Source organism: Collimonas sp. GW821-FHT02H07 (assembly GCF_059421505.1).
This window is the reverse complement of sequence record NZ_JBWKVC010000008.1, coordinates 1-56,722: the sequence shown is the minus strand read 5'-3', so window position 1 is coordinate 56,722 and position 56,722 is coordinate 1. Positions and strand designations below refer to the sequence as shown.

Genomic DNA, 56,722 nt, shown 5'->3' with positions numbered 1-56,722 from the left:
CGGCCGCGCTCGCCCAGGCTCTGTAAAATCTTGCGGCTGTGGCCGCCGCGGCCGAAAGTGCCGTCGACGTAGATACCGTCGGCGCGCGCGCCCTCGATCGCCAGCGCACTGACAGCCTCATCCAATAACACGGTGCGGTGCTGGAACTCGGGCACCACTGGTTCACTCATGGCGGGCCTGTCAGAACGAAAAATTACTTAACACTTCGGGCATGCCAGCCGCAACTGCTTGCGACTCGCTTTCAGCCAGCTTGGCTGCATCCCAAATCTCGAAATGGCTTCCCATGCCCAGCAGCATTACCTCGCGCGTCAGGCCGACCGCCGAACGCAGTTCCGGCGCCACCAGAATCCGTCCGGCGGAATCGAGTTCGACGTCGGAGGCATTGCCCAGGAAAATCCGTTGCCAGGCGCGCGCCGACATCGGCCAGGCGGCGATCTGCTCGCGATGGCTCTCCCACACGGGGCGCGGGAACAGCAACAGGCAGCCGTGCGGGTGCTTGGTCAGCGTCAGCCGGCCCTCGCACTGAACGGTCAGCGCGTCACGATGCTTGGATGGCACTGCCATCCGCCCTTTCGCATCGAGATTTAATGCTGACGCACCCTGAAACACCGCACACGCTCCTGTCGATTTGCTGCTGAATCCTGAGAAAGTTTTCTTTGCAAGTCAGCAAAAATGCCCCACAAAAAAACACTTTTCCACACTTTCACCCACTTTAGAGGATGCACTATTCTAGGTCAAGCCATTTAGGAGGGGGCAATTGGAAAATATTCGAGTAAAGTCAATGACTTAGCGCCAATACCTGACAATGTGCAATGAATGTATTTACATTGAATTACTAAATAAATGAAGGACTTAGCGAGAGTTGTAAATGTCAGCTCTCAGCTATACACATGTGTTTGCGGCAAATTTGCCGAAACAAAGGTTCACAATTGGACGCCGCACGGGACATCCAAAATGCCACAAATCGCAGATAAAGAAAGGAGTAGGCAGCTTGATCGCGCGGGATGAACCGTCGGGATGACTGGATATGAGGAAAGCTAGACATAACAATAGAAAACAATTGCGTACTTTTTAGCCCCGCTCAGCCAACCAGCCGGCCGCCGCGCACGCGCAAACCTTTTTTGGCAAGGCCTGGCGCCAGCGCGCTCAGATGCGCCAGGGCATCGCCACTGTGCGCATGGCAAATCGCCACCGCCAGCGCATCGGCGGCATCGGTGCCGGGCAAGCCGGGCAGTTGCAGCAAGCGCTGCACCATGTCCTGCACCTGCTGTTTTTGCGCCTTGCCATGGCCGGCGACTGCCTGTTTGATCTGCAAGGCGGTGTATTCCGCCACCGGCAAGTCCGCGCTCACTAACGCGCAGATGGCGGCGCCGCGCGCCTGCCCCAGCAGCAAGGTGGATTGTGGATTGACGTTGACGAAAACTTTTTCGATGGCCGAGCAATCCGGCGCATAGGTGCGTATCACTTCCGACACGCTCGCCAGGATCACCTTCAAGCGTTGCGGCAGATCGGCGTCCGGCGTCTTGATGGTGCCTGAGCCGATATAGCTGAGCTTGTTGCCCTGCTTGTCGATGATGCCAAAACCGGTGGTCCGCAGACCCGGGTCGATACCGAGGATTTTCATATTCTGGAGCCGGCCTTGCCGCAAGCGGCAAAGCCTTGCTCAGCTACATGGTGACGAAAATTAATGACGGAAATGGCGGGTGCCGGTCAGCAGCATGACTACGCCATGCTCGTCGGCGGCATCGATCACTTCCTGGTCGCGCATCGAACCGCCCGGCTGCACCACGCAGGTGGCGCCGGCGTCGACCACAACGTCGAGGCCGTCGCGGAACGGGAAGAAGGCGTCCGACGCCACGGCCGAACCGACCAGCGACAAGCCGGCATTCTGCGCCTTGATGGAAGCGATGCGGGCGGAGTCGACACGGCTCATCTGGCCGGCGCCGACGCCCAGGGTCATGCCATTGCCACAAAACACGATGGCATTCGACTTGACGAACTTGGCGACGCGCCAGGCAAACATCAGGTCCTGCAGCTGCTGCTGGGTCGGCTGCTTCTTGCTGACGACTTTCAGTTCGCTCAAGGCGACATTGCGGGCATCCGGCGACTGCACCAGCAAACCGCCGCCGACGCGTTTGAAGTCATGCAGATTGATCGCATGCGCCAACGGAATTTCCAGCAAGCGCACGTTCTGCTTGGCAGCAAAGATCTGCTTGGCTTGCTCGGTGAAGGATGGCGCGATGATCACTTCGACGAACTGCTTGGCGACGGCTTCGGCGGCATTGCCGTCGAGCTCCTGGTTGAAGGCGATGATGCCGCCAAACGCCGAAGTCGGATCGGTTTGCAGCGCCTTGCTGTAGGCTTCCAGCGGATTGCCGCCGATGGCGACGCCGCAGGGATTGGCGTGCTTGATGATGACGCAGGCAGTGTCGCTGAAGGTCTTGACGCACTCCCAGGCGGCATCGGCATCGGCGATGTTGTTGTAGGACAGTTCCTTGCCCTGCAACTGCTTGTAGTTGGCCAGCGCGCCTTCGACATGCCGGGTGTCGCGGTAGAACGCCGCCGACTGATGCGGGTTTTCGCCGTAGCGCATTTCCTGCACTTTTTCGAAATGCAGGTTCAAGGTCGCCGGATAGGCGCTGCGCGTGGCGTGCTGCTTGTCTTCGCCCAGCGAGGTAAAGTAATTGGTGATCGCGCCGTCGTATTGCGCGGTGTGGGCGAAGACCTTCTTGGCCAGCGCAAACTTGGTGCCGTAGCCGACTTCACCGTCATGCGCCTTCAGCTCGGCCAGCACACCGGCGTAATCGCTGGGATCGCACAGGACGATAACGTCCTTATGGTTCTTGGCCGAAGAGCGCAGCATGGCGGGGCCGCCGATGTCGATATTCTCGATCGCATCTTCCAGCGAGCACTGTTCCTTGGCGATGGTCTGCTGGAACGGATACAGGTTGACCACGACCATGTCGATCATCGGAATCTGGTGCTGCGCCAGCGCCGCCACATGCTCGGGGAAATCGCGCCGCGCCAGGATGCCGCCGTGCACTTTCGGGTGCAGGGTCTTGACGCGGCCGTCGAGCATTTCCGGGAAGCCGGTGTAGTCCGCCACTTCCGTGACCTTGATGCCGTTATCGGCCAGCAGCTTGGCAGTGCCGCCGGTCGAGAGAATATTCACGCCCAGCGCCGACAACTCTTTTGCGAAATCGAGTATCCCGGTTTTATCGGATACGGAAATGAGGGCTTGTTTGATCATAGTGAAAACTCAGGAAGGTGATGAATGACGAAAAGGCGGACTGCGGATAAGCTCAGCTGGAAAACCGCTTCAGGGCTGCCCCCGATGGCGGGAATGGCAGCATGGTGTTGCTCAAACCTGCTTGATCGGGCGTGACCGGCGCAACTGGCATCGGGCAACGCAAAACTACAAATTACAAATTACAAATTACAAATTACAAATTACAAATTACAAAAGGCCGTGCTGCTGCAATTTCTTGCGCAGGGTGTTGCGATTGATGCCCAACATCTCGGCGGCATGCGACTGGTTGCCTTCGGCGCGCGCGATCACGGCTTCCAATACCGGTTTTTCAACCGTGGAAATCACCATGTCGTAGACATTCGACGGCGGCTGTTCGCCCAAATCCTTGAAATATTTTTCAAGGCTTTGCTTTACCACGTCTTGGATACTTTCTTTACTCATTCTTTTTTACTATTCTTTTTTTAAGATCCGGGCCGGATCTCCTGCAGCGCCACGCTTTTGCCACACTCTTGCCGCGGCCAGCTTGCCGGAAAATCCCGCCCAGTCCTGTTTTTTGTTGATCTGATTCAGGCCGCCATCTGCTCGGCCACCCCGTATTGTAACCGCTCCCCAAACGCAAACTGCGATTCGAAGAAGCTATTTACTGCAGCCAGTTGCTGGCCGCAATCTTCCAGCAGGTTCATGCGTTGCCGGAACGCCTCGCCGCCCGGCAAATCGCGCACATACCAGCCAATGTGCTTGCGGGCGGTGCGGACGCCCAGGTAGTCCCCATAGAATCCGTAATGCGCGCGCAGATGCTCATCCATCAGTTGTTGCACTTCCGCCACCAGCGGCGCCGGCAAATATTCGCCGGTGCGCAGGTAATGCTCGATCTCGCGGAAAATCCAGGGACGGCCCTGCGCCGCGCGGCCGACCATGATAGCGTCGGCCTTGGTGTATTCCAGCACCTGGCGCGCCTTTTCCGGCGTCGTGATGTCGCCGTTGGCGACTACCGGGATGGAGACCGCGGCCTTGACGGCCGCAATCGTCTGGTATTCGGCGTCGCCGCTGTAACCGTCGGCGCGCGTGCGCCCATGCAAGGTCAGCATGGCGATGCCGCTGGCTTCCGCCAGGCGCGCGATATTCAAGGCATTCTTGTTGAGACGATCCCAGCCGGTGCGGAATTTCAGCGTCACCGGGACATCCACCGCCCCGACTACCGCTTCCAGGATGTGCGCCACCAATTGCTCGTCCTGCAACAATGCCGAACCGCACCAGCTGTTGCAGACTTTCTTGACCGGGCAGCCCATGTTGATATCGATGATTTGCGCACCGTGGTCAACATTGTATTTTGCACATTCCGCCAGCATCTGCGGATCGGCGCCGGCGATCTGCACTGCCCGCGGCTCCATCTCGCCATCGTGGTTGATGCGGCGCGAGGTCTTCTCGGTCTGCCACAGGCGCGGATTGGAGGCGGCCATTTCCGACACCGCATAGCCGGCGCCCAGCTCTTTGCAGAGCTGCCGGAACGGCCTGTCCGTGACACCGGCCATCGGTGCCACAAAGACATTGTTGCGCAGGAAATAAGGGCCAATATTCATGGCGGTATCGAAAGCTCGAGATGAGTTGCAGCGGGAAAGGCGTCATTTTATCGCGATTGCCGCCGCACGCGGGTTATTCTCGGTGTGTACTTTAGAGCTCGTCTTCGGCTACCGTACTGGAGCTGTGCAGATGCTGGGTAGCGTAATGGATCAGTTCGTCGAGCCCGCGGCCATCGGCGCCATAGGTGGCCACTCCTACCGAGAGCGCCAGCCGGATCGACCAGTTTTCGATATTCACCGGATGATGCTTGAAATGGCTGAGGAAGGCGGCCGCCAGGTTTTCCGCATCCACCGTGTCGGTCGCCGGCAACACATACAGGAATTCAGTAGCATTCCAGCGGCCGCCGCTGTCGCTCTTGCGCAGCTGTCCGCCGGTATCCTTCGCAAACGCCGCCAGGATATTGTCGGCCACGGCCCAGCCGTAGAGATCGTTGATCTTGTGAAACTCGTCCAGCTGGCAATACAGGATCGACAGCGGCGATTCGTCCGTCGCGGTGGCGGCCACCGCTTCTTCGTAGACATGGACAATGCGGCGCCGCGTCAGCAAGCCCGTCAGCGAATCGAGCTGGGCTTGCCGCGTCAGCAGATGCGACAGGTTGGACTGCTTCCAGATCACCTCGCAGACATGGCCGAAAGCCTGGAACGACGCGTACCCGGTGTCGGCGAAATAATCATGCCGGTCGGCATAAAACACCATCATGCCGTGCATGCGGGCTTTTTCCGAGCGCAGCGGTATCGCCAGCGCCGCCGTGGCGGAGCATTTTTCCGGATGGGCTTGCCAAGGTGCAAACAATGACTGGAAATCGCTGTCGTGGCCGGCTTCCCAGTCTGCTTCCTGGGCAAATGGCGCAACGTAATCAAAACAATCCTTGGACAGCTGCCAATGATCCGATTCGCTCAGGGCCTTGCCGACGATCGCAGTCGGCTTGATCGCCGCCTCCGAGTCATCCTGGCAAAACCCGACCCACACCAGTCGGATATGCGGACTGGCCGGCAGGATCATCTGGCACAGGCGCTTGACGCTTTCGCGGCCGCTATAGGCTTGCGGCAGGGTCTGCAGCAGCTGGTGCAAGACGCCGACCAGCGCCAGCTGCTCTTCATTCAGGGTAGGGGCGGCAGGCTCCGCGGCTGCCTTTTTCCCCGTGGTCGATTCCACGAATTGCTCGGGGTCAGCAGTACGCTGCGCCCAAGATGGGAAGAGATTAAGTTTCATGCTGGCGGCCCCACTATTGTTTTAGTTCTTGTCGGCAAGATTAGCACAAGCGCGCTGCCTTTATCACAACTGTTTTGAATACAGCTTATACAGATTTATAGCAGTTTTACAGTATTGATCTACAGCAATAAAATGCCGGCTGGCGAGAATTTTTCGTGTACCTGCATGCCGACGAGGTCAGCGATCGATTTCGTCCATCGCCAGCTCATCCAGATGAACCACTTCGGCCCAGCCATCCACACGCAAGGGCTGCGCCCAATCCGGATTCCAGCTCAGGCGATTGATGCTAGCGTTGAAAATATCGCAGCTGCGCGGCTGCTCCAGCGGCAATTGATTGGCGAAACGGTAAATGCAGTCGAGCACGCCGCCATGGGCGACTATTGCAATCCGCGCCAGGACGCCTGCGTTCAGCACAGCCAGCAAGGCGCTCACCGTCCGCTCGTAAAACTCGCGCATGGTTTCCGCCGCATGCACGCCGGCCGGATAACGATAGTCGACCGCGCGCGCCATCAGGGCCGCGTAAGCCTCGGGAAAGCGCTGCGCCGCTTCCGGATAGCGCAGGCCTTCCAGCGCGCCGTAGCAGCGCTCGCGCAAACCGGCATCGAGTCGCAAGGATAGATTGCGGTCGGCTGCCAGCGGCGCCGCGGTTTGCCGGGCGCGCTGCAGATCGCTGCTGAAGACCGCGTCGAGGGCGACGCCGTCCAGACTGCGCGCCAGCGCCTGCGCCTGGCGTTCGCCGACCTGGTTCAGCGGAATGTCGAGATGGCCCTGCAGGCGGCGCTCCAGATTCCAGTCCGTTTCGCCGTGGCGTATCAATAATATTTCAGTAGTTGCCATAAATTTTCTGCAGTTACGGGTATGACTATAAAGCCGGATTCAAGGTGTATAGGCCGACCACGGCTTCTTCCGCCAGGATGTGGCCGTGCATGGCCGCCAGCACTTGCGCGCCGGTGAATTTGCCGGTCACTGCCAGGCGCGGAATGCTGAGGGCGTACAAGGTGAAGATATAGCGATGGACGATTTCATCGTTCCACGGCGGACAAGGACCGTCGTAGCCGAAGTAGTCGCCGCTCATCGCCGCATCGCCGGCAAACCAGCCGGTATAGTCATTCAAGCCGTGGCGCAGGCCTGGGCTGCCCTGGATTTCCGGACCGGGCTTGCCGCGCGGCGTGACGCCATCGCTGAATGCCGCGGCGGCAAGTGACGTAGTGGCCGGCGGCAGGTCCAGCAGCAGCCAGTGGAAAAAGTCGACGCGCGGCAAATCCGCCGCGACCGTCTTGCCTTCCTGGTTGACGTCGTCGCCGCGCGAGGGCACGTCGGGATCGTGGCAGATCAGCGCCAGCGATTGCGTGGCGGCCGGCAACTGGCTCCAGGCAAAGTGAGGATTGCGGTTGGCCGACAAGCTGAGATGCGTTTCCGGATGGCTGACGGCGAAAGCGAATTCGCCAGGGATATAGGCGCCGTCCTTAAAAGAATTGCTCCAGAGTTTCATGGCAAGCTCCCGTCGATAATTCCAGATCTGCCAGACTACAGCAAATAAAAGCCTTACGCTTTGGCCAGCGGCGGTTTTACCTGCAGCCAGAAAGTCACGGGGCCATCATTGGTCAGCGACACTTTCATGTCGGCGCCAAACTGCCCGGTCTGCACCAGCGGGTGCGCGTTGCCAGCCTGGCGCACGAAATAATCGAACAGGCGGCGGCCCTCTTCCGGCGCCGCCGCCGGCGTGAAAGAAGGCCGGGTGCCGGATTGCGTATCCGCCGCCAACGTGAACTGCGGCACCAGCAGCAAGCCGCCGCCGACATCGCTGACGCTGCGGTTCATCTTGCCGGCGTCGTCGCTGAACACGCGATAAGCGAGCAGCTTGGCGAGCAAGGCATCGGCCTGTTTTTCGCTGTCGCCGCGCTCGGCGCACAGCAGCACCATCAGGCCGGCGTCGATGGCGCCGACAGTAACGCCGTCCACCACCACGCTGGCGTGGCTGACCCGTTGCAGCAGGGCGATCATGCGGTCAGGGTAACGCGGGCGAACTTGCGCTTGCCGACCTGTATCACGAAGGTTGCCGCATCGACTTTCAAACCCTTGTCGCTGATCACCGCGCCGTCGATCCGCACCCCGCCCTGCTCCACCATGCGCAACGCTTCCGAGGTCGACGGGCAGAGATTGGCTTGCTTCAGCAACTGGCCGATGCCGAGCGGCGCGCCGCTCAAGGTCAGTTCAGTAATGTCGTCCGGAATGCCGCCCTTGGCGCGATTGTTGAAATCGCTCAGGGCATCTTCCGCCGCCTGCTGGTTATGGAAGCGCGCCACGATTTCCTGCGCCAGCGCGACCTTGATGTCGCGCGGATTCTGGCCGCCCTCGACCTGCGTCTTGTAAGCGGCGATCTGCGCCAGCGACTTGAACGACAGCAGTTCGTAGTAGCGCCACATCATGACGTCGGAAATGCTCATGACCTTGGCGAACATGGTGTTGGCCGGCTCGGTGATGCCGATGTAATTGCCCTTGGACTTGGACATCTTCTCGACGCCGTCCAGGCCTTCCAGCAGCGGCATGGTCAAGATGCATTGCGGCTCCTGGCCGTAATCCTTTTGCAGCTCGCGCCCCACCAGCAGATTGAATTTCTGGTCGGTGCCGCCCAGTTCCAGGTCGGACTCCAGCGCCACCGAATCGTAGCCCTGCATCAGCGGGTACAGCAGTTCGTGCACCGAGATCGGCGTACCGGCCTTGAAGCGCTTGGTGAAATCTTCGCGCTCCAGGATGCGCGCCACCGTGTATTTGGCCGACAGCTGAATCATGCCGCGCGCGCCGAGCTTGTCCGACCATTCCGAGTTGTAGCGGATTTCCGTGCGGGCCGGATCCAGCACCAGGCTGGCCTGGGCGAAATAGGTCTTGGCGTTTTCTTCGATCTGCTCGCGCGTCAGCGGCGGCCGCGTAACGTTGCGGCCGGACGGATCGCCGATCATCGAGGTGAAGTCGCCGATCAGGAAAATCACGTTGTGGCCGAGATCCTGCAGCTGGCGCATCTTGTTCAGCACCACGGTATGGCCGAGATGCAGATCGGGCGCGGTCGGGTCCAGGCCCAGCTTGATGCGCAGCGGTTTGCCGCTTTGTTCGGAGCGCTGCAGCTTGCGCGCAAAATCGCTCTCGATCAGCAGTTCGTCGACGCCGCGCTTGGTGATCGCCAGCGCCTCCTGGGTACGGTCCGACAGCACCAGAGGGGTGTTTTCAGCAGCAGCGCCTGCTTGCGGTGATGCGTTTTGAGAATCGTGAGCCATAGGAAATAAAAATCCAGCGAAAATGAAATCTAAAAATCTAAAAAAAGCAGCGCTTGTGCTGCCAGAGGCAGGCAGGAAATGCAGGAGCTACATAGGGTTACGACAAATCAGAATAGTCCTACCGTTTGCCCGGATGGGCTAAGGTATAATCCCTGATCCTTTTAATCCCGCCGCAAGTCGTTCAATCAAACAACAACACAAGAATCGGTAGCAAACGGCAAATTTTAACGTATTGCATGTCTCTCAAAGATAAAATCATCAACTTGCGGTCAAGTATCAAGCCGTTTTTCAAGCAGATACCCGTCCTGTTTACTGATTCCTCACGTAAAACCCGTATTGTCTCCGCTTCCGCCGTGCTGCTGACCCTGGTCGCCTTTGGCGCGGCCGGTGTTGTACCGTTGCCAACGGATCCTGACGACGTCCCGGTACGAGCGATTTCCGCGGAACTGGAATTGCCCAGCCTGAGTGAGCAGATTGCCAAGCTTGAAGCCCAGCAACAGTTGTATGTCGCCGAAGACAAGATGCGCGCCGGCGATACCTTGGCGGCCTTGCTGACGCGGTTGGGTGTGGATGACGATGAGGCAGCCAGTTTCATCAAATCCGACAGTAGCGCGCGCGCCATGCTGCGCCTGAAGCCGGGCACCGCGGTGCAGGCGCAGACCAGCAATGACGGCCAATTGCAAATGTTGCGCGCCACCATAGCCGACGGCCGCGACAATTCGCCCAAGAACCTACTGGTCCGGCGCGATGGCGACAAGTTCAGCGTTGCCGAAGAAACACCGACCGTCGAACGCCGCGTCGAAATGCATACGGGCGTGATCCGCTCCTCGCTGTTCGCCGCCACCGATGCAGCCGATATTCCGGACAGCGTGGCGTCGCAGATTGTCGCCATGTTCGGCACCAACATCAATTTTGCCTCCGACCTGAAACGCGGCGACCATTTCAATGTCGCTTACGAAACATTCTGGCAAGACGGCCAGTTCCTACGCGCCGGCCGTATCCTCGCTGGCGAATTCGTCAACGGCGGCAAGCCGTTCCAGGCAGTCTGGTTCGACGATCCTGACAGCAGCGGCCAGGGCGGCTACTACGGTTTCGACGGCAAGTCGCTGAAAAAGGCATTCCTGAAGTCGCCGCTGACCTTCACCCGCATTTCTTCCGGCTTCTCGATGCGCGTCCACCCCATCCTCGGCAAGTGGAAGAAGCACACCGGTGTCGATTTCGCCGCGGCAACGGGTACGCCCATCCATGCGACCGCCGATGGCGTGATTGACTTCGCCGGCGTCGAAAGCGGCTACGGCAACGTCGTCATCATCAAGCACGACAGCAAGTATTCCACCGTGTACGCGCACATGAGCCGCTTCGCGCCGACCTCGCGTAAAGGCGGCAAGGTCAGCCAGGGCGACGTCATCGGCTATGTCGGCATGACCGGCTGGGCCACCGGCCCGCATCTGCACTACGAATTCCGCGTCGCCAACGAGCCGCGCGATCCGCTGTCGGTGGTAGTGCCTACCGCCAGCCCGCTGGCCGGCGCCGAGCTGCAACGGTTCAAGACGGTGGCGGCGGACATCACCCATCGTTTCAACCTGCTGAGCGGCAGCGAAGTCAAGCCCGCCGCGCCTGTCGCCAAGCTGGCGGCAAAGTAAATTTCTGCCTTCGGGCAGGATAAACATAGAACCGTTGTCGGAGCGCTAGTAAAATCAGACGATCCCACAACGGTTTTATTATGCCTACTCCACATTCCCCCAGCGATTTGTATATCGGCCTGATGTCCGGCACCAGCCTGGATGGCGTCGACGGCGTCATTGCCGCCTTTGCAGCTGCGCCGGTACGACAACAGCCTGTCGCCACCATCGCCTCGGCCTACGTCCCCTTTTCCGCCGGCCTGCGCGCCGAACTGATGGCCTTGCAAAGCGCCGGCCATGACGAGATCGAACGCGAGGCGCTGGTGGCCAATACCCTGGCCGCGCACTACGCCGCCTGCGTCGAGCGCCTGCTGGCGGAGGCCGGCGTGCAGCCAACCCAGATCCGCGCGATCGGCGTCCATGGCCAGACCATCCGCCATCGCCCCGAGCTCGGCTTTACGCGCCAGGCTAACAACCCCTCGCTGCTGGCGGAGCTCACCGGCATCGACGTCATCGCCGATTTCCGCAGCCGCGACGTCGCCGCCGGCGGCCAGGGTGCGCCTCTGGTGCCGGCTTTTCACCAGGCGGTGTTCGCCGATCCGGCGCAAACCCGGGTGGTGGTGAATATCGGCGGCATCGGCAACATCAGTGTCCTGCATGGCGCTGCAGCGGAGAACGGAAACCGCGACGTCATCGGCTTCGACACCGGACCGGGCAATGTCCTGATGGATTTGTGGATCAAACGTCATCACGACAAGGATTACGATGAAGGCGGCAAGTGGGCCGCCGGCGGCCAGCCCTCGGCGGCGTTGCTGGCGCAGATGCGCAAGGAAGAGTACTTTGCCGCCGCGCCGCCCAAGAGCACCGGCCGCGACCTGTTCCATGCGGCCTGGCTGGACAAGCAATTGGGGCATGCGGCGCAACTGAAGCTAAGCCCGGCCGATGTCCAGGCTACTTTGGCTGCACTGACCGCCAGCACCATCGCCGATGCGATTGCGCACCACGCGCCGGCGGCGGAAACGGCGTATGTCTGCGGCGGCGGCGCCTATAACCCTTATCTGATGGCGCAGCTCGCGCAGGCGCTGCAAAGCCACGGCCTGAAGGCAAACGTACAATCGACCGCAGCGCTGGGGATCGCCCCCAACCATGTCGAGGCGATAGCGTTCGCCTGGCTGGCGCTGCGCTTCGATCAGCGCTTGCCCGGCAATCTGCCATTGGTGACTGGGGCGCGTGGCTCACGCATCCTGGGAGCGCTCTATCCGGCCTGACAAGCACAGCGCCGTATACAAAAAAAGACGCTCGGGAATTGCTCCCCAGCGTCTTTTTTACTGCAGCGTCCTGCTCAGGCCGGTTCGAATCCGGCCGGATGCATCAGGCCGAGAACGAAGAACCGCAACCGCAAGTGGTGGTTGCATTCGGATTCTTGATCACGAATTGCGCGCCTTCCAGGTCATCCTTGTAATCGATTTCGGCGCCGACCAGATACTGGTAGCTCATCGAGTCGATCAGCAGCTGCACGCCGTTCTTGCTCATGGTGGTGTCGTCTTCATTGACGATTTCGTCAAAAGTGAAGCCGTACTGGAAGCCGGAACAACCGCCACCCTGCACGAATACGCGCAGCTTGAGGTCGGGATTGCCTTCTTCTTCGATCAGTTGCGCAACTTTGGCGGCGGCGCTATCGGTAAATACGATAGGGGATGCGACTACATCTTGGATTTCAGCGACAGCATTCATTTTTTGCTCCTGCGGGGGAATACATACAATACTGCATTATAGGCGCTTGCCCGGATTCATGCAGGCAAAGCCCGAAACCGCTTGCGGTTTTCAGGCAGATTGCGTCATAGCAAGTTTTAACACCGGCTCGATCACGTTCTGTTCATGGGTCAGCTTACCGCTTACCAGGGCGCCGCTATGCATTTCCAGCGCCTTGTAATTGACGTCGCCGGTTATGCGGGCTTTCGGCTGCAATTCAAGCAATTCCGACGAAAAAACGTTGCCGCTGATCTCGCCGTTGACCACCAGGTGCGCTACCCGCACTTCGCCTTCCACCTTGGCGCTCTCGGAAATCACCAGCACGCTGGCCTGGCCCACTTCGGCCACCACGTTGCCCTTGACGTGGCCGTCGATACGCAGACCGCCCTTGAAATGGACATCGCCCTGGATGCTGGTCGACGAGCCGATCAGGCTATCGATGGTGCTCTTTGCTTTGCGGTTGAACATGATGTTTCCTTTTTACAAATTAGTGGTTTGCTGCGCCCGCATCTGGCCTTTGTCCATGACCTTGGCTTGAATCGCCTTGACCACAGCGCCTTCCGGCAAAGTCAGTTCGGCCTCGACACGCTGGTAATACTTGAAATCCAACTTGTAGGCAGCCTTGTCGGCCGCCGTGGCGCTGGCGCCCGGAAAAGTCAGCACCGTGCTTTTCCCCGCTACCGTCGCCGTCACCAGCAATTGCACTTCGCCGGTGAAATTAGGCGCTTTGCCGCCCTGCATGATCAGCATCCGGTAACGCAGCTGCGTCGGCGTCTTCAATTCCGCGGTCAGGCGCTGAATGGTGATGCCTTGGTTGCCGGTCGCATTCGGCAGCAAACCCTCAAAAAACGCCAAATCCTCTTTCAGCTTGGCGTTTTCGGCTTCCAGCACCTTGATCTGCTGGCCTAGCTGTTCTTGCGCCGCCTTCTCGATATTCATCCGGCTTTCGGCAGCGTTGACGGTGGTCGAAAAGCGGTCGCGCTCCGCCGTCAGGCTGCTCACCTTTTCGTTCAGATCGGCCAGCTGCTGCTTGCTGACGCCCGGACTGTGACCGGTAAAGTCGCGGCCCAGATCGTACATCCACATGGCGATGGCGCCGCCGAAACCGAGCACCACAATCAGGAAAAGCGCCTTCAGCGGCCACGGAAAATGGCTTTTCACGGTCATTTTCGGCGCCGAAATCGACATGCGCCGGACCCACAGCTTGTACTTCATCGCGGCTGATTCCGTCGCACACGCACAGTCGCCGGCGTGGCGGCCAGCCCCGATAACGCTAGCATCATGGCATGACCGGCACGTGCATCAAACCAGTCGTTTCTTCCAGACCGAACATCAAGTTCATGCATTGCACTGCCTGGCCGGCCGAACCCTTGACCAGGTTGTCCTGCACCACCAGCACCACCAGGGTATCGCCGTCATCCGGCCGATGCAGGGCGATGCGCAGCATGTTCGAGCCACGGGTGGAACGAGTTTCCGGATGCGCACCGAACGGCATCACATCGACAAACGGTTCGTTCTTGTAAGCTTCCTCGAACAGCGCCTGCAGCGCGGCATTGTCGAGCTCCTTGGTCAGGCGCGCGTAAATGGTGGAATGCATGCCGCGTATCATCGGCACCAGATGCGGGGTAAACAGCAAGCCGACCTTCTGCTCGGTGAGCTTGCTCAGCTGCTCTAGGGTTTCCGGCGAATGGCGATGGCCGGAGACGCCGTAAGCCTTGAAGTTGTCGCTGGCCTCTGAGAACAGCATGGCGACTTCGGCCTTGCGGCCGGCGCCGGAAACGCCCGATTTGCAATCGGCGATCAGATGTCCTGCATCCACCACCCCTGCCTTCAGCAACGGCGCCAGGCCGAGCTGCATGGTGGTCGGATAGCAGCCAGGATTGCCGATGATGCGCGCATCTTTGATGGCGGCGCGATTCAACTCGGGCAAGCCGTACACTGCTTCTTTCAGCAGTTCGGGGCAGCTGTGCGGCATCTTGTACCATTTCTCGAACACCGCGGTGTCCTGCAGGCGGAAATCGGCAGCCAGATCGATCACCTTGACGCCGGCAGCCAGCAACTCAGGGGTCTGCGCCATGGCGACGCCATGCGGGGTGGCGAAGAATACGACATCGCATTCGCTCAGCTTGGCTTTTTCAGGCGTCGAGAATGCCAGCGCAACGCGACCGCGCAGGGACGGGTACATATCCGCAACCGGCATGCCGTCTTCCTTGCGCGAAGTCACTGCCTGCAACTGCACCTGCGGATGGGTTGCCAGCAAACGCAGCAACTCGACCCCGGTATATCCCGTACCACCCACAATCCCGACTTTGATCATCTTTTTTCCTTGCTTGGAAGCGTTGTGCGCTTTATCTTCCTGAACCCGACTGCTGGCTATCCGCCGCTGCCGCTTTTTGCGGTAGGACAGTATAAGGCCGACTATTTTATCAGCCAATTGTTTGAGCTTGTTGACATTCACTAAGGCAATAATTTGCCGTTATTAGCATGGCAATGCCTGCAGCCAATGTTACGTTCACGAAATTCTGGTGCGACAAATAACAAAAAGCCGCCAGGCGCGAACCTGGCGGCTTTTCGATATTCTGAAAGCGTAGATTAGCGCTTGGAGAATTGTTTTGCGCGACGTGCCTTGCGCAGACCAACTTTTTTACGTTCAACTTCACGTGCATCACGTGTAACGAAGCCGGCTTTGGACAGCTCCGATTTCAACGTTGCATCGTAGTCGATCAGTGCACGAGTGATGCCGTGGCGAACCGCACCAGCCTGACCAGACTCGCCGCCGCCGCTGACGTTGACCTTGATGTCGAAAGTTTCGACATGGTTAGTCAGTTCCAGCGGTTGACGAATCACCATCAGGCCGGTTTCGCGCGAAAAATATTCATTCGCTGGCTTGCCGTTGACGATGATCTGGCCCGAGCCGGACTTGATGAAAACGCGAGCCACTGCACTCTTGCGACGGCCGGTTCCGTAGTTGTAGTTACCGATCATGTCAGTTCCTTAGATTTCGAGTGCTTTAGGTTGCTGCGCAGTGTGCGGATGGGTGCCATCTGCGTACACTTTGAGCTTCTTGATCATGGCGTAGCCAAGCGGACCCTTAGGCAGCATGCCCTTGACCGCTTTTTCCAGCGCACGACCTGGAAAACGCTGTTGCATTTTCAGGAAATTTGTTTCGTAGATGCCGCCTGGGTAACCGGAGTGACGGAAATACGTCTTGTCGGTTGCCTTGGCGCCAGTGACGCGCAGTTTGCCTGCATTGATGACGACGATGAAATCGCCGGTATCAACGTGTGGAGTAAATTCCGGTTTGTGTTTGCCGCGCAGTCGGAGTGCCACTTCGCTGGCAACACGTCCGAGGACTTTGTCCGTCGCGTCAATCACGAACCAATCACGCTGGACTTCATGGCCCTTAGCGGAAAAAGTTTTCATGTTGACTTCCTAACTAGTTTAATTCGCTCAAATGGTGGTTCCATCGCTACCGGAGACCAGGCTGTTAACCTTGATCCTCGTCCTGCATCAGCGACAGACTCTTCCTTGTTATCTTTTCCTGAGCAAACGGAAAAGCCGTAAATTATAGCCTTTTCAAGGACTTGGCGTCAAACCGATTGAAAATAATCGGCATTTGGGCTAGGAATTGTTGTAAATGCAGCGCCAGATTCATGGCTGAGGGGCTGGGCATGGACAAAAGAAAACCCGATCTGCACTTGGGCGTCGGGTTTAAATCCACTCCTGTGGAGGGGTGGAGGAGACATGGGTTGATTGCCTGAAGCCAACTCCGGCCATCGATAACCCATCTTAGCAAACGGAATTGTGCATCGCAAGGTAGAAAATTAGGGAGTTTTACCAAAAATTCCGGCTTGTGTTTTCCGAATGACAACAAAACCGGCCTGAACGGCATGCGCCAAGAGCAGTTAGAATATCGCGACCACCACCAACAGCCCGCGAGACCCTATGGAATGCACAGTACGCTGGACCGGCTTGTCCGGCATGACTTTTTTAGCAGAAACCGGCTCCGGCCACCTCTTGACGATGGACGGCGCGCCCGATGGCGGCGGCCGCGACCTGGCGCCGCGGCCGATGGAAGTGGTGCTGGCCGGCACCGGCGGCTGCACCGCCTACGATGTGGTGCTGATCTTGCGTAAAAGCCATCAGGATGTGCGCGGCTGCGACGTCACGCTGAAATCGGAACGGGCAGAGAAAGAACCCAAGGTCTTCACCAAGATCCACTTCCACTTCACCGTACGCGGCCGCAACCTGAAGCCCAACCTGGTGGAGCGCGCGATCAAGCTGTCGCACGAGAAATACTGCTCGGCCTCGATCATGCTGGAAAAGACCGCCGAAATCACCCATTCCTTCGAAATCATCGACGACCTGGCGGAAACCCCGACCGGCGCGTAAGCCCGCGCGGCGCCGCTGCCTCAGCGCATTGCCTCAAATGTAGTAGGCGACTGTCGTCATCACTTTCGACATCGCCTGCATCGCCTTCTGCGCCGGCAATGGCATTGCCACCCCTCCCAGAGCACGCGCCGCCTCGCCGTGGGCGATTTCATCGTCGCGCATCTGTTCGACGATGGCGCGCGATTTGGCGTCTTGCAGCGGCAGCTTTTCCAGATGGCTGTTGAGATGCTTTTCCACCTGGCGCTCGGTTTCCGAAACAAAGCTCAGGCTGCGCGTATCGCCCAGCCGCGCCGCCAGCGTTCCCAACGCGTAGGAACCGGCGTACCACAAGGGGTTCAGCAGGCTGACGTGCGAACCCAGCTGACGCAAGCGTTCCGCAGTCCAGGCCAGATGGTCTTCCTCTTCCCTGCCCGCCTCGGCAAATTGCTGCTTGATCGGCGCGCCTTGGGCGAAGCGCCCCTGGGCATCGTACAGCGCCTGGGCGCAGACTTCGCCGACATGATTGATGCGCATCAGACCGGCGCTATGGCGCTGCTCGGCCGCGTCCAGCACGCCGTCCGGCGCCTGCAAAGCCGGACTCGGGCGCGAAGCCGAAGCTTGCCCCGTGATGACGCGCAGAGCGTTGTCGAAGTCGGTGATGGCTTTGTCTAGGAATGGCATGCTGGAGCGATCAATAAAAGTAAGTAGCCGAATTTTATCAGGCCGGCGCTATCTGGCGCGCTTCGGACGGAACACGGCCGCATCCGCATAGAAATCAGCGTCCTGACCTTGGCACCAGCCCGGCACGCCCAGCACCGGCAGCGGCGTCAGGCGCCCGACCAGCGAGCCCTGCTGCGCCAGGTCGGCGGCGATGTGGCCGTCGATCCAGCCGCGCCTGGCATCCTCGCCGAGCGCGAAATAGGATTCAGGCGCGCTCACCACCAGGGTATGGGCGGTAATCGCCTTGTAAGGACGCACCAGTTTTTCCAGCAAGGCATGGCCGAACAGCCAGACCTCGGCGTCCGCGCCGAACAGTTGCCGGTGCGCGACAAAGGCGTCGCTCCATTGATGGTTGCGCAACGCGGCAATCAGCGCCTGTCCAGCGGCATTGTCGCGCACCAGCAGCAAGGCCGCATTTTCATCGAAAATGGTGGCGGCGTCGCGCGCGGCGCCACGCGGCTTGCTGCTGCCTGACAGCGTGCCGGCCTTGGCCAGTTCGGCCGCCTGCAGCGCGTTCAGGCGCGCCTTGATGGCCGGGAAGGACAGCCAGACCAACGCATTCAGGAAATCGTGGAGATTGTCGCGGGTCGGCACTTTGCCGCTGCTGCCGATGAAGGCTTCGTAGGCCGTGGCGGCAGGCAGTTCGCCCTGCGCCACAAAATTGAGCGGCAAACCCAGGTAGTTGCGGATATGGCGCTCCTGCGCGGCCGCGTTCAAGGCCTGGCGCCAGTCGGCCGCCTCGCTCAGGCGCCGGCCAAGCTGCTGCAACGGTTGCAGCCAGGGTTGCGACCAGTCTATCGCTGTGAGAAACGATGCAGCGGGGTCGGTGAGCGGAGGAGTGTCGGGGCTAGGCATTTGCCGCGCATTTTACATCGCGCCCGACCGCCCGCCAACGCTGCGGCATAGGCGCGGCTCAAGCCAGCGCCTGCTGCACCTGGTCCAGCACGATATCGGCAAAGGCATCGGCACAGCGCACTACTTCGCCAATGACGATGATGCTAGGGCTGCCGAGGCCGCTGTCCTGCAAGGCTTGCGGCAAGCGATCGAGGCTGGTCAGCAGCTGCGCTTGCGTCGGCAGCGTCGCCGACTGCACCACCGCCACCGGCATCGATGCAGCCATGCCGGCATCCAGCAGCTGCCGCTGCAACTCGCGACAGCGCGCCCCCCCCATGTAGATCACCAGGGTCAGGCCGGACGCCACCAGCGCCGGCCAGTTCGGTTGCGCGGCCCCGCCCCTACCAATATCACTTTGCCTGCCTGCATAGTCATTCTCCCGGTCAGGCGTCAGCCCGCATGGGCGACCGCCTGCTTGCGATACAAAAATTCCAGCACCGAAGTGCGGTATTCGGAATACAGCGGATCCTGCGCCAGCGCCAGCCGCTCGCGTGGCCGCGCCAGCCTGACCTGGACGATCTCGCCGATGGTGGCGGCCGGACCGTTGGTCATCATCACGATGCGGTCCGACAGCAGCACCGCTTCGTCGACATCATGGGTCACCATCACCACCGTCGATCCGGTCTTGGCGACGATCTTCAGCAATTCGTCCTGCAAGTGTGCACGCGTCAGCGCATCCAGCGCGCCGAAGGGCTCATCCATCAGCAAGACCTTGGGCTCCATCGCCAGCGCCCGCGCGATGCCGACGCGCTGCTTCATGCCGCCGGAAATTTCATGCGGCCGCTTCTGTCCTGCCGCGCTCAAGCCCACCAGCGCCAGCGCCGCCTTGGTGCGCTCCTTCATGGCGCTCTTGTTTTCCGCTGCTGAAAACACCCGCTCGACGCCGAGATAGATATTCTCGAAGCAGGTGAGCCAGGGCAGCAGCGAATGATTCTGGAACACCACCGCCCGCTCGGGCGACGGTCCGCCGATTTCGCGGCTGGCGCAAATCAGCACGCCTTCGCTCGGCATCAGCAAGCCGGCGATCAGATTCAGCAGGGTCGACTTGCCGCAGCCGGAATGGCCGATCAAGGTCACGAACTCACCCTTGCGCACCGTCAGGCTGATATCGCGCAGCGCATGAAACTGGCCTTTGCGGGTGCTGAACACCATTTCAACCCGGTGGATGTCGATGAATTTGGCGTCGCGCTGTTCCATGTTTGGTCCTTGCTATCGAATTAACCGGCGACTTGTTCGTAGGTGAACGCTTTCGCCAGCGTCACCAGCAACTGCTCCAGCAGCAGGCCGACCACGCCGATCACCACGATCGCGATGATGATGTGCGGCACGTTGAGGTTGTTCCACTCGTCCCAGACCCAGAAGCCGATGCCGACGCCGCCGGTCAGCATTTCCGCCGCCACGATCACCAGCCAGGCGGTGCCGATCGCCAGCCGCACCCCGGTCAGCATGTAAGGCAGCACCGATGGAAACAGAATCTTGGTGATGATTTTCCATTCCGACAGGTTCAGCACGCGCGCCACATTCATGTAATCCTGAGGCACTCTTTGCACCCCGACCGCGGTGTTGATCACCATCGGCCAGATCGAGCAGATGAAGATCGCCCAGATCGCCGCCGGATTGGCCGACTTGAACACCAGCAGGCCGATCGGCAGCCAGGCCAGCGGCGATACCGGCTTCAGCAAGCTGATGATGGGGCCGAACATGCTGGACAGGAATCTGAAGCGGCCGATCATGAAACCCAGCGGGATGCCGACCAGCGCCGCCAGTCCGAAACCGATGCCGACCCTTTGCAGCGAGGCCAGGATATTCCAGCCGATGCCCTGGTCGTTGGGGCTGGTGCGATAGAACGGATCGGCGAACAGCTTGAGCGCTTCCTGCAAGGTCAGCAGCGGCGTCGGGAACTGGCTGTTGTGCATGGCGATGATCTGCCAGACCAGCACCAGGAAGGCCAGCCCCAGCAGCGGCGCGACAATCTGCAGCAGCCATGGCGGCATGCTGCTGCGCCTGCTGCTGCTTTTCGGCGGCGGCTGGGCGGCGCTGCTGCTGGCGGCGACCGCCGCATCGGCATTCGCCTCGCTTTCGGCGACCTCGCCGTGCGTCGCCGCCTGACGATTTGCATTTGCCGCGGTGTCCATGATTGCACTCATAATGGCTCTCCCAAAAAATGCGCTTACGGAACGTCTGCTTGGCACGCGATGTTATGCGCGGATCTTGAACGAGGCCGCGTAGACTTGGGGGTTTTTGCCATCCCACACCGTGCCGTCCATCAGCTTCGAGGTCCGCAGCGCATCTTTCGGCACAGGCGTCTTGGTCATGGCCGCGGCGTCCTTGTACAGATCGATCTGGCTCACTGACTTGGCCACCGCCAGGTAGTCGGGATCCGTCTTCAGCAAGCCCCAGCGCCGGTGCTGCGTCATGAACCACATGCCATCCGACAGGTAGGGGAAATTGACCAGGCCGTCGTTGTAGAACTTCATGTAGTTCGGATCGTCCCAGGTCTTGCCCAGGCCGTTCTGGTAGCGTCCCATGATGCGCTGGTCGATCACGTCCTTGCTGGTGTTGACATAGGATTTGTCGGCGATCGCTTCCGCCATCTTGTTCTTGTTGGCGAGCGAGGCGTCGATCCACTTGCCGGCCTCCAGCACCGCGGCAATCAGGGCGCGGCAAGTGTTCGGATTCTTGGCAGCGAATTCGGCGGTGGTGCCGAGCACTTTTTCCGGATGATCCTTCCAGATTTCCTGGGTGGTGATGGCGGTGATGCCGACGCCGTCGACAATCGCGCGGTGGCCCCATGGTTCGCCGACGCAGAAACCATCCATGTTGCCGACCCGCATATTGGCCACCATCTGCGGCGGCGGCACGGTAATCACCTTGGCGTCCTTGAGTGGATTGATGCCGTTGGCGGCCAGCCAGTAGTACAGCCACATGGCATGGGTGCCGGTCGGGAAAGTCTGGGCAAACGTGTATTCGCGCTTGTCGCTGGCCATCAGCTTGGCCAGCGAAGCGCCGTCCACCGCGCCTTTGTCCGCCAGCTTCTTGGAGAGCGTGATGGCCTGGCCGTTATTGTTGAGTCCCATCAGGATCGCCATGTCCTTCTTCTGGCCGCCGATGCCCATCTGCACGCCGTAGATCAAACCCGACAATACATGTGCAGCATCCAGCTCGCCGTTGGCCAGCTTGTCGCGCACGCCGGCCCAGGAGGCTTCCTTGCTGAGGACGATCTTGATGCCGTATTTTTTATCGAAGCCGAGCAACGACGCCATCACCACCGAGGCGCAATCCGTGAGTGGAATGAAGCCGATCTTGACTTCGGTTTTTTCCGGCTTGTCCGAGCCGGCTGCCCATACTCCGGCGCTAGATAATCCCAACATGCTGGCTCCTCCCGCAACGGTGGCGGCTTGTAGTATTTGGCGGCGCTTGCCGTCGACAGCCAGGCTCAGGTCAAGATCATCTTGCGGCAGTGCTCTTTTTGATTCCATCGCATGGCTCCACTTTGTTTCGGCAAACAAAAAGGCGTCGTTCCACAATGCACCAGTCATGTGGAAAGACACCTTTGTCTTATGTGGAAAAGACCGCCGTTAGCCGATTCCAGCAGCGCCAACGCTGGCGCCTGGAATCAACCATGCAAACCACGTGCCAGGAGTTGCAGGGAGAAAAGCGCCGGGATCCCGGCGGCAAAGCGCACCCGTTTTGTGCATCGCACCAAACAAGCTCACGATTTTCGGGCATTCCTGCCGATGCAGGCTTGCTTCAAGCGCTAGCCAAGCAAATCGGCGGCATCGATGATCCGCTGCGCTACCTCGGACAACTTCAGGTTCTTGTCCATCGCCAGCCGCCGCAGCTTTTGATAAGCCTCCTGCTCGCTCAGCTTGTGATGTTCCATCAGCAAGCCTTTGGCGCGCTCCAGCACCTTGCGCTCCGCCAGTTTCAGCTTGGTATCGGACAGTTCCGCCAGCAATTTCTGCTCCTGGCGGAAGCGCGCCAGGGCGACATCCAGCACAGGTTTGATGCGCGCCGTCTGCAACCCTGCCACGATGTAGGCAGAGACGCCGGCGGCCATGGCGGCATCCATGCTGGAAGTCTTGGCGTCCTCGGTGAACAGCACGATCGGCCGGCGCGCGTCGCGGGTCGCCACCACCACGTGCTCCAGCACGTCGCGGGCGTCTGATTCGGCGTCGACGATGATCATGTCGGGTTGTAGTTGGGCAATTCTTTCGGGGAGATAGAGGTCGGCGGGAAGCGAAGCAATGATGTTGTAGCCGGCCTCCAGCAAACCGATGCGCAAGTCCTTGCCGCGCGCAGCCTGGGCGGTAAACGCAGGATCGTCTTCGCCCTCGATGGCGACAGGATTGACCACGACGATACGTAGACTTTGCATGCTTGAAACCTTCGTCCGCAGACGACTCATTGAGCTACGGTTAGACCGGATGGGATAGCGTTTTATCCATCGCTGTCATGCAAGCAAGCAAAAATCGCACCATGCTGATGCGAACGGCCGCCGCGCGCCGGCGGCCGGATGACTTTATACCAACTGCCAGTCTATGGCTTCACCGCCGTTCAGCGGCACCAGCGTGGTATCGCCCAGCGGCAGTTCGGCCGGCAAGGTCCACGGCTGGCGCTTCAGGGTCACGCTGCCCTGGTTGCGCGGCAGATTGTAGAACGCCGGCCCATTGAAGCTGGCGAATGCTTCCAGCTGATCCAGCGCCCCGGCCTGATCAAACGCTTGTGCATACAGCTCCATTGCATGCAGCGCGGTATAGCAGCCGGCGCAACCGCAAGCATGCTCCTTCAGGCCCTTGGGATGCGGCGCCGAATCGGTGCCGAGGAAGAAACGGCTGCTGCCGGAGGTCGCCGCGCGCACCAGGGCCAGGCGATGCTCTTCCCGTTTCAGCACAGGCAGGCAATAGTAATGCGGGCGGATCCCGCCCTTGAAGATTTCGTTGCGGTTGTACAGCAGGTGGTGCGCAGTGACAGTGGCGGCGACCGGACCTTCGGCGCTCTCGACGTACTGGGCGGCATCCTTGGTGGTAATGTGTTCAAACACCACTTTCAATTCCGGCATGTCGCGCCGCAGCGGCTGCATCACGCGCTCGATGAAGACCGCTTCGCGGTCGAAGATATCGATGGCCGGATCGGTCACTTCGCCGTGCACCAGGAAAGGCATGCCCAGCTCTTGCATCACTTCCAGCGTCTTGTAGCACTTGCTGAGATCGGTCACGCCGGCATCGGAGTTGGTGGTGGCGCCGGCCGGATACAGCTTGACCGCGTGCACGAAGCCGCTGTCCTTGGCGCGGCGGATTTCGTCGGGCGGCGTATTGTTGGTCAGGTACAGCGTCATCAAAGGCTCGAACGTCAATCCGGGCGGCAGCACGGCGAGGATGCGCTCGCGGTAGGCCGCGGCCTGCGCAGTGGTGGTGACCGGCGGCTTCAGGTTGGGCATCACGATGGCGCGGCCGAACTGGCGCGCGCTGTGCGGCAGCACGCTGGCCAGCGCGACGCCGTCGCGCAGGTGCAAGTGCCAGTCGTCGGGGCGGGTGATGGTCAGTGTATTAATCAAGGCATCAGTCATCTTCATTCTCTTCTGCAAAAAGTCGCTCCAGCATGGCTGCCGGATTGTTCAGGAAATGGCGTGTGGTCGTATAGTGTTCAGTGTCTTCGTAACGGGTTTCGCTGAGCCCGCTCTGGTCCAGCAGGTAAATCCTGGCGTGCGGATAGGCCAGCAAAATCGGCGAGTGGGTGGCGATAATGAACTGGCAGCGATCTTGCGCCAGTTTGTGGATGATCGCCAGCGCTGTCAGCTGCCGGTTGGGCGACAGTGCCGCTTCCGGTTCGTCCAGCATGTAGAAGCCGTCCGGCTGGAACTTGTTCTGCAGCAGCGCCAGGAAAGATTCGCCATGCGATTGCCGGTGCAGTCCTTTGTCGCCATAGGAATGGTGGACCCGCCCGGCGCCCTCCTCCAGTTCCTCTTCGTAGGTGGCGAGATTGAAAAAGCTCTCGGCGCGCAGGAAATAGCCGTTGCGCGGCCGCTTGAAACTCTTCACGGTGCGCAGGTAGCTGTGCAGCTCGGAGTGCGCATCGGCGGTCGAGAAGCGCGCATTCATGGTGCCGCCCTCGGCATTGAAACCCCAGGCGATCGCCATCGCTTCCAGCAAAGTCGATTTGCCGGCGCCGTTTTCGCCGACCAGGAAGGTCACTTCAGGATGAAACTCGATCTGCTCCAGCTCCCGCACGGCAGGAATGCTGAAAGGATAGGCATCGTAGTCAATCGCCTTGTCGGGATTGAGTTTCAGGCTGCGCAGATAAGGTTTGATGGAGAGCATGGCGTGGCGACGGCTTCAATGAGCGTCATTTTACCGCAGCCGCGGCGGCCAGCCTGAATCGCAGCCGCGGCCAGCACCGGCAGGCGCCATGAAAAAAAGCCGCTCGGGCATGCACCGGAGCGGCTTCTTGTCCTGCCGGCAATCCTGCGATCAGTGAATGATCTTGGCCAGGAAGTCACGTGCGCGGTCGGAACGCGGCGCGCCGAAGAACTCTTCCTTGCGGCAGTCTTCCACCACCAGGCCCTTGTCCATGAACACCACGCGGTTGGCGACCTTCTTGGCGAAACCCATTTCATGGGTCACCACCATCATGGTCATGCCTTCTTGCGCCAGGCCGACCATCACGTCCAGCACTTCATTGATCATTTCCGGATCGAGCGCCGAAGTCGGCTCGTCGAACAGCATGGCGATCGGGTCCATCGACAAGGCGCGGGCAATCGCCACACGCTGCTGCTGGCCGCCGGACAGCTGGCCTGGGAACTTGTCTTTCTGCGCGATCAGGCCGACCCGGTCCAGGTATTTCAAGCCCTTTTCGTTGGCTTCATCCTGGCTGCGGCCGAGCACCTTGACCTGGCCGATGGTCAGGTTTTCGCGGATCGACATGTGCGGGAACAGCTCGAAGTTCTGGAACACCATGCCGATGCGCGCGCGCAGTTTCGACAGGTTGGTCTTCGGATCGCCGACCGAAACGCCATCGACTGTGATCTCGCCCTTCTGGAACGGCTCGAGGCCGTTGACGGTCTTGATCAGCGTCGATTTGCCGGAGCCCGACGGTCCGCACACGACGACCACGTCGCCCTTGGCCACTTGCGTAGTGCAATCGGTCAGGACTTGAAATTGACCGTACCATTTGCTGACGTTGTTAAGCTTAATCATGAGTATTTCTCCTAATTCCTGAATTCTATTGTGCAACTGGCGGCAGCCCTGCTCAGGGCATGCCGCCGTCCATTATCGAATAATCGCTACCCTGTGCTGCAGCTGCTTGACCAGCGACGACAAACCGAAGCTCATCACGAAGTACACCACGGCGACAAACATGTACATTTCCACCAGACGGCCGTCGCGCTGCGCGATCTTCGACGCAACGGTAACGAAGTCCGGCACCGAGCCCAGCACGTAGACCAGCGACACGTCCTGGAACAGCACGATGGTTTGCGTCAGCAGGATCGGGATCATGTTGCGGAACGCTTGCGGCAGCACCACATTGCCCATCATCTGCCAGTAATTCATGCCGAGCGCATAGCCGGCGGAAATCTGGCCGCGTGGAATCGACTGGATCCCGGAACGCATGATTTCGCAATAATAAGCGGCTTCAAACAAGATGAAGGTAATCAGCGCCGATGAAAAGGCGCCGACCTGCACCGGCTGCTGCGCACCGATGATCCAGGCGCCGATATACGGCACCAGGAAGTAGAACCAGAAAATCACCAGCACCAGCGGCACCGAGCGGATCAGGTTGACATAGCTGGTGGCGATCAGCGAGATGACCTTGTTGTGCGACAGGCGCATCATCGCCAGCACGGTGCCGAACAGGATGCCGCCTATCATCGCTACCAGGGTCAGCGTCAGCGTGAACTTCATGCCGGTGGTGAACAGATAGAACCAGGAACGCTGGATGACGTCAAAATCGAAATTTGAAAACATGATTAGTGGCCTCCTGTATTCGCACTGCCAGAGGCAATAAATCCTGGAATCGCAATGGCTTTTTCAAGCCAGCGCGCCAGCAACAAGGCGATCCCTGAAATGATCACGTAAATCACCGTGGCGCCGGTCAAGGCTTCGAAAGTCTGGAACGTAAATTCGCGCATTGAATAGGTCGCGGCGGTCAGTTCCACCAGGCCGATGGTCAATGCGACCGAGCTGTTCTTGATGATCGCTGCAAATTCGTTGGTCAGGGACGGGATGATGATCCGGAACGACATCGGCAGCAATACGTAGCGATATGTTTGTGGCAACGTCAAGCCAAGTGCAGTACCCGCCAGCTTTTGGCCACGGGGCAGTGCATTGATGCCAGCGGAAACCTGTACGGCAATCCGCGACGACGTAAAGAAACCCAGCGCCAGGAAGGCGGTGATGAACGATGCATTCGGCAAGCTCTTGAGCCAGCCGCCAATGCTCGCAGGTACGATCTCCGGCATGACGAAATACCAGAGGAACATCTGAACGATTAATGGAATGTTACGAAATAATTCGACATAGCCGTTGGCCAGGCGTACTGCCCACTTGTTCGGCATGGTGCGAATCGTACCGATCACCGTACCGATGACCAGCGCCATGATCCAGGCTGAAATAGACAACGCAAGCGTCCATTTCAGACCGGCCAGCAAGGTGTCCATGTAAGTGCTGACACCGTCGGGAGACTCTTGCCAGAAGATACCCCAGTTCCAGTTGTAATGCATATTAAGTCCCCTCTCACTCTCTAACTTACTGCTGCGGCATAAGCTACCAAAATAAGCTACCCAAATGCGCCGGACCTGCCGCTGCCCGGCGCACAAATTGTGCATCGCAGCAAATCGATTCCAGAAACAAAATGGGAGGCTTCCGCCTCCCCTTCATTTCTTTAGATCGCCAATCTTATTTTTTCTTCAACGATTGTTTTTGCGCTTCAGGCACGGCAGCGTAGGCAGCCGGATCGCCGGAATCGGTCGGATGAGCAAATGCTGCCTTCAATTGCGGGCTCATCGGCACGTTCAGGTTGACGCCCTTAGGCGGGATCGGCTTCAGGAACCATTTTGCGTAGATGTCGTTAACCTGGCCCGACTTGTACAGGTTGGTCAACGCCGTGTCGACGGCTTGCTTGAATGCCGGGTCGTCTTTACGCTCGATGATGCCGTACGGCTCAACCGACAGCGCTTCGGTGGTGATTGCATAGTCGTTAGGCGCTCTCGAGCTGGCAGCCAGCGAGGCCAGCAGGATGTCGTCCATCACGAACGCAGTTGCACGGCCGGTTTCAACCATCAGGAACGCTTCAGCGTGGTCCTTGGCAGCCAGGATGTTCATGCCGAGGTTGCGCTCGCCATTGAGAATCGTGACTTGCTTCAGGTTCGAGGTGCCGGAAGTGGAAACGATGGTCTTGCCCTTGAGGTCGTCCAGTTTGGTGATGTTGGAGGATTTCTTGGCCAGGATGCGGTTCGCTGTCACGTACATGGTCGGCGCAAAGGACACAACCTTTTGACGCTCGGCATTGTTGGTGGCGGAATCGCAGGACAGGTCGATGGTGCCGTTGGAGATCAGCGGAATACGGGTCGCCGATGTCACCGGAACCATCTTGACGTTGAGTGCTGTCATGCCCAGCTGCTTTTGAATGGCAGTAGCGGCCTTCAGGCACAGGTCGATCGAATAGCCTTGATACGACTGTTTGTCATCAAGGTATGAGAAAGGGATAGAAGAATCGCGCACACCCAGGGTAATAGTGCCGGTGTCCTTGATTTTTTTGAGTGTTCCGGTCAGTTCTTGCGCTTGCACGGAGCCAACCAGCACTCCCAGGCCAACCAAAGCGACGACCAATTTCGATGACATCATAACAACTCCCGTTAAAGATTATCTGTATAGTTTAACAAACTCGCTGCTCGCACAGCGGACTTATACCCATGCATATTTTTTATTTTTACTGCTCTCCTCCAAAAATACTGGTCTCCCCAACCTGTATAAATTTTCAACTACGGCCAATTTTATTCTTGCTATGACCTTGCTACCGTTAATTTCCTACATGATCCGATGGAAAGCGCAATGACTCTCTGAAAAGATAGCTCATAGGCATGTTCAACGTAAGATTATTTTTTGCCGGTATCGCGCTCAGGAACCACTTGGTATACAGCTTCTGGATTTCGCCGTCGTGAATGATGCGGCCCATTTCGCGGTCCACCAGGCCCTTGTATGCCGGATCGCCCTTCGGCAGCATGATAGCGTACGGCTCGGTTGTCAAAGGATCACCGACCACCGCATACGCTGCCGGATCCTTGGCCGTCGCCTTCAAGCCGTACAGCAGCACATCGTCCATCACGAAAGCGTCAGCCGCCTTCTCTTCCACCATCTTGAACGACTCGTTGTGATCGCGCCCTTCCAGCACCGTCATGTTCAGCGCACGCACCTGGCCGCGGTCATCCAGCGACTTGACGCTGGTGGTGCCCTTGGTCGTCACCACTTTCTTGTTGCGCAGGTCCGGCCAGTTCTTGATGGTGTCGCTGGTCCGCACGATCATGCGCGTGGATGCCATGAAATGCGCAATGGTGAAATCGACCCGCTTGCGCCGTTCTGCATTGTTGGTGGTCGATCCGCACTCCAGGTCCACCTTGCCGCCGGCAATCATGTCAAGCCGATTGGATGAAGTCACCGGCACGTAGGCGATATTCAATTGCGGCAATTTCAATTGTTGCTTTACGGCATCTGCAATTTTCAAGCACAAGTCGATCGCATAACCCACCGGCTTCTTGTCCTGGTCCAGAAAGGAAAAAGGAAAAGATGCCTCTCTGTAGCCGATCGTGATGGTCTTGCTGTCGCGAATCCTTGTCAACGCGTCTTCCGCCTGCGCCGCAGCCGCGCTCAAACCCAGGCTCAGCGCCAACGCCACGCTTAAGCCGCTTGTCCGGCGCCACGCGGCCATACCACTTTTGTTGATTTCCCTGATTGCCACGCCGTTCTCCTGTTGATATTTGCTAATGATGTCGAATTATTTTTCGGTCCGGAATGTGCATAACATGCAATATTCAAGCCAGCTATTCGCTTATCCATCGCGATTGTTTTTCATCGCTTCCAGATGGACAAACGCCCCGGATTCTACCGGGGCCAGATAGTACACGCGCAAGCAGCGATTTGGGTCGCCAATTGCGCGCGCGCAAAACATTTCGACTATAGCTCAACTTAGCGCGGCATTAATCAAGGATACAAACCGCGCATTTCGCGCGCCTGCAATACCCGGGTACAGGCAACGATGAACGCCGCGGTACGCAGGGAGACCTTTTTCTCTTCAGCCAGCTGCCACACCGCAGTGAACGCTTCGCGCATGATACGGGTGAGGCGCAGATTGATTTCGTCTTCGGTCCAGAAGAAGCTGGAGAAATCCTGCACCCATTCGAAATAGCTGACCGTCACGCCGCCGGCGTTGGCGATGACGTCTGGCACCACCAGCACGCCTTTTTCATGCAGGATGTCATCCGCTGCCGGGCTGGTCGGACCGTTCGCGCCTTCCAGAATGATCTTGGCGCGGATCTTGCCGGCGTTCTCGACAGTGATCTGCTGTTCCAGCGCCGCAGGCACCAAAATATCGCAATCCACCCCCCAAAACTGCGCACGATCGCTGATTTCTTCGCCGCCGCTGAAGCCGGCCACGCTGCCGGTTTTCTGCACGTGGGCCTGCAATGCCGCCACGTCCAGGCCGCTGGAACGCGTCACCGTGGAGATATGGTCCTGCACCGCCACCACTTTGGCGCCGGCATCGGCAAACAAACGTGCCGCGATGCTGCCGACGTTACCGAAACCCTGCACCGCGATCTTGGCGCCATGGATATCCAGGCCGCGCTTGACGGCGGCTTCGCAACCCACCACGAACACGCCGCGGCCGGTGGCTTCGCGCCGTCCCAGGCTGCCGCCCAGCGAGATCGGCTTGCCGGTCACCACGCCCGAAGCAGTGCTGCCCTGGTTCATGGAATAGGTATCCATCATCCATGCCATGATCTGTTCGTTGGTGTTGACGTCCGGCGCCGGAATGTCCTTGTTAGGGCCGATGATGATGCCGATTTCGCTGGTGTAGCGCCGTGTCATGCGCTGCAGTTCGCCTTGCGACAAGGTCTTCGGATCGACCCGGATGCCGCCCTTGGCGCCGCCGTACGGCACGTTGACTGCTGCGTTCTTGACCGTCATCCAGGCCGACAGCGCCATCACTTCAGACAGTGTCACGTCTTGGTGGAAACGGACGCCGCCCTTGCCTGGGCCGCGCGAAGTATTGTGCTGAACGCGGTAGCCTTCGAAGTGAGCAATGGTGCCGTCGTCGCGTTCGATAGGGACGTCGACGATCAGCATGCGCTTCGGGCGCTTCATGGTCTCGACCCAGCGGGCCAGGTTGCCAAGGTAAGGTGTAACGCGATCGATTTGTTCGAGATAATCGCCCCATGGGCCGATGCCATGTTGCGAGAGATAGGATGGGACTTCGTGCTTGATAGTCATGCTTTTGCGCGCTCCAGGAAGTGGCAGACCGGCTCCCATATGAAAGACTGCAGCGGGAGCAAAATCGATCTAGTGCCGCATCGTAGGACAACGGCACAGGGCATTGCCAATGCTTTGTGCGCATGTAACTATGCAAATTTTGCATTGTTATGTATAAGGCAATCTTTCTGCTGCAAGCACGGTTTTTCATCGCTAGCGGCTGACGCTTAACGCTGGCTGGAAATGGCGGGGATGGGGGTTTTACGTTTGGCGCCCTTGGCCGCCAGTTCCTGCTGTTGCAGCAGATACGCCCACAATCTGGCGACCACCGGCTTGCCCGGTCTTTGTATGGTCGGCCGTTCACGATACAGGCGGATTTCCATGGTCGCTTCCCATTCCGGCGCCGCCTGGTCGACGCTGGCAAGCTGCTTCAGCTTGACCTCGCGGGTCACGGCGGACTCCGGCAGGAAGGCCACGCCATGCCCTTCCAGCGCCATCATTTTCAAGCCTTCCGCCATATCGGTTTCATAGCGCTTTTCAAGATACAGCGGCTTCTTGGCGTCGGCCAGGATCAGTTCCACCATGCGCCCCAGATAGGCATTGCTGGTGTACGACAGGAAGGGCAAAGGCGCGCTGGCGCTGCCGGGGAAGCGATAGTCGGGCTCGCCGGCCTTGTTGCAATGCGCGTAGGCGCGCAGCACTTCGCTGCCGAGCGTGATCAGATCGTAGCGGCCGGTATCGAGCTGCACCGGCTGGCGCGGATGGTGGTAGCACAGCAGCAGATCGCAACCGCCGTCGACCATCGCCATCACCGCGTCATGCACGTTCAAGGCCAGCAGGCGCGTGTTGAGCGGACCGAAACCGTCTTCCAGCACGCGGATCCAGCGCGGCACATAAGTCAGCGAGAGTGTATGGGGCACCGCGAAATCGACCGTGCTCAAGGCCGTCGGCCGCTTGCCGCGCATCAGCGCGCGGGCGTTGTTGATCTGGCCGAGCATCTCCAGCGCCTGCTCGTAAAAGACTTCGCCGGCCGCAGTCAGCCGCGTCGGATAGGACGTGCGGTCGATCAGATCGGCGCCCAGCCACGCCTCCAGCGACTGGATGCGGCGCGAAAACGCCGGTTGCGTAACGTGACGCAATTCTGCCGAACGGCTGAAACTATGGGTTTCCGCCAACGAAATGAAGTCTTCTAGCCATTTGCTTTCCATGCCGCTATCGTAACGCGAGTCTGGATTCTCGGCACAGGAAATTGGCGCGCGGCGCGCCGACAATCTCTGCCGGCGTTGTGCCGTTACACCATCCGGATTACATTTTCAGCGTAGCCGTCAGCATCGGGCAGCGGCGGCGATACGCTCCCCACTTCCTCCGGATGCGCCTGCTGGCGCAGCCACATCTGCGCATAAGCGCCATCCGCCGCCAGCAACTGGGCATGCGTGCCGCGTTCGATGATGCGGCCGTGATCGAGCACCAGGATCTGCGCGGCGTCGGCAATCGTCGACAGGCGATGAGCGATCACCAGCGTGGTGCGGTCCCTGGCGATTTCCTTCAGCTGCGCCTGGATCGCCTGCTCGGATTTCGAATCCAGCGCCGATGTCGCCTCGTCGAAAATCAGCACGGCGGGATTCTTCAGCAAGGTACGGGCGATGGCGACACGCTGCTTTTCGCCGCCGGACAATTTCAGGCCGCGCTCGCCGACCATCGAGTCATAGCCGTCCGGCAGCGACTCGATGAATTCATGGATATGCGCAGCCTTGGCCACCGCCACGATTTCCGCCTTGCTGGCGCCCGGCTTGCCATAGGCGATGTTGTACTCGATGCTGTCGTTGAACAGCACCGTATCCTGCGGCACAATGCCGATCGCCTGGCGCAGCGAAGCTTGCGTGATGTCGCGCAGGTCCTGGCCGTCGATGGTGATGCGGCCGCTGTTGATATCGTAGAAGCGGAACAGCAGGCGCGACAAGGTCGACTTGCCGGAACCGCTGTGGCCGACCACCGCGGTGGTGGTGCCGGCGGCGATCGTGAAGTCGACGTCGAACAGGATCTGGCGCTTGCTTTCATAGCTGAAATCCACATGCGAAAAACGCACCTGCGCGCCGCCGGTCAGCAACGGACGCGCGCCATCTGCATCGGCGATTTCGCGGTTCTCATCGAGCAGGTGGAACAAGCGCTCCATGTCCGCCAGGCTCTGCTTGATTTCACGATAAATCACGCCGAGGAAATTCAAGGGAATGTACAGCTGGATCATGAAGGAATTAACCAGCACCAGGTCGCCCAGGGTCATCTTGCCGTCGATCACGCCTTGCGTCGCCCGCCACAGGATCAGGGTGACGGCGATAGCGATAATCAGCGATTGCCCGGTGTTCAGCAGCGACAGGGAAGTCTGCGACTTCACCGCTGCGGTTTCGTAGCGCATCAAGCCATCGTCATAGCGCCTGGCCTCGTATTCTTCATTGCCGAAGTACTTGACGGTTTCGTAGTTGATCAGCGAATCGATGGCCTTGGTGTTGGCGCTGGAATCGAGCGTGTTCATGGTCCGCCGGAAGTGAGTGCGCCACTCGGTCACCGTCACCGTGAAAGCGATATAGCTGACCAGCGCCACCACCGTGATGCCGGCGAACCAGATGTCGTAATGCAGCACCAGGTAGCCCAGCACCAGCGAGATTTCGATCAGCGTCGGCAGGATGCTGAACAAGGCGTAAGACACCAGCGAGGAAATGCCGCGCGTGCCGCGTTCGATGTCGCGCGTCATGCCGCCGGTCTGGCGGTTCAAATGGAAACGCAATGACAGCGAATGCAGGTGGCGGAACACCTGCAGGGCGATGGTGCGCACCGCGCGCTGGGTGACGCGGGCGAACACGAATTCGCGCAGCTCGGTGAACAAGGTGGTGCTCAGGCGCAGCAAGCCGTAGGCTGCCAGTATTCCCAGCGGCAGCACCAGCATCGCCTGCGGATGGCTGGCGGTAACGGTCATGCTGTCGACCAGTTTTTTCAAGACCAGCGGCACACCGACATTGGCCAGCTTGGCGCCGAGCATGAACAGCAGCGCCAGCGACACCCGCCACTTGTACGTCCAGAGATAGGGCAGCAAAGTCTTGAGCGTGGCCCAGTCGCTGCGCTTGGGCTGCGCGCCGTTATTTACGGCGGCAGCGGCGTCCGGCTGTGGGCTTGAATGGTGGCGCATTGGGTGACAATCTTAAAGAATGGTTTAAGCTACAGATATAAATTGCAGATATAAATTGCAGATATAAATTACAGATATAAATAACTAATCAATTGTAGCTCTCGGGGAAAATAAAAGATGGCTGATCAAAACGACAATCAATTACCGCCAGACACCATGCCGCAACTGCGCGTGATGCCGATGCCGGCCGACGCCAACGTCCATGGCGACGTCTTCGGCGGCTGGATCATGGCCCAGGTCGACATTGCCGGCTCGCTGCCGGCCACGCGCCGCGCCAACGGCCGCGTCGCCACCATTGCAGTGAATTCCTTCCTGTTCAAGCAGCCGGTATTCGTCGGCGACCTGCTGTCGTTTTACGCCAGCATCGTCAAGGTCGGCAATACCTCGATCACGGTCAATGTTGAAGTCTATGCGGAGCGCAACCGGCTGCAGACCGAAATCGTCAAGGTGACGGAAGCTACGCTGACCTATGTCGCCACCGACGACCAGCGCAAGCCGCGCAAGCTGCCGCCGCTAATGCCGTGATCAATCCACGCGACTGCCAATGATTTCCGGATTGGCGCCGAGTTCGCCGGAGATGCCGGCAGCCGCGGCCTGCACCACCGGGATCAACGACTGCATCCGTTCCAGCGGCATGTAAGGCAGCGTGCTGGAAACGCTGATGGCCGCGACGATGGCGTGGCTGGCGTCGTAGATCGGCGCCGCCACGCAGCGTATCGACGGCTCGTTGTCTTCCAGATCGAAGGCGTAGCCGCCCTTGGCATAAGCACGCATCTGATCGCGGAACTCAGTCCAGCTGCGCTTGGGCAGCAAGCGCGAGGTATCGACGCTGGTGGCCGAGCTGCGCTTCTCATATAGATTTTTCCACTCGCCCTCGCTCATGCCCAGCATCAGCGCCTTGCCGACGCCGGTGGTGGCGATAGGCATGCGGTGTCCCACGCGCGAGCGCATTTCCAAACCCTTCTTGCCGGGAATCTTGTCCAGGTAAAGCACGTCGTCGCTATCCTGCAAGGCCAGGTGAATGGTGTCGCCGGATTGTTCCGCCAGCTGTTCCAGATAAGGCCGCGCCACCACGCTGAGCGAGACTTCCTCGCGCGCCTGGAATCCCAGTTCAATCAGCTTAGGCCCCAGCACATAACCGATGCCGGGCGTAAAACGCAGATAACGCTCCTGCGCCAGGCAGCTGGCCAGGCGATGTGTGGTGCTGCGAGTCGTGCCCAGCAACTGCGAGATGTCTTTCAGATCGCGCGCGCCGCCGGCCACCGCCTGCAACACGGCCAGGCCGCGCGTCAGGGTCTGGGTGCCGGTCGGCATCGCGGCGATCTCATCGCCTGCATTTTTAATCGGCGCTATCAAGTCCGGCGATTTTCGCATCACTCCATCCCTCAAACAGTTATATCCCATATATTGGGATAGAATATCATATATTGACAAGGAATTGCTGCCGGAATAAAGTACGCAACACTTGATTGATACACCTGTACGCAACCGGCAGCAAAACAAACCATTTCAGAATCCGCCCAAGCCAATGAATCCAGCACCGCATCAAACGCGCTTAATCGCCCTCGACTGGGGCACGTCGTCGCTGCGCGCTTATCGCCTCGGCGCTGAGGGCCAGCGGCTGGAGCTGCGTGCCTTGCCGTGGGGTGTCATGCAGTTGCCGGATGCCGGCGATGAAGAAAATGCCGGCTTCGAAGCAGCTTTTGAACAGGCTTGCGGCGACTGGCTGCAAGCAGCGCCAGGCACGCCGGTGATTGCCGCAGGCATGGTCGGCAGCCGCCAGGGCTGGTGCGAGGCGCCCTACCTGGAAGTGCCGCTCGCGGTCGGCCAGATCGGCGGCAGCCTGGCCAGCTTGCGCAACCGCCATGGCCAGCTGATCCATATCGTGCCTGGCCTGATGGAAAACTCGCAGCTGCCCAACGTCATGCGCGGCGAGGAAACCCAGGTGGTGGGCGTGCTGTCCCTGCATGCGCAGCAAGGCCAAGCCGCAGACATCCTGATCGGCTTGCCCGGCACCCATTCCAAATGGGTGCAAATCCGGCATGCGGAAACACAGAACGAAGTCCGGCATTTCGACACCTTCATGACCGGCGAAGTCTATGCGGCGCTATGCGGACACACCATTCTCGGCCGCGGCATGGTTGCCAGCCACAACGACACGGGCGACGCCCAGCGCAGCTTTGAACGCGGACTGCAGGTGGCGCAAACCGCAGCCGGACAAGCTGGTGTATTGTCGACCATATTCAGTACCCGCACCCTGGGACTGACCGGCGTGCTGGACGGCACCGGCCAGCGCGAATACCTGTCGGGACTGCTGATCGGCCATGAGATCGCCGCCTTGCACGGCATGCTGCAGGCACAGCAGCGGCTGCCGGCGCAGGTCATGCTGGTCGGCGAGGCCGGCTTGTGCGAACGCTATGTGCAGGCGTTGTGCGCCTATGGCTTCGGCAAGATCGAGGTGGTGCAGCAAGCCACCGAACGCGGACTATGGCAACTGGCGCTCAGCGCCGGATTGCTGCATACCTGACTGAGGCATCGGAGAGAGCATCATGCTAAAAAGCGCAATGAAACAATGCGGGCTGATCGCCATCCTGCGCGGCGTCAAGCCGCATGAAGTGGCGGCGATCGGCCTCAAGTTGTACGAGGCCGGCTTCAGGATCATCGAAGTCCCGCTCAATTCGCCCGAGCCCTACGACAGCATCCGCACGCTGCGCAGCGCCCTGCCGGCGGACTGCATGGTGGGCGCTGGCACCGTCTTGAGCACCGACCAGGTGGCGGCGGTGAAACGCGCCGGCGGCGAAATCATTGTCATGCCGCATAGCGACCCGCTGGTGATCGCGGCAGCCAAGCAGGCCGGCCTGGCTTGCGCGCCGGGCGTGGCCACGGTGACCGAAGCGTTTGCCGCGCTGGCGGCCGGCGCCGACGTCTTGAAGATGTTCCCGGCCGAGCAGCTGGGCGCGCATGTGGTCAAGGCATGGCGCGCGGTGATCCCGCGCGAAATTGCCTTGCTGCCGGTGGGCGGCATCACGCCCGAGAACCTGGCGACCTTCATCGATGCCGGCGCCTCCGGCTTCGGCCTGGGCTCGGCTTTGTACAAGCCTGGCCTGAGCGCCGAACAGGTGGGCCAGCATGCCAACAAGTTTGTCGCCGCATGGTGCGCGGCACAAGAACAAAACAGCAGATAGTCGACCGGGCGCGCGGCTCAGCCGCGGCCTGTAACCAGGAGAACGGATTAATGAAGATCACCAAACTGACCACTTACATCGTACCGCCGCGTTGGTGTTTTCTGAAGATAGAAACCGACGAAGGCGTGGTCGGATGGGGCGAGCCGGTGGTGGAAGGCCGCGCGCACAGCGTGGTAGCGGCCGTCGAAGAACTGGCGGACTACCTGATCGGCAAGGATCCGCGCCACATCGAGGACCACTGGACCGTGCTGTACCGCGGCGGCTTTTATCGCGGCGGCGCCATCCACATGAGCGCGCTGGCCGGCATCGACCAGGCGCTGTGGGATATCAAGGGCAAGGCGCTCGGCGTCTCGGTCAGCCAGTTGCTGGGCGGCCCGGTGCGCGACAGCATCCGCGTCTATTCATGGATAGGCGGCGACCGCCCGGCCGACACCGCGGCAGCAGCCAGGGATGCCGTCGCGCGCGGCTTCACCGCGGTAAAGATGAACGGCACCGAAGAACTGCAGTTCGTCGATTCCTATGAAAAGGTCGAAGCCACTCTGGCCAATGTCGCCGCTGTGCGCGAAGCGGTCGGCCCGCACATCGGCATCGGCGTCGATTTCCACGGCCGCGTGCACAAGCCGATGGCCAAGATCCTGATCAAGGAACTGGATCCGTACAAGCTGATGTTCATCGAGGAGCCGGTGCTGAGCGAAAACTACGAAGCGCTGAAGGAACTGGCGCCGCTGACCAGCACCCCGATCGCGCTGGGCGAACGGCTGTATTCGCGCTGGGATTTCAAGCGCATCCTGAGCGAAGGCTATGTCGACATCATCCAGCCGGATGTGTCGCACGCCGGCGGCATCACCGAGACGCGCAAGATCGCCACCATGGCCGAAGCCTATGACGTCGCCGTGGCGCTGCACTGCCCGCTCGGGCCGATCGCGCTGGCCGCCTGCCTGCAGGTCGATGCGGTGTCGTACAACGCCTTCATCCAGGAACAAAGCTTGGGCATCCACTATAACCAGAGCAACGACTTGCTCGACTATGTGACACAACCGGATGTCTTCGCCTACGACAAGGGCTACGTCACCATCCCGCAAGGGCCGGGGCTGGGCATCGAAATCAATGAAGAGTACGTCAAGGAACGCGCCGCCATCGGCCATCGCTGGCGCAACCCGATCTGGCGCCACAAGGACGGCAGCTTTGCCGAGTGGTAGCAGCTGAGGCTGTATGCGGGTTGCCGGCGCCCTTAAAAAAACAAACCCCGGAAACGCTTGCGGCGGATCCGGGGTTTTCACTACGTTACTGCGGCATCCGGCAAGATGCTGCTGCTTTTAATCCTCAGGCAGCCTGCTTTTGTTCCGCGGGTTTTTCATCGCGCAATTCGCGGCGCAAGATCTTGCCGACGTTAGTCTTCGGCAAATCGGTGCGGAACTCGATGTATTTCGGACGCTTGTAGCCGGTCAGCTGTTCGCGGCAGTAAGCCATCAGTTGCTCGGCCGTCAGCGACGGATCCTTGCGCACCACGAAAATCTTCACGACTTCGCCGGCATGCTCGTCCGGCACGCCGACGCAGGCGCATTCCAGCACGCCGGGATGCTGCACCACCACGCCTTCGACTTCGTTCGGATAGACATTGAAGCCGGAGACCAGGATCATGTCTTTCTTGCGGTCGACGATCTTGGTGTAGCCGCGCTCATCCATGACGCCGATATCGCCCGACTTGAAGAAACCGTCAGCGGTCATGACCTTGGCGGTTTCATCATCGCGGTTCCAGTAGCCGCGCATCACTTGCGGGCCGCGGATCGCGATTTCGCCGGGTTGTCCGAGCGGCACCGGCTGGCCGTTATCGTCCAGGATGGCGATCTCGGTGGACGGCAGCGGCAAGCCGATGGTGCCGCTGTATTCGGTGATCGTGCAAGGATTGGCGCTGGCGATCGGCGAGGTTTCGGACAAGCCGTAGCCTTCGATGATCGGGCAGCCGGTGACTTCCTTCCATTTATCCGCAACCGCCTTTTGCACCGCCATGCCGCCGCCGACGCAGACCCGGTAGCCGGAGAAGTCCAGCTTGGCGAAGTCAGGATGGTGCAGCAAGGCGTTGTACAAAGTGTTCACGGCCGGGAAGGTGTTGATCTGGTATTTCGACATTTCCTTGATCAGGCCGGCGATGTCGCGCGGATTCGGGATCAGCAGGTTCAGGGCGCCTTCGCGCATGCCCAGCAAGCCGCACACCGTCAGCGCAAAGATGTGATACAGCGGCAAGGCGCACACGAACGCCAGTTGTTCGACCTTCGGTCCGCTGGCCAGGCCGGGCGACAGCCAGGCTTCCGCCTGCAGCACGTTGGCCACCACGTTGCGATGGGTCAGGGTGGCGCCCTTGGAGACGCCGGTAGTGCCGCCGGTATATTGCAGGAAGGCGACGTCTTCCGGGCCCAGCGCGACGGCCTTCAACTGCGTCGCCGCGCCTTGCGACAGCACGCTGTTGAACGGCGTCGAACCAGGCAAGGAAAAACTCGGCACCATCTTCTTGACATGGCGCACCACCAGGTTCACCAGCAAGCCCTTGACGCCCATCAGGTCGCCCATGCTGGCCACCACGACATGCTTGATCTTGGTCCGCGCGACCACTTGCTGCAATGTCGTGGCGAAATTCTCGAGGATGAAGATGGCTTCGGCGCCGGAATCGTTGAGCTGGTGCTCCAGTTCGCGCGGGGTATACAGCGGATTGACGTTGACCACGGTATAGCCGGCCCGCAGGATCGCGGCAATCGCCACCGGATATTGCAGCACGTTAGGCATCATGATGGCCACGCGCGCGCCCTTTTGCAAACCCTTGCCTTGCAGCCAGGCGCCGACCTTGCGCGACATCTGGTCGACCTCGGCGTAGGTCAGGTATTTGCCCATGCAGGCATAGGCATTGCGTGCCGCGTACTTTTGAAACGCTTCTTCCAGCAATTGCACCAGCGACTGGTACTGCGTGTAATCGATCTCAGTGGCCACGCCTTCAGGATACGATTTGAGCCAAAATTTATCCACGTATTTATCCATACTTTGCCTTTAGTCTCTGATTGTTATAAATGCATTGTTTTTGGCTTGTTTCACTTGAGATAAAAAACACGCCGATAGGGGGGTAGTACTGGGTCTGCTAAAAAAGCACGGTTGTATTTTTTTGTTCTATCGCGATGCTATCGGGCAAAGCGTCGGCATGCAAGCGTTTTGACGCATATTTGAGCAAATCGTCGACACCCAGCTTCATGTTGTGGTGCAGCAAAACCTCTGCCCGCAAGTGCTTCACGCCCTCCTCGTCCGGACTCCATTTCACGTGCGCGACGGCTACCGCGGGATGCTCGAACAAGACTTCTTCGATCTGCCGCGGGAACACCCGCTGGCCACCCCGTATCAACATATTACTCTTGCGGTCGACGATGGAGACAAAACCGTCTTCGTCGATGCTGGCGACGTCGCCGGTGGCCAGCCAGCCGTCATGCAGGCGTTCCTCGCTTATTTTTTTGGCAATCAGATTCAAGGCAGTGGCGCCGTGTCCGGCGTCATCGGCACGGCCCTGATCGTAGCCGGCGAAGAGCTGCGGCCCGCGCACCCATAGCTCGCCCAAGGTGTCGCTGGGAAGAGGTTCGCCGCTATCGAGGTCGACCACTTTCACTTCGGTATCCGGCAGCGGCACGCCGACCACGCCCGGGTTGCGGCGCGCCGACAGCGGCATGGCCAGCACCGCCGGCGAGGCTTCGGTAAGGCCGTAGGCTTCAACCAGGCGGCCGCGCGTCAGCTTTTCAAATTCCTCGCGGATTTCCTGCGCCAGCGGTGAACCGCTGACGGCGCACACGCGGATCGACGCCAGGCCGTAGCGCCGCACGCCGGGCGTGTGCGCCAGCTCGCGCACCATGCGCGGCGTGGTCGGGAAATAAGTAGGACGCATTTTTTTCACCGTCTTCAGCAAGGGTTCCAGCTCGGCCCCCGGCAGCAGGATCAGGGTAGCGCCCAGATAGACGCCGAGGTGCAGTACTCCCGTCAGGCCGTAGGCGCTGGACAAGGGCTGCTGCGCCAGGAAGCGTTCGTCGCCGGGCCGCGATTCCGGCAGCCAGTGCCGCAGCTGCAAGGCATTCGCCGCCAGGTTGCGATGCGACAGCGCCACCGGCAGCGGCGTGCCGCCGGCGCCATAGGTGTAGACCACCACGGCAATATCGTTGACGTCTTGCGTCAGCTCGGCAGGATAGACCGTGCCGCGCCCCAGCACCTGCTTGAATTTCAGATAGCGCCGCTCCTGCTTGCGGTGCTGCTTGTCTTGCCGGAACCAAGGCAGCCAGTGGCCTTCCTGGACATGATGCAGGGCGGCGAACTTGAGCTTTTCGCGCCAGCCCATGTGATCGATCATCGAGGCAAAGATCACGCGCCGCAAAGCCGCGGCGCGGCGATCGCTTTGCAGGACGTCGCGCAATTCGTCGTAGCGGTTGGTGGTGGTCACCAGCATCACTGCGCCGGCATCGGCAATCCGCGTCAGCAGGATTTCTGCCGGGGTGGCGGCATCGCTCAGGACTGCTACCGCACCGGCCTTCAGGATGCCGAAATAGGCAATCACCAGCGAGGGAATATTCGGCATGGCCAGCAAGATCCGCTCGCCGGGCTTGATGCGCATGTCGATCAAGCCGTTGGCGAAACGATTTGCCTGGCGGTCCAGCTCGCGCCAGCCAATCCTGCCGCCGCGGTAGGACAAGGCGGTGGTCTTGGCAAAGCGCCTGGCGGTCGCCTCCAGCAGGCGCGGCAAGGCCACCGTCGGCAGCTTGATGCGGTAGGGAGTACGGGCATCGTAGAACTTCAGCCACGGGCGTTCGCTCTCCAGCTGCTTGCGGGCGGCGCGCCGTTCCGCCTTTTGCCGCAGGCGGCGCTCGGCCTGCTCGGCCGGATCGGACTGCATCTGCAGGAAGCGTTCGATGGCGCGGTTGACGGCATCGGGCCGCTCCACCATCACTTGATGCGCGGAGACCGGCACCACCACTTCCTCGGCGCCGGGAATCAGGCTGGCGACTTCCTTGTAGGCCGCTTCATCGAACAGGATATCGCGATGGCCGAGAATCACCAGCGCCGGCACCTTGATAGCGCGCAGATATTCGCCGCCATCCCACGGCAGCAAGGCGTTCTTGTTTTGCAGGTAGACCACATGCGGCGGCGGATAGATGCGGGCGGCGGTGATGCCGAAATACGGCATCAGCCTGCGCACCATGCCGAAAATCGGCGGCGGCATACGCAGCAAGGTGCGGCCAGCCCAGCGCAGGCGGAAACGCGCGGCCGAAGCGATCATGATCAATGCCGACACGCGTTGCGAAAACTGCTTGAGGAAGAAGGCGGACAGCGCGCCGCCGAATGAGTGGCACACCAGGATGAATTGCGGCGGCAGCTCCAGCAGGTCGAGGGCCGCGGCGATGTCGGCGACCAGCTCCGGCACGTCGTAACGCGCGCCGTCGGCCTCGGCCGGCGCATCGGTGTAGCCGTGGCCGCGCAGATCAAGGGCGATCACGCGGTAGTCGGTCTGGAACTGTTCCAGCTGGTATTCCCAATAGGCGGCGCGGCCGCCGAAGCCGTGGATGAACACCATGGTCGGCTGCTGGTTTCGCGCGCCGCGGCCATATTCGGGACCGGCATCGATGACGCTCATTTCCAGTGCGGAGCTGCCGTCGCGCGTCAGGCGGCCGGGCAGTTTCAAGGTGCTGCGATGCAGGTCGGTATTGAAGGTCATCTTGTCATTGTAACCAATAGCCTATCGCAATACGACGGTCCGGCCGGCATTCTCATGCGGATGGCGTTTTTGCCAGTTCGTCCAGTTGGCGATGTCTTTCTTCCTTGCTGAGCTTGGCCAGCCTGGCGACGGCGATATAAAACTTCGGCAAGGTCTGCTGCTGCGCCAGCAAAGCCTTGAATCCCGGCACCAGGTCGTAATAGGTCGCCACCAGCGCCAGGTGCGCATTCGACAGCGGCTCGGCAAACCAGCGGTCGTAGCCGGTATAGCCGCCCCAGCTGGCCTTGAGCCGCTGGTATTCGCCCTGCAGGGCGGCAAAGATCTCTGCCTTCTGCTGCAGCTTCTCAGCATCGCTGCGATCGCTGGCATAGTTGCTGGCCAGCTGCTGGCGGTACTTCAGCAGCAACGCCAGGAACGCTTGCTTGCGTCCTTCAAACTGGACGTAGGCGTCGCGCATTTTCTGGTCGCCGACCGCCTGCAGCCAGCGCTCGACGCCGGCTTGTTCCACAGTGGTGGCAAACGATTCATTGAACTGGGTATCGTCTTTGGCATAGACGGTCTGATGCGCCAGCTCATGGAAAATCAGCCGCGCCAGTTCGCCGTCGGGGTACTTGATGAACGTCGACAGCAGCGGGTCGTTGAACCAGCCCAGTGTCGAATAGGCCGGCACGCCGCTGACCTGGACGTCGTAGCCTTGCTGCCGCAGCTCGGCGGCAAATTTTTGCGCCGCTTCCTTGCTGAAGTAACCGCGATAATTCACGCAGCCGGCAATTGGAAAACACCATTGCCGGGGCTCCAGCGACAGCGCCGGCGCCGCCACCACGTTCCACAAGGCGAAGGGCCGCTGCAGGTCCGCATATTCGGTGTAGCTGCGATTGTCCGGCAGGCCGAGGTCAGTGACGGCAAAGCGGCGCATCTGCTTGCTGCGCTTCAGCTTGGCCTTGAGACCGGCATCGGCGTTCGGATCGGCCAGCCAGTCGTCAATCGGATGGGCGCGGTCGAGCAGGGAAAACTGGCCGTTGGCGGCTTGGCCGTAATAGGCCAGCTGGGCGCATCCCGACACCAGCACCAAGGCAAGCAGCGGAAGCAGCCGGCGCGTTCTCATGCGTTGGCGCTGATCCCGCCGGCGCCGCTCATTTGCACTTTTTCCACCTCCACCAGCACATCGTAGAAGGTCGGCGCGCGTCCCATGTCGGTCAGGCGCTGGCTGGTCACCTCGTTGGCGTTCTTGCCGTCGCTGGCCATTTTTTTCCACCAGATCGACAAGCCCACCACCAGGCCGGTCCTGGCCTTGTCGGTGACTCTCAGCCTGGCATTGAAGCTGCCGCGGTCGTTGAAGATACGGACCGTATCGCCAGTGGCCAGGCCACGCTGGGCGGCGTCGGCAGGATGCATGTCGAGATGCGGTTCGCCTTCGGTATCGCGCAGGCTCTTGACGTTGACGAAACTGGAGTTGAGGAAGTTGCGCGCCGGCGGCGAAATCATCCCCAGCGGATATTTCTTGGCCAGTTCAGGATTGCTGGCGCGCGACTCGTACGGCGCAATATATGCCGGCAAAGGATCAAGGCCGTCTTTCAGCATTTGCGCGCTGTAGAACTCGCATTTGCCGGAGGGCGTCGGGAAGCCGCCGTCGGCGAAAGGCGCATCCGGCATGTTCAGTTTCTGCCAGCCGTTCTGCTTGAGCGTATCCCAGTCGAAATGGATGGCGCGTACGTTCTTGCGATCGAACGCCTGCGCTGCGATTTCATCGTCGCTCTCGCGGAAACAGGCATCGTCGAATCCCATGCGCGCCGCCAGCAGGCGGAAAATCTCGGTGTTCGGCTTGGCTTCGCCGAGCGGCGCAATCGCCGCGTTGTTCGCCAGCATGTACAGATGGCCGTAGGCCGAATGGGCGTCTACGTGTTCCAGCTGGGTCGTCGCCGGCAATACGATGTCGGCGTAATCGGCGGTATCGGTCTGGAAGTGTTCCAGCACCACGGTGAACAGGTCTTCGCGCGCGAAACCGCGGGCGACAACGCCCGACTCCGGCGCCACCGCCACGGGATTCGAGTTATACACGATCACTGCTTCGATTTTCGGGCCGAATTCAGGCGAGGCCTCACGCAGCAAATCGTCGCCGATGGTGCTCATGTTGATGGTGCGCGGCGCCACGCCTTGCTTGCTCAGGAAATCGGGGCGCTGCAATGCCTGGCTGTTCTTCGGGAAGCTGTCCGAGGCCGACAGCTGGACGCCGCCGGCAGCGTGGCGCCAGGCGCCGACCAGCGCCGGCAGGCAGCTGATGTTGCGCACCGCCATGCCGCCGCCGCGGACCCGCTGCAAACCGTAGTTGATGCGGATCGCCGCGCCCTCGCCGCGCAAGGCCGCGGCGCCATAGGCGCGCGCCAGTTCGGTCACTTCCTCGGCGGTGATGCCGCACACTTCCGCGGTCTTTTGCGGCGTCCATTCCAGCACCCGCTGTTTGAGCTGCTCGAAGCCCAGCGTGTGGCGCGCAATGTAATCATGGTCCAGCAGGTCTTCGGCGATCAGCACATGCATCATGCCCAGCACCAGCGCCGAGTCGGTGCCCGGCAGCAGCGCAATATGCTGATGGCATTTGTCGGCGGTCAGGGATCGGTAGGGATCGATGGCGATCAACCTGGCGCCGTTGCGCTTGGCTTCCTGCGCGCGCATCCAGAAATGCAGGTTCGAGGCGATCGGATTGCTGCCCCAGATCAGGATCAGCTTGGCGTTCTGGAATTGTTCAAGGTCGGTGCCTATCCTGGCGCCCAGGGTGTACTTGTAGCCGGCGCCGCCGGCCGAGGCGCAGATGGTGCGGTCCAGCAGCGAGGCGCCGATGCGGTTGAAAAAACGCATCGACATCGACTCGCCCTGCACCAGGCCCATGGTGCCGGCGTAGCTGTAAGGCAGGATGGCTTGCGGATTGCGCGCGGCGATCTGGCCCAGCCGTTCGGCAATCGTGGCGATGGCTTCATCCCAGCTGATCTGCACGAACTTGCCTTCGCCCTTGTTGCCGACCCGCTTGAGCGGATGCAGCAGGCGGTCCTTGTGATAGGTCCGTTCGGTGTAGCGCGAGACCTTGGTGCAGAGGACGCCGGCCGTGGTGGGATGGTCGGGATCGCCGCGGACTTCGGTGGCGACGCCGTCGGTCACCGTCACCAGCAATGCACAAGTATCGGGGCAGTCATGCGGGCAGGCGGCACGAACGATGGAAGTAGTCATAATGTCATCAGAACCAAGGCGCTTCAATACGCTACTTTAGCAAAATCCGGCCGCACAGGATGACTATTAGATAGCCGCGCTCTTTTTTTCTATTTGCCGGCTTGCAGCTGCATCCCCGGATCCATCAGGCGCAGCATGAAGGCTTCGCACTGCGCCACCTGTTCCAGCGCCACGAACTCATTCGGCCGGTGCGCCTGCTCGATGCTGCCCGGGCCGCAGACCACGGTAGGAATGCCGGCGCGCTGGAACAGGCCGGCTTCGGTGCCGTAGGACACCGCGCCATGCGATGTATTGCGCGCCAGCGCCTTGGCCAGCTGCACCACGGCATCGCTTTCCTGCATGTTGAGGCCGGGCGCGGAAGCCAGCCATTCAAAGTCGATGGCGGCATTCGGCTCCACCCTTTGCATTTCCGGCAGCAGGGTCGCGGCGAAATCCTGGATTTCCTGATACAGGCGTTCGACATCGATGCCCGGCATGGTGCGCGCCTCGAATTCGAAGCGGCAATCCTTCGGTACGATGTTGGCTGCCAGGCCGCCGTGGATCAGACCGGTCTGCATGGTGGTGTAAGGCACGGTGAAGCCATAGTCACGCGTCTCCAGCTGGGCGAAGCGGTCCGCCATCTGGCGGATGTAGACGATGACGCGGGCCGCGTATTCGATCGAGTTGACGCCCATGGTGGTGTAGCTGGAATGGGCTTCGCGGCCGCGCACGCAGCAGCGGAAACGATGCGTGCCTTTATGCGCGATGATCGGCTGCATCGAGGTCGGCTCGCCGACGATGCAGGCCGCCGGCTTCAGTCCCAGTTCCTGCAAGTCCTTGATCAATCCTTGCACGCCGATGCAGCCCACTTCTTCGTCATACGACAGGGCGAAGTGCAGCGGCGCATCCATCTTCGCCGCCAGGAATTGCGGCGTCAGCGCCAGCGCGGTGGCGATGTAGCTCTTCATGTCGGCCGAGCCGCGGCCGTACAGCAGGCCATCCTTGACGACGGCCTTGAAAGGATCGCTGTCCCAGGCCTGGCCTTCGACCGGCACCACGTCGGTATGGCCGGACAAGATCAGGCCGGGCTTGGGACCTTCGCCCAGGGTGGCAAACAGATTGGCCTTCTTGCCGCTGGCATCGTAGGTCAGGCGCGATTTGACGCCGAAGCCGGCCAGGTAGTCGCGGGTCCATTCGATCAATCCCAGGTTGGAATCGCGCGATACGGTCGGGAACGCGATCAGGCGTTCGATCATTGCCATGACGTCGGCGGAAGGTGTCAGTGCTGTAGTGTGCGGGGTAGTCATGATTTGTCCTGTATTTGTCCGGCAAACTAGCCGTCGTTCAGATGGCAGGCCGAAAAATGGTTGCTGCTGATTTCTTTCAATGCCGGCTTTTCCTCTTTACAACGCGCCATCGCATGCGGACAGCGCGGATGGAAATGACAGCCGGCGGGTGGATGCAGCGGCGACGGGATTTCGCCTTTCACTGCAAAGAATTCGGTTCTCCTGACTTCCAGCTTGGGCGCCGACGCCAGCAAGGCCTGGGTGTAGGGATGATTCGCGCTGCCGAAGATGGTGTCGGCCGCGGCCGATTCGACGATGCGGCCGAGATACATGATCAGCACCCGGTCCGACAAATGGCGCACCACGCCCAGGTCGTGGCTGATGAACAGATAGGTCAGGTCGAGCTCGTCGCGCAGCTTGATGAACAGGTTCAGCACCTGGGCCTGGATCGACACATCCAGCGCCGCCACGGCCTCGTCGCACACCAGGAATTCCGGCTTGACCGCCAGGGCGCGCGCAATGCCGACCCGCGCCCGCTGGCCGCCGGAAAACTGGTGCGGGAAACGGCGCAGCATGCCGCCGTCCAGCCCCACCCTTTGCAGCAGGCTTTCGACATATTCGCGCTGTTGCGATGCGCTCACCATGCCATGCACCAACGGCGCCTCGCCGACGATGTCCTGCACCCGCATGCGCGGATTCAGCGAAGCATAGGGATCCTGGAAAATCATCTGGATCGCCAGTTGCTTCTTGCGCCGTTCAGGCACGGCAAGCTGTTCCAGCGACTGCCCCTTCCACAGGCGCGCGCCGGCGCTGAGGCTATGCAGGCCGACCGCCATCCGCCCCAGGGTCGATTTGCCGCATCCTGATTCGCCCACCAGCCCCACTACTTCGCCGCGCGCGATGCTCAGGCTGACATCGTCCACCGCATGCACCACTTCCTGCTGCATGCGGGCGCCAAACAGGTTGGCGATTTTCGCCGCGCTATCGAGATTCTTGACGAACTGCTTGCTGACCGCCTGCATTTCCAGCAACGGCGATGACGCTGAGGCTATGTCAGCCTGGCGATCTTCAAGCGCGCTCATTGCATTGCTCCGTTCGGACTATCCTGCAGCGGATGGAAACAACGCAGCATGCGCTGTCCGACCGTGCGCAGCGGCGGCGTTTGCAGGCACTCATCGGTGGCATGGGCGCAGCGCGTGCGGAATGCGCAGCCTTCGGGCAGATTCAACAGCGACGGCGTCATGCCGGGAATCTGCTGCAGCGGCTGGCCGCGCGGATTGCGCGAAGGCGCCGAGGCGATCAGGCCATGGGTATAGGGATGACGCGGATGTTCCAGCACTTGCTGCACCGTGCCGCTTTCGACGATGCGGCCGGCGTACATCACCGCCACGGTATCGGCCAGGCCGGCCACCACCGACAGGTCGTGCGTGATCCAGATCAGCGCCGTGCCCGATTCCCGGCACAGCTTCTGCATCTCGTACAAGATCTGCCCTTGTATCGTCACGTCCAGCGCGGTAGTCGGTTCGTCGCAAATGATCAGGTCCGGCTTGTTCAGCAAGGCGATGGCGATCGCCACGCGCTGCCGCATGCCGCCTGAAAACTGATGTGGATACGCTTGCAAGCGTTCATCCGGCGAGGGGATGCCGACCCGCACCAGCGCCTCGCGCGCCATTTCGCGCGCCACCATCTTGCTGACATCCTGATGCGCGCGCACCGCTTCCATCATTTGCGTGTCGATGCGCAGCACCGGATTCAAGGTCATCATCGGATCCTGGAAAATCATGGCGATGCGATTGCCGCGGATCTTGCGCATGGCTTCCGCCGGCAGCCCGCGCAATTCATTTCCTTGCAGCAGAATCTCGCCGGCGACGATTTTTCCGGGTGCGTCGATCAGGCCCATGATGGAATAGCCAGTCATCGATTTTCCCGAGCCCGATTCACCGACCAGTCCCATGATTTCACCGCGCTTGATGGAAAACGACACCTGGTCGACCGCTTTCACCAGTCCGGCGCGGGTGGAAAACTGGGTCTGCAGATTGTTCACTACCAGTGTCGTTGGAGTATCCATAGTCGCCTTATTGCGTCTGCAGGCGCGGATTGAGGACGTCGCGCAGCTGGTCCGCCACCAGGTTGATGGTCACCACCGTCAGCAACAAGGCGATGCCGGGAAACACGCTGATCCAGTATTTGCCGGAGAGCAGATACTGGAAGCCGTTAGCGATCAGCAGTCCCAGCGACGGCTCCGTGATCGGCAAGCCTAGTCCGAGGAAGGAAAGCGTCGCTTCCAGCGAAATCGCCGACGCCACCTGCAAGGCAGCGATCACGATCAGCGGCGGCAGGCAGTTGGGCAGCAAATGGCGGAACATGATGCGCAAGGGCGACAAGCCAAGCGCCGTGGCGGCTTCGATATATTCCTTCTTGCGTTCGACCAGCGCGGCGCTGCGGGTAGTGCGCGCGTAATAGGCCCATTGCACAGCCACCAGCGCGATGATGATCTTGTCCACGCCGCGACCGGTCAGCGCCAGCAGGATCAGGGCAATCAGGATGGGTGGAAAAGACAGCTGGATATCCGCTATCCGCATGATGAACGCTTCTGTGCGGCCGCCGGCATACCCCGCCAGCAAGCCCAGCGTCAGGCCCAGCGACAGCGCGATGACGGTGCTGACCACGCCGACCATCACGGAAATGCGGATGCCGTACAGGATCGCCGACAGCATGTCGCGCCCCTGGTCGTCGGTGCCGAGCAGATAAGTCATGCTGCCGTCGACCGAAGCCTTGCCCGGTTCCAAACGTGAGTCCATGACATCCAGCTTGGCCAGGTCGTAGGGATTCTGCGGTGAAATCGCAGGCGCGAATATGGCCGCCAGCAGGATCAGCACCAGCAGCACGAAGCCGATGGTGGCGATCTTGCTGCTGAAATAATTCCTGACGAAACGCTGCCAGGGTGTTTCCACGGTCTCGATTGCCTGGGTCAGTTGCATGTCAGCCTTTGCTTTCTGCCAGGCGCACGCGCGGATCGAGCAGCGAGTACAGCATGTCCACCACCAGGTTGATGACGATGAAGATCGTGACGATCAATAACAGATAAGCGACGATCACCGGCCGGTCCAGCACGCGGATCGAATCGATGATCAGCTTGCCCATGCCGGGCCAGGCGAATACGGTTTCGGTGACGATGGAAAAGGCGATGATCGAGCCGAACTGCAAGGCGATCACGGTGACGATAGGAATCAAGATGTTTTTCAGCACGTGGACGCCGATGATGCGGCTGTTGCGCAAGCCCTTGGCGCGGGCGAACTTGACATAGTCCTGCATCAGCGCCTCCTGCGCGCCGGAGCGTGTGAGACGAATCACCAGGGCGATGTTGAACAGCGCCAGGTTGAAAGCCGGCATCAGCAGATGCTTCAGGCCGTCCCAGCCAAGGAAGCTGACCGGCACTCCCAGCAGCAATTGCGTCTCGCCGCGGCCGCTGGTAGGCAGCCATCCCAGCTGCACCGCAAACACCATGATCAGCATCAGGCCGACCCAGAATGTCGGCAGCGAAAAGCCGAGGATGGAAATCGCCATGATGGCTTTGCCGACGATGCCGTTGGGACGCAGGCCGGCCAGCAGGCCGAGCGGCAGTCCCAGCACGATGGAGAGCAGGATGGCCGCCGAAGACAGCTCCAGCGTCGCCGGCATGCGCTCGAAAATCAGGCTCAGGGCTGGCGTCGAATAGGCAAATGAACGCCCCAGGTCGCCGCCGATCGCGTTCTTCAGGAAAATGAAATATTGCAGCCAGAGCGGCTTGTCGAGGCCGAAGGCGACGATCACCTTGGCGCGTTCCAGCTGATCGGCGTCGGGGCTGATCAGGACGTCGATCGGATTGCCGATCGCATACACGCCGATAAACACCAGCAACGACATGACCAGCAGCACGGCCAGACTTTGCAATACGCGGCGGATGATAAAAGCCAGCATCGAATATCCCGGAATCCATAAAAAATCCGCTCGCCACCAGCAGTGAGCGGATATGCGCGCGATTTATCCCTCTCTTTATTGTGGGTAGAATTGATAAGCGTGGGTACGCTCATCGGTGCGCGGGATATATACGATACCTTTTTTTGCGGCCCATGTCGTCACTTGCTGGTGAATGGGAATGACGCCGCCGTCGTCGATGACGATCGCGGTGGCCTGTTGCAGCAAGCCTGAACGCTCCTTGTCATCGACGCTGGCGAGTGCCTTGGCCAGCACCGCATCCATTTTAGGATTGCAGTATTTCAGCCAGTTGACCGCACCCATGCCTTTCGCCGGATTATCGCAAGCCACCATCGCCCGCAACGGCGACGAGGCTTCGCCGGTTTGCGCACCCCATCCCAGCAGGCCGATCGAGTACTCGCTCTTGGCGCCGCGTGCCGCGTAGACCGACATCGGCGCCCCTTCGACCTTGGTGGCGACGCCGATGCGCGACCACATCTGAGCGATGGTCTGGGCAATTTTCTCATCGTTGATGTAGCGGTTGTTCGGGGTATGCAAGGTCAGGCCGAAGCCGTTCGGATAGCCTGCTTCGGTCAGCAGTTTCCTGGCTGCCTCGGGATCGTATTTGGGCGGCTTGAGATCCGGATTATGGCCAAACAGCGCGGCCGGCACCAGGTTGACCGTCGGCTCGGACAATCCTTCCATCACGCGGTCGCGGATCGCATCGCGGTTGATGGCGATCGACAGAGCACGGCGCACGCGTTGGTCCATCAGCGGATTCTTGTCGAGCGGCTTGCCGTCTTTGTCGGTGACGAACGGCGATTTTTCGCGGCGCGTGTCCGGATACAGATAAATCACGCGGTGCGAGACCTTGGAGTAGAAACTCAGGTTCTTGTCCGCCCTGACTTTGGCCAGATCCGGCGTCGGCACATTTTCGATGGCTTGCACGTCGCCGGCTAGCAAGGCCGCCAGGCGGGTCGCGTCGTTGGGGATGAAGCGCAGGGTGACCTTGCTCCAGGCCGGCTTCTTGCCCCAGTAGTCGTTATTGCGTTCCAGTTCGACCCTGTCGTCGCGCTGGAATTTGACGAAGCGGAAGGGGCCGGTGCCGACCATGCCCTTGCCGCTGGCAAAGTCGTCGCTGCTCAGGCCTTGCGTCGCCTTCTTCGACACGATGTAGATCGAGGTCAGGTCCGCCAGCAGCAGCGGATACGGCTCTTTGGTCGTGAGCTGGATCGTATAAGGATCGACGATTTTTTTATTGACGATGGCCTTGGTGTAGGTGTCGAATTTTCCCGGGCTGCCGACGATCGTGGCCGGCCGTTCCAGCGACCAGGCCACGTCTTCCGCCGTCAGCGGCGTGCCGTCGTGGAATTTCACGCCCTTGCGCAGCTTGAATTCCCAGGTCAGGTTGTTCACCAGCGTCCATGACTCGGCCAGCGCCGGAATGATGTGGCTGTCGGCATCCATCGCCACCAGTTGCTCAAAGATATGATCGGAAACGTTGATATTGGGAAACAGATTATAGAAGTGGGGATCCATCGAAGACGGCGGGGAACTCATCGCCAGCTTGAACTCCTGGGCCGCCGCGGGAGGCAGAACAGACGCCGCCAGCGCCAGCAGACAAGCCATGAAGAATGCACGTAATCCGGTTGCTGGCCAAGACATCAGACGCATAATGCTCTCCTGTGAGTGAACACCGATGGACCGTGTAGGCGTAATATACACATTCTGGACGCTACGCCTCCGACCTTTTTTTACAGGCAAGAGGCATGCCACATATCAGGAGCCGAATATGAATTTGATCGATCCCATCATCGCCTTCCAGGCGGAACTGCAAGCCATCCGACGGGATTTGCACGCACATCCCGAACTCAACTATGAAGAACAGCGCACCTCCGACGTGGTGGCGCGCAAGCTTACCGAGTGGCAGATCCCGATCCTGCGCGGGATGGGCGTCACCGGTGTTGTCGGTATCGTAAAGAACGGCAGCAGCAGCCGCGCCATCGGCTTGCGCGCCGATATGGATGCCTTGCCGGTGCAGGAGTTGAATACTTTTCCACATGCCTCCCAACATCAGGGCAAGATGCACGCTTGCGGGCATGACGGCCACACCGCGATGTTGCTTGGTGCGGCGCATCATCTGTCCCGGCACCGCAATTTCGACGGTACCGTATATCTGATTTTCCAGCCGGCGGAAGAAGGCGGCGGCGGCGCGCAGCGCATGATCGACGATGGCTTGTTTGAGAAATGTCCTATGGAAGCGGTGTTCGGCATGCATAACTGGCCAGGCATGGCGACCGGCAGCTTTGGCGTGACAGCCGGGCCGATGATGGCGTCCAGCAATGAGTTTGAGGTGATCGTCAAGGGCAAGGGTTCGCATGCTGCGCAACCGCACAAAAGCATCGATCCGGTCATGGTCGCGGTGCAGATCGCGCAGAGCTGGCAAACCATTGTTTCGCGCAACATCAATCCCAACGATCCGGCAGTGCTGTCGGTGACGCAGATTCATAGCGGCAGCGCCACCAATGTGATTCCCGATGTCGCCACGCTGATCGGCACGGTGCGGACTTTTTCATTGCCGGTGCTGGATACGATCGAGGCCCGCATGCGCGAGGTGGCGCAGCATACCGCGGCGGCGTTCGGCGCTGAAGTCGAGTTCCGCTTCCATCGTAACTATCCACCGCTGGTGAACCATGCCAAGGAGACGGCATTTGCGGTCGAAGTGCTACAGGCGATGGTTGGCAGCGACAACGTCAATCCCGAGGTTGAGCCAACCATGGGTGCGGAAGATTTCGCCTTCATGCTGCAGAACAAGCCGGGCTGCTATGTCTTCATCGGCAACGGCGAAGGCGCCCACCGGGACAGCGGCCACGGCCTCGGCCCCTGCAATCTGCACAACGCCAGTTACGATTTTAACGACGACTTGCTGCCAATTGGCGCCAGTTACTGGGTTAATCTTGCAGAGACGTATTTGAAGAAGCAATGATTACCGCGCCGGTAGCCATGCCGGCGACGCTATAACGATTCGATCAGGCGGGCTGCGATTCAGCTGTCATTCGCAGCCCGCTGTCTGATCTCCTTCCGCCCTCTCTTTTCACATCATCACACACATGAATCAAATCGCAGCCGCGTACGACGTCCCTATGCAACTGGGTGAGTGCCCGCTTTGGCATGCAGCGGAAGCGTCTCTTTACTGGGTCGATATTTCAGCGATGCAGGTGCATCGACTGCATCCAGCCGATGGCAAGCACGCCATGTGGCAGCTGGATGCCGAGCCAGGCTGCATCGGTCTGCGCGCCGGCGGCGGGCTGGTCGTCGCCATGCGCACAGGCGTGGCATACCTGGATACGAACAGCGGTGCGCTCACGCACATCGCCGATGCGCCTTACGACGCAGCCACCGCGCGCTTCAATGACGGCCGCTGCGACGCTGCCGGCCGCTTCTGGGCGGGCGCGATCTATGAGCCGCGCGACCGTGCCGGCGCCCAGTTGTATGCGATCGAAAAAGGCGTGGTGCGCGCCGCCGGAAATCCGGTGACGGTCTCCAATGGCCTTGGTTTCAGCGGCGACAGCCGCACCCTGTATCACAGCGACACCACTGCGCACAGGATCAGCAGCTACGACTTCGATCTGGCTAGCGGCAAGATCGGCGCCGGCCGTGTGCTCAGGCAGTTCGCCATGGACAAGAATGCGCCGGATTATGGCGGCCGCCCTGACGGCGCTGCGGTCGATAGCGAAGACGCTTACTGGTGCGCCATGTATGAAGGCGGCCGGCTGCTGCGCTTGTCGCCTGCCGGCGAAGTGCTGCAAGAAGTGATCGTGCCGGTGCGCTGCCCGACCATGATGGCGTTTGGCGGGCCTGATCTGCGCACCCTGTATGTCACCAGCGTGCGCGAAAAGCGCAGTCCGGCGGAACTGGAAAAATATCCGCTATCAGGCTGTGTCCTGGCGCTGCACGTGGATGTGCCTGGCCGCACAGAACCCGTTTATATCCCCTGATTGCAAAGCGCAGAGTCACCGTTTTGCGACAGGAATTATCTGTAGTTCGGCAACAATCTCCGTTTTCGACTATTCTTTAGGGCTGTAGCTGCGCGCCGCGGCAGTCCGGTAAGGGAAGCATTTGCACCTGTCGGCGCCAGTCGGCCAGCGCAGCCCTTTCATGAATAGAGCGAGGACTTGCCTTTCATTCGCTTTTTATTTTTTACGCTCGAAAGTCTTTTATGCAAAAAAAACAAACCGGACTCAAGATTCTAGCCGCGGCCTGCCTGCTGGCTGGCGTTCATGCCAACAGCTTCGCCGTTGATTCCGCCTCGTTTGAAGTCGGCACCGGCAACAAGAGCCAGTTGGCCCGCGTTGCCGCACAATGGAACTGGGGTTCGCCATTATGGCAAGGCAGCAGCACACAGCTTGGCGGCTACTGGGATTTGAGCCTGGCTGAATTCCGTCAAAACCAATACCAGAATGTGCCTGGCCAATCGAAGAACCTGACCGACATTGGCTTCACGCCTGTGTTCCGCTTCCAGAGCAACGATAAAAGAGGCCTGTATGGTGAAGCCGGCATCGGCGTGCATCTGATGTCGCACCTGTATGACAACAACAGCCGCCGTTTTTCGACCGCATTTGAATTTGGCGACCACCTTGGTGCCGGCTATGTGTTCGGCAACGGCCTTGATGTCGGCATCAAGCTGCAGCATTTCTCCAACGGCGGCATCAAGAAGCCGAACAGCGGCGCAAACTTTGCCGTGTTGCGGGTGGCTTATCCGTTCTAATTGCGATCGTTGATCAAGATAAAAGCAGAATATGCCGGCAGGAAAGCCAGTCGCGAAAGCTGACTGGCTTTTTTTGTCGATTTCGAGGGTGGTGCGCTAAACATTTGAAAGATTTAGCGGCTGGGACAGCATTTTCCGCATTGCAGTGCCGTCTGCAGCGTAAATCTTCACCGTATTTCGGCGCAGCGTCGATTTTTGAATGTATTTCTGCGGTCTTTTACAAATCGTCCGCGCAAAGCAAAAACCCTCTGCACGATGAGATGCAGAGGGTTTTTTAATAA

The 56,722-nt window shown here is 60.1% G+C and carries 56 protein-coding genes (1 of these 56 cut by a window edge); 10 read left to right on the top strand and 46 right to left on the bottom strand.

The features are described 5' to 3' along the window. The 11 genes from rsmH to tyrS all read right to left on the bottom strand — a co-directional run. A protein-coding gene (gene rsmH, locus AC07V8_RS13955; RefSeq protein WP_494678740.1) for a 16S rRNA (cytosine(1402)-N(4))-methyltransferase RsmH crosses the window boundary here: on the bottom strand, positions 1-170 show its beginning. The gene continues 796 nt to the left of window position 1, outside the view; the window shows 170 of its 966 coding nt (coding positions 1-170); the start codon lies at positions 168-170; the stop codon falls past the left edge of the window. Positions 171-180: 10 nt separating this feature from the next. Further along, positions 181-609: a division/cell wall cluster transcriptional repressor MraZ gene (gene mraZ / locus AC07V8_RS13950; RefSeq protein WP_211445157.1), complete on the bottom strand. Its 429-nt coding sequence runs from the start codon at positions 607-609 to the stop codon at positions 181-183. 472 nt (positions 610-1,081) lie between these two features. Beyond that, positions 1,082-1,624: a crossover junction endodeoxyribonuclease RuvC gene (gene ruvC / locus AC07V8_RS13945; RefSeq protein WP_061944505.1), complete on the bottom strand. Its 543-nt coding sequence runs from the start codon at positions 1,622-1,624 to the stop codon at positions 1,082-1,084. Positions 1,625-1,684: 60 nt separating this feature from the next. After that, positions 1,685-3,250 carry a bifunctional phosphoribosylaminoimidazolecarboxamide formyltransferase/IMP cyclohydrolase gene (gene purH, locus AC07V8_RS13940; RefSeq protein ID WP_494678739.1) on the bottom strand — a complete coding sequence of 522 codons (1,566 nt, stop codon included), beginning with the start codon at positions 3,248-3,250 and terminating at the stop codon, positions 1,685-1,687. A 207-nt stretch (positions 3,251-3,457) separates the two neighbouring features. Next, the gene (locus AC07V8_RS13935) at positions 3,458-3,691 is read right to left on the bottom strand and encodes a Fis family transcriptional regulator (protein WP_014007929.1); all 234 of its coding nucleotides are present in this window, start codon (positions 3,689-3,691) and stop codon (positions 3,458-3,460) included. 125 nt (positions 3,692-3,816) lie between these two features. Continuing rightward, positions 3,817-4,830, bottom strand: a complete 1,014-nt coding sequence (dusB, locus tag AC07V8_RS13930; protein ID WP_494678738.1) for a tRNA dihydrouridine synthase DusB — start codon at positions 4,828-4,830, stop codon at positions 3,817-3,819. Positions 4,831-4,921: 91 nt separating this feature from the next. Continuing rightward, positions 4,922-6,043 (bottom strand): GGDEF domain-containing protein, encoded by a 1,122-nt coding sequence (locus AC07V8_RS13925; RefSeq protein ID WP_494678737.1) that lies wholly within the window; start codon positions 6,041-6,043, stop codon positions 4,922-4,924. Between the two features lie 177 nt (positions 6,044-6,220). After that, a complete protein-coding gene (locus AC07V8_RS13920) occupies positions 6,221-6,880 on the bottom strand; it encodes a histidine phosphatase family protein (protein WP_494678736.1) in 660 nt (219 codons plus the stop codon). A gap of 25 nt (positions 6,881-6,905) precedes the next feature. Beyond that, entirely contained in the window at positions 6,906-7,535 is a 630-nt protein-coding gene (locus AC07V8_RS13915; RefSeq protein WP_494678735.1) for a YbhB/YbcL family Raf kinase inhibitor-like protein, read from the bottom strand. A gap of 53 nt (positions 7,536-7,588) precedes the next feature. Beyond that, positions 7,589-8,047 carry a D-aminoacyl-tRNA deacylase gene (dtd, locus tag AC07V8_RS13910; protein ID WP_494678734.1) on the bottom strand — a complete coding sequence of 153 codons (459 nt, stop codon included), beginning with the start codon at positions 8,045-8,047 and terminating at the stop codon, positions 7,589-7,591. Then, positions 8,044-9,315: a tyrosine--tRNA ligase gene (tyrS, locus tag AC07V8_RS13905; protein ID WP_494678733.1), complete on the bottom strand. Its 1,272-nt coding sequence runs from the start codon at positions 9,313-9,315 to the stop codon at positions 8,044-8,046. Before tyrS ends, dtd begins: the two co-directional genes overlap by 4 nt. Positions 9,316-9,551: 236 nt before the next feature. Here tyrS and AC07V8_RS13900 point away from each other — a divergent pair, with 236 nt between their 5' ends. Then, a complete protein-coding gene (locus tag AC07V8_RS13900; protein ID WP_494678732.1) occupies positions 9,552-10,958 on the top strand; it encodes a peptidoglycan DD-metalloendopeptidase family protein in 1,407 nt (468 codons plus the stop codon). Positions 10,959-11,038: 80 nt separating this feature from the next. Next, a complete protein-coding gene (locus AC07V8_RS13895) occupies positions 11,039-12,205 on the top strand; it encodes an anhydro-N-acetylmuramic acid kinase (protein ID WP_494678731.1) in 1,167 nt (388 codons plus the stop codon). Between the two features lie 103 nt (positions 12,206-12,308). On the opposite strand, the gene erpA is transcribed toward AC07V8_RS13895, so the two are convergent. From erpA to rplM, 6 genes are all read right to left on the bottom strand, one after another. After that, complete coding sequence (gene erpA / locus AC07V8_RS13890; protein ID WP_014007938.1) at positions 12,309-12,671, bottom strand: iron-sulfur cluster insertion protein ErpA; 363 nt, start codon at positions 12,669-12,671, stop codon at positions 12,309-12,311. Between the two features lie 90 nt (positions 12,672-12,761). Then, positions 12,762-13,157: a bactofilin family protein gene (locus tag AC07V8_RS13885; RefSeq protein WP_098494258.1), complete on the bottom strand. Its 396-nt coding sequence runs from the start codon at positions 13,155-13,157 to the stop codon at positions 12,762-12,764. A gap of 12 nt (positions 13,158-13,169) precedes the next feature. Continuing rightward, a complete protein-coding gene (locus AC07V8_RS13880; protein ID WP_494678730.1) occupies positions 13,170-13,904 on the bottom strand; it encodes a DUF6776 family protein in 735 nt (244 codons plus the stop codon). A 64-nt stretch (positions 13,905-13,968) separates the two neighbouring features. Next, the gene (argC, locus tag AC07V8_RS13875; RefSeq protein ID WP_494678729.1) at positions 13,969-15,006 is read right to left on the bottom strand and encodes an N-acetyl-gamma-glutamyl-phosphate reductase; all 1,038 of its coding nucleotides are present in this window, start codon (positions 15,004-15,006) and stop codon (positions 13,969-13,971) included. Between the two features lie 275 nt (positions 15,007-15,281). Next, positions 15,282-15,674, bottom strand: a complete 393-nt coding sequence (gene rpsI / locus AC07V8_RS13870) for a 30S ribosomal protein S9 (RefSeq protein WP_038493344.1) — start codon at positions 15,672-15,674, stop codon at positions 15,282-15,284. A gap of 9 nt (positions 15,675-15,683) precedes the next feature. After that, positions 15,684-16,112: a 50S ribosomal protein L13 gene (gene rplM, locus AC07V8_RS13865; RefSeq protein WP_211445169.1), complete on the bottom strand. Its 429-nt coding sequence runs from the start codon at positions 16,110-16,112 to the stop codon at positions 15,684-15,686. A 522-nt stretch (positions 16,113-16,634) separates the two neighbouring features. Between rplM and AC07V8_RS13860 the strand changes: the two genes are divergently transcribed. Then, entirely contained in the window at positions 16,635-17,081 is a 447-nt protein-coding gene (locus AC07V8_RS13860; RefSeq protein WP_494678728.1) for an OsmC family protein, read from the top strand. 33 nt (positions 17,082-17,114) lie between these two features. On the opposite strand, the gene coq7 is transcribed toward AC07V8_RS13860, so the two are convergent. From coq7 to AC07V8_RS13775, 17 genes are all read right to left on the bottom strand, one after another. Beyond that, complete coding sequence (gene coq7, locus AC07V8_RS13855; protein WP_494678727.1) at positions 17,115-17,741, bottom strand: 2-polyprenyl-3-methyl-6-methoxy-1,4-benzoquinone monooxygenase; 627 nt, start codon at positions 17,739-17,741, stop codon at positions 17,115-17,117. 48 nt (positions 17,742-17,789) lie between these two features. After that, positions 17,790-18,635 carry a DUF3025 domain-containing protein gene (locus tag AC07V8_RS13850; RefSeq protein WP_494678726.1) on the bottom strand — a complete coding sequence of 282 codons (846 nt, stop codon included), beginning with the start codon at positions 18,633-18,635 and terminating at the stop codon, positions 17,790-17,792. A gap of 58 nt (positions 18,636-18,693) precedes the next feature. After that, complete coding sequence (locus tag AC07V8_RS13845) at positions 18,694-18,981, bottom strand: hypothetical protein (protein ID WP_494678725.1); 288 nt, start codon at positions 18,979-18,981, stop codon at positions 18,694-18,696. Positions 18,982-19,064: 83 nt separating this feature from the next. Then, positions 19,065-19,871 (bottom strand): ABC transporter ATP-binding protein, encoded by an 807-nt coding sequence (locus AC07V8_RS13840; RefSeq protein ID WP_494678724.1) that lies wholly within the window; start codon positions 19,869-19,871, stop codon positions 19,065-19,067. Between the two features lie 20 nt (positions 19,872-19,891). Further along, a complete protein-coding gene (gene ntrB / locus AC07V8_RS13835; protein WP_494678896.1) occupies positions 19,892-20,668 on the bottom strand; it encodes a nitrate ABC transporter permease in 777 nt (258 codons plus the stop codon). Positions 20,669-20,872: 204 nt separating this feature from the next. Continuing rightward, a complete protein-coding gene (locus AC07V8_RS13830; RefSeq protein ID WP_494678723.1) occupies positions 20,873-22,153 on the bottom strand; it encodes a CmpA/NrtA family ABC transporter substrate-binding protein in 1,281 nt (426 codons plus the stop codon). A 278-nt stretch (positions 22,154-22,431) separates the two neighbouring features. Next, a complete protein-coding gene (locus tag AC07V8_RS13825) occupies positions 22,432-23,052 on the bottom strand; it encodes an ANTAR domain-containing response regulator (RefSeq protein WP_494678722.1) in 621 nt (206 codons plus the stop codon). 144 nt (positions 23,053-23,196) lie between these two features. Beyond that, positions 23,197-24,249, bottom strand: a complete 1,053-nt coding sequence (pyrC, locus tag AC07V8_RS13820; protein ID WP_494678721.1) for a dihydroorotase — start codon at positions 24,247-24,249, stop codon at positions 23,197-23,199. Then, entirely contained in the window at positions 24,236-24,994 is a 759-nt protein-coding gene (locus AC07V8_RS13815; RefSeq protein WP_211473756.1) for an AAA family ATPase, read from the bottom strand. Before AC07V8_RS13815 ends, pyrC begins: the two co-directional genes overlap by 14 nt. Positions 24,995-25,144: 150 nt before the next feature. Beyond that, positions 25,145-25,870: an amino acid ABC transporter ATP-binding protein gene (locus AC07V8_RS13810; protein ID WP_061944582.1), complete on the bottom strand. Its 726-nt coding sequence runs from the start codon at positions 25,868-25,870 to the stop codon at positions 25,145-25,147. 72 nt (positions 25,871-25,942) lie between these two features. Next, positions 25,943-26,638, bottom strand: a complete 696-nt coding sequence (locus AC07V8_RS13805; protein ID WP_494678720.1) for an amino acid ABC transporter permease — start codon at positions 26,636-26,638, stop codon at positions 25,943-25,945. A 2-nt stretch (positions 26,639-26,640) separates the two neighbouring features. Then, on the bottom strand, positions 26,641-27,393 hold the full coding sequence (locus AC07V8_RS13800) for an amino acid ABC transporter permease (protein WP_494678719.1): 753 nt from the start codon (positions 27,391-27,393) through the stop codon (positions 26,641-26,643). A 175-nt stretch (positions 27,394-27,568) separates the two neighbouring features. Continuing rightward, positions 27,569-28,516, bottom strand: a complete 948-nt coding sequence (locus tag AC07V8_RS13795; protein ID WP_494678718.1) for an amino acid ABC transporter substrate-binding protein — start codon at positions 28,514-28,516, stop codon at positions 27,569-27,571. Positions 28,517-28,691: 175 nt separating this feature from the next. Continuing rightward, the gene (locus tag AC07V8_RS13790) at positions 28,692-29,597 is read right to left on the bottom strand and encodes an amino acid ABC transporter substrate-binding protein (RefSeq protein ID WP_494678895.1); all 906 of its coding nucleotides are present in this window, start codon (positions 29,595-29,597) and stop codon (positions 28,692-28,694) included. 272 nt (positions 29,598-29,869) lie between these two features. Then, positions 29,870-31,156, bottom strand: coding sequence for a Glu/Leu/Phe/Val family dehydrogenase (locus tag AC07V8_RS13785; RefSeq protein WP_494678717.1), 1,287 nt, complete (start codon positions 31,154-31,156; stop codon positions 29,870-29,872). 206 nt (positions 31,157-31,362) lie between these two features. Then, entirely contained in the window at positions 31,363-32,343 is a 981-nt protein-coding gene (locus AC07V8_RS13780; protein WP_494678716.1) for a LysR family transcriptional regulator, read from the bottom strand. An 83-nt stretch (positions 32,344-32,426) separates the two neighbouring features. Further along, positions 32,427-34,316, bottom strand: coding sequence for an ABCB family ABC transporter ATP-binding protein/permease (locus AC07V8_RS13775; protein ID WP_494678715.1), 1,890 nt, complete (start codon positions 34,314-34,316; stop codon positions 32,427-32,429). Between the two features lie 117 nt (positions 34,317-34,433). Between AC07V8_RS13775 and AC07V8_RS13770 the strand changes: the two genes are divergently transcribed. Further along, the gene (locus AC07V8_RS13770) at positions 34,434-34,841 is read left to right on the top strand and encodes an acyl-CoA thioesterase (RefSeq protein ID WP_098494274.1); all 408 of its coding nucleotides are present in this window, start codon (positions 34,434-34,436) and stop codon (positions 34,839-34,841) included. On the opposite strand, the gene AC07V8_RS13765 is transcribed toward AC07V8_RS13770, so the two are convergent. Beyond that, complete coding sequence (locus tag AC07V8_RS13765) at positions 34,842-35,690, bottom strand: IclR family transcriptional regulator (protein ID WP_494678714.1); 849 nt, start codon at positions 35,688-35,690, stop codon at positions 34,842-34,844. 154 nt (positions 35,691-35,844) lie between these two features. Between AC07V8_RS13765 and AC07V8_RS13760 the strand changes: the two genes are divergently transcribed. From AC07V8_RS13760 to dgoD, 3 genes are read left to right on the top strand one after another with little or no spacing between them, the layout of a single operon-like run. Beyond that, on the top strand, positions 35,845-36,843 hold the full coding sequence (locus AC07V8_RS13760) for a 2-dehydro-3-deoxygalactonokinase (RefSeq protein ID WP_494678713.1): 999 nt from the start codon (positions 35,845-35,847) through the stop codon (positions 36,841-36,843). Positions 36,844-36,865: 22 nt separating this feature from the next. Continuing rightward, complete coding sequence (locus tag AC07V8_RS13755) at positions 36,866-37,501, top strand: 2-dehydro-3-deoxy-6-phosphogalactonate aldolase (protein ID WP_494678712.1); 636 nt, start codon at positions 36,866-36,868, stop codon at positions 37,499-37,501. 50 nt (positions 37,502-37,551) lie between these two features. Then, positions 37,552-38,700 (top strand): galactonate dehydratase, encoded by a 1,149-nt coding sequence (dgoD, locus tag AC07V8_RS13750; RefSeq protein WP_211445191.1) that lies wholly within the window; start codon positions 37,552-37,554, stop codon positions 38,698-38,700. A 124-nt stretch (positions 38,701-38,824) separates the two neighbouring features. Here the strand turns inward: dgoD and AC07V8_RS13745 are convergent, their stop codons facing one another. From AC07V8_RS13745 to AC07V8_RS13700, 10 genes are all read right to left on the bottom strand, one after another. Continuing rightward, positions 38,825-40,519, bottom strand: a complete 1,695-nt coding sequence (locus AC07V8_RS13745; protein ID WP_494678711.1) for a long-chain fatty acid--CoA ligase — start codon at positions 40,517-40,519, stop codon at positions 38,825-38,827. A 109-nt stretch (positions 40,520-40,628) separates the two neighbouring features. Beyond that, positions 40,629-43,232 (bottom strand): alpha/beta fold hydrolase, encoded by a 2,604-nt coding sequence (locus AC07V8_RS13740; RefSeq protein ID WP_494678710.1) that lies wholly within the window; start codon positions 43,230-43,232, stop codon positions 40,629-40,631. A 52-nt stretch (positions 43,233-43,284) separates the two neighbouring features. Then, a complete protein-coding gene (locus AC07V8_RS13735) occupies positions 43,285-44,337 on the bottom strand; it encodes an aminopeptidase (RefSeq protein ID WP_494678709.1) in 1,053 nt (350 codons plus the stop codon). Further along, positions 44,334-46,451, bottom strand: coding sequence for a molybdopterin-containing oxidoreductase family protein (locus AC07V8_RS13730; RefSeq protein WP_494678708.1), 2,118 nt, complete (start codon positions 46,449-46,451; stop codon positions 44,334-44,336). The genes AC07V8_RS13735 and AC07V8_RS13730 overlap by 4 nt, the downstream gene beginning before the upstream one ends. Before the next feature lie 89 nt (positions 46,452-46,540). Then, the gene (gene argE / locus AC07V8_RS13725) at positions 46,541-47,737 is read right to left on the bottom strand and encodes an acetylornithine deacetylase (RefSeq protein ID WP_494678707.1); all 1,197 of its coding nucleotides are present in this window, start codon (positions 47,735-47,737) and stop codon (positions 46,541-46,543) included. 26 nt (positions 47,738-47,763) lie between these two features. Next, positions 47,764-48,798, bottom strand: coding sequence for an ABC transporter ATP-binding protein (locus AC07V8_RS13720; RefSeq protein ID WP_494678706.1), 1,035 nt, complete (start codon positions 48,796-48,798; stop codon positions 47,764-47,766). Beyond that, on the bottom strand, positions 48,795-49,784 hold the full coding sequence (locus AC07V8_RS13715; protein WP_494678705.1) for an ABC transporter ATP-binding protein: 990 nt from the start codon (positions 49,782-49,784) through the stop codon (positions 48,795-48,797). The genes AC07V8_RS13720 and AC07V8_RS13715 overlap by 4 nt, the downstream gene beginning before the upstream one ends. Positions 49,785-49,791: 7 nt before the next feature. Then, complete coding sequence (locus AC07V8_RS13710) at positions 49,792-50,697, bottom strand: ABC transporter permease (protein WP_494678704.1); 906 nt, start codon at positions 50,695-50,697, stop codon at positions 49,792-49,794. Between the two features lies 1 nt (position 50,698). After that, positions 50,699-51,676: an ABC transporter permease gene (locus tag AC07V8_RS13705; protein ID WP_494678703.1), complete on the bottom strand. Its 978-nt coding sequence runs from the start codon at positions 51,674-51,676 to the stop codon at positions 50,699-50,701. A 75-nt stretch (positions 51,677-51,751) separates the two neighbouring features. Then, the gene (locus tag AC07V8_RS13700; protein WP_494678894.1) at positions 51,752-53,302 is read right to left on the bottom strand and encodes an ABC transporter substrate-binding protein; all 1,551 of its coding nucleotides are present in this window, start codon (positions 53,300-53,302) and stop codon (positions 51,752-51,754) included. 163 nt (positions 53,303-53,465) lie between these two features. Between AC07V8_RS13700 and AC07V8_RS13695 the strand changes: the two genes are divergently transcribed. The 3 genes from AC07V8_RS13695 to AC07V8_RS13685 all read left to right on the top strand — a co-directional run bounded on the left by AC07V8_RS13695 (position 53,466) and on the right by AC07V8_RS13685 (position 56,441). After that, on the top strand, positions 53,466-54,659 hold the full coding sequence (locus AC07V8_RS13695; RefSeq protein WP_494678702.1) for a M20 aminoacylase family protein: 1,194 nt from the start codon (positions 53,466-53,468) through the stop codon (positions 54,657-54,659). A gap of 124 nt (positions 54,660-54,783) precedes the next feature. Next, the gene (locus AC07V8_RS13690; protein WP_494678701.1) at positions 54,784-55,671 is read left to right on the top strand and encodes an SMP-30/gluconolactonase/LRE family protein; all 888 of its coding nucleotides are present in this window, start codon (positions 54,784-54,786) and stop codon (positions 55,669-55,671) included. A 221-nt stretch (positions 55,672-55,892) separates the two neighbouring features. Continuing rightward, a complete protein-coding gene (locus AC07V8_RS13685; RefSeq protein ID WP_494678700.1) occupies positions 55,893-56,441 on the top strand; it encodes an acyloxyacyl hydrolase in 549 nt (182 codons plus the stop codon). A gap of 96 nt (positions 56,442-56,537) precedes the next feature. On the opposite strand, the gene AC07V8_RS13680 is transcribed toward AC07V8_RS13685, so the two are convergent. Next, positions 56,538-56,722, bottom strand: a 185-nt coding sequence (locus AC07V8_RS13680) for a hypothetical protein (RefSeq protein ID WP_494678699.1), incomplete at its 5' end; no start/stop codon positions are given.

Bases quoted from the DNA above. Each gene is read 5' to 3' on its own strand.
- AC07V8_RS13700 (WP_494678894.1), bottom strand. From the start codon at position 53,302: ATGGCTTGTCTGCTGGCGCTGGCGGCGTCTGTTCTGCCTCCCGCGGCG.
- dusB (WP_494678738.1), bottom strand. From the start codon at position 4,830: ATGAATATTGGCCCTTATTTCCTGCGCAACAATGTCTTTGTGGCACCG.
- ruvC (WP_061944505.1), bottom strand. From the start codon at position 1,624: ATGAAAATCCTCGGTATCGACCCGGGTCTGCGGACCACCGGTTTTGGC.
- AC07V8_RS13895 (WP_494678731.1), top strand. From the start codon at position 11,039: ATGCCTACTCCACATTCCCCCAGCGATTTGTATATCGGCCTGATGTCC.
- AC07V8_RS13780 (WP_494678716.1), bottom strand. From the start codon at position 32,343: ATGGAAAGCAAATGGCTAGAAGACTTCATTTCGTTGGCGGAAACCCAT.
- AC07V8_RS13755 (WP_494678712.1), top strand. From the start codon at position 36,866: ATGCTAAAAAGCGCAATGAAACAATGCGGGCTGATCGCCATCCTGCGC.
- AC07V8_RS13790 (WP_494678895.1), bottom strand. From the start codon at position 29,597: ATGGCCGCGTGGCGCCGGACAAGCGGCTTAAGCGTGGCGTTGGCGCTG.
- AC07V8_RS13705 (WP_494678703.1), bottom strand. From the start codon at position 51,676: ATGCTGGCTTTTATCATCCGCCGCGTATTGCAAAGTCTGGCCGTGCTG.
- AC07V8_RS13830 (WP_494678723.1), bottom strand. From the start codon at position 22,153: ATGGAATCAAAAAGAGCACTGCCGCAAGATGATCTTGACCTGAGCCTG.
- AC07V8_RS13825 (WP_494678722.1), bottom strand. From the start codon at position 23,052: ATGCAAAGTCTACGTATCGTCGTGGTCAATCCTGTCGCCATCGAGGGC.
- AC07V8_RS13860 (WP_494678728.1), top strand. From the start codon at position 16,635: ATGGAATGCACAGTACGCTGGACCGGCTTGTCCGGCATGACTTTTTTA.
- AC07V8_RS13885 (WP_098494258.1), bottom strand. From the start codon at position 13,157: ATGTTCAACCGCAAAGCAAAGAGCACCATCGATAGCCTGATCGGCTCG.
- AC07V8_RS13925 (WP_494678737.1), bottom strand. From the start codon at position 6,043: ATGAAACTTAATCTCTTCCCATCTTGGGCGCAGCGTACTGCTGACCCC.
- AC07V8_RS13685 (WP_494678700.1), top strand. From the start codon at position 55,893: ATGCAAAAAAAACAAACCGGACTCAAGATTCTAGCCGCGGCCTGCCTG.
- AC07V8_RS13730 (WP_494678708.1), bottom strand. From the start codon at position 46,451: ATGACTACTTCCATCGTTCGTGCCGCCTGCCCGCATGACTGCCCCGAT.
- AC07V8_RS13690 (WP_494678701.1), top strand. From the start codon at position 54,784: ATGAATCAAATCGCAGCCGCGTACGACGTCCCTATGCAACTGGGTGAG.
- dgoD (WP_211445191.1), top strand. From the start codon at position 37,552: ATGAAGATCACCAAACTGACCACTTACATCGTACCGCCGCGTTGGTGT.
- AC07V8_RS13900 (WP_494678732.1), top strand. From the start codon at position 9,552: ATGTCTCTCAAAGATAAAATCATCAACTTGCGGTCAAGTATCAAGCCG.
- argC (WP_494678729.1), bottom strand. From the start codon at position 15,006: ATGATCAAAGTCGGGATTGTGGGTGGTACGGGATATACCGGGGTCGAG.
- pyrC (WP_494678721.1), bottom strand. From the start codon at position 24,249: ATGAAGATGACTGATGCCTTGATTAATACACTGACCATCACCCGCCCC.
- AC07V8_RS13805 (WP_494678720.1), bottom strand. From the start codon at position 26,638: ATGTTTTCAAATTTCGATTTTGACGTCATCCAGCGTTCCTGGTTCTAT.
- rplM (WP_211445169.1), bottom strand. From the start codon at position 16,112: ATGAAAACTTTTTCCGCTAAGGGCCATGAAGTCCAGCGTGATTGGTTC.
- AC07V8_RS13735 (WP_494678709.1), bottom strand. From the start codon at position 44,337: ATGAGAACGCGCCGGCTGCTTCCGCTGCTTGCCTTGGTGCTGGTGTCG.
- erpA (WP_014007938.1), bottom strand. From the start codon at position 12,671: ATGAATGCTGTCGCTGAAATCCAAGATGTAGTCGCATCCCCTATCGTA.
- AC07V8_RS13775 (WP_494678715.1), bottom strand. From the start codon at position 34,316: ATGCGCCACCATTCAAGCCCACAGCCGGACGCCGCTGCCGCCGTAAAT.
- tyrS (WP_494678733.1), bottom strand. From the start codon at position 9,315: ATGGCTCACGATTCTCAAAACGCATCACCGCAAGCAGGCGCTGCTGCT.
- AC07V8_RS13935 (WP_014007929.1), bottom strand. From the start codon at position 3,691: ATGAGTAAAGAAAGTATCCAAGACGTGGTAAAGCAAAGCCTTGAAAAA.
- AC07V8_RS13710 (WP_494678704.1), bottom strand. From the start codon at position 50,697: ATGCAACTGACCCAGGCAATCGAGACCGTGGAAACACCCTGGCAGCGT.
- AC07V8_RS13800 (WP_494678719.1), bottom strand. From the start codon at position 27,393: ATGCATTACAACTGGAACTGGGGTATCTTCTGGCAAGAGTCTCCCGAC.
- AC07V8_RS13760 (WP_494678713.1), top strand. From the start codon at position 35,845: ATGAATCCAGCACCGCATCAAACGCGCTTAATCGCCCTCGACTGGGGC.
- AC07V8_RS13880 (WP_494678730.1), bottom strand. From the start codon at position 13,904: ATGAAGTACAAGCTGTGGGTCCGGCGCATGTCGATTTCGGCGCCGAAA.
- argE (WP_494678707.1), bottom strand. From the start codon at position 47,737: ATGACTACCCCGCACACTACAGCACTGACACCTTCCGCCGACGTCATG.
- rpsI (WP_038493344.1), bottom strand. From the start codon at position 15,674: ATGATCGGTAACTACAACTACGGAACCGGCCGTCGCAAGAGTGCAGTG.
- coq7 (WP_494678727.1), bottom strand. From the start codon at position 17,741: ATGCCATTCCTAGACAAAGCCATCACCGACTTCGACAACGCTCTGCGC.
- AC07V8_RS13785 (WP_494678717.1), bottom strand. From the start codon at position 31,156: ATGACTATCAAGCACGAAGTCCCATCCTATCTCTCGCAACATGGCATC.
- AC07V8_RS13720 (WP_494678706.1), bottom strand. From the start codon at position 48,798: ATGAGCGCGCTTGAAGATCGCCAGGCTGACATAGCCTCAGCGTCATCG.
- AC07V8_RS13840 (WP_494678724.1), bottom strand. From the start codon at position 19,871: ATGGAACAGCGCGACGCCAAATTCATCGACATCCACCGGGTTGAAATG.
- AC07V8_RS13715 (WP_494678705.1), bottom strand. From the start codon at position 49,784: ATGGATACTCCAACGACACTGGTAGTGAACAATCTGCAGACCCAGTTT.
- ntrB (WP_494678896.1), bottom strand. From the start codon at position 20,668: ATGCCGCCATGGCTGCTGCAGATTGTCGCGCCGCTGCTGGGGCTGGCC.
- AC07V8_RS13920 (WP_494678736.1), bottom strand. From the start codon at position 6,880: ATGGCAACTACTGAAATATTATTGATACGCCACGGCGAAACGGACTGG.
- AC07V8_RS13770 (WP_098494274.1), top strand. From the start codon at position 34,434: ATGGCTGATCAAAACGACAATCAATTACCGCCAGACACCATGCCGCAA.
- AC07V8_RS13850 (WP_494678726.1), bottom strand. From the start codon at position 18,635: ATGCCTAGCCCCGACACTCCTCCGCTCACCGACCCCGCTGCATCGTTT.
- purH (WP_494678739.1), bottom strand. From the start codon at position 3,250: ATGATCAAACAAGCCCTCATTTCCGTATCCGATAAAACCGGGATACTC.
- AC07V8_RS13795 (WP_494678718.1), bottom strand. From the start codon at position 28,516: ATGATGTCATCGAAATTGGTCGTCGCTTTGGTTGGCCTGGGAGTGCTG.
- AC07V8_RS13695 (WP_494678702.1), top strand. From the start codon at position 53,466: ATGAATTTGATCGATCCCATCATCGCCTTCCAGGCGGAACTGCAAGCC.
- dtd (WP_494678734.1), bottom strand. From the start codon at position 8,047: ATGATCGCCCTGCTGCAACGGGTCAGCCACGCCAGCGTGGTGGTGGAC.
- AC07V8_RS13810 (WP_061944582.1), bottom strand. From the start codon at position 25,870: ATGATTAAGCTTAACAACGTCAGCAAATGGTACGGTCAATTTCAAGTC.
- AC07V8_RS13915 (WP_494678735.1), bottom strand. From the start codon at position 7,535: ATGAAACTCTGGAGCAATTCTTTTAAGGACGGCGCCTATATCCCTGGC.
- AC07V8_RS13765 (WP_494678714.1), bottom strand. From the start codon at position 35,690: ATGCGAAAATCGCCGGACTTGATAGCGCCGATTAAAAATGCAGGCGAT.
- AC07V8_RS13815 (WP_211473756.1), bottom strand. From the start codon at position 24,994: ATGCTCTCCATCAAACCTTATCTGCGCAGCCTGAAACTCAATCCCGAC.
- AC07V8_RS13740 (WP_494678710.1), bottom strand. From the start codon at position 43,232: ATGACCTTCAATACCGACCTGCATCGCAGCACCTTGAAACTGCCCGGC.